This window comes from Bradyrhizobium neotropicale (assembly GCF_001641695.1).
GTDB lineage: Bacteria > Pseudomonadota > Alphaproteobacteria > Rhizobiales > Xanthobacteraceae > Bradyrhizobium > Bradyrhizobium neotropicale.
In genome coordinates this window covers 98,044-155,714 of the sequence record NZ_LSEF01000063.1, presented here as the reverse complement: position 1 = coordinate 155,714, position 57,671 = coordinate 98,044, and the positions used below count along the sequence as shown (strand labels likewise).

At 64.5% G+C, this 57,671-nt stretch carries 47 protein-coding genes (1 of these 47 running past the window's edge); 22 read left to right on the top strand and 25 right to left on the bottom strand.

The window, feature by feature from the left end:
* The 6 genes from AXW67_RS22030 to AXW67_RS22005 all read left to right on the top strand — a co-directional run.
* Positions 1-677: the 3' portion of a hypothetical protein gene (locus AXW67_RS22030; protein ID WP_245315660.1), read on the top strand. Its footprint begins 1,537 nt before the window's first position; only the last 677 of its 2,214 coding nucleotides appear in the window; its start codon lies off the left edge, out of view; the stop codon is at positions 675-677.
* A 55-nt stretch (positions 678-732) separates the two neighbouring features.
* Positions 733-1,779: a TAXI family TRAP transporter solute-binding subunit gene (locus AXW67_RS22025; RefSeq protein ID WP_145927780.1), complete on the top strand. Its 1,047-nt coding sequence runs from the start codon at positions 733-735 to the stop codon at positions 1,777-1,779.
* Complete coding sequence (locus AXW67_RS22020; RefSeq protein WP_027549906.1) at positions 1,776-2,408, top strand: hypothetical protein; 633 nt, start codon at positions 1,776-1,778, stop codon at positions 2,406-2,408. The genes AXW67_RS22025 and AXW67_RS22020 overlap by 4 nt, the downstream gene beginning before the upstream one ends.
* 73 nt (positions 2,409-2,481) lie before the next feature.
* Positions 2,482-3,039, top strand: a complete 558-nt coding sequence (locus AXW67_RS22015) for a DsrE family protein (RefSeq protein WP_145927772.1) — start codon at positions 2,482-2,484, stop codon at positions 3,037-3,039.
* 168 nt (positions 3,040-3,207) lie between these two features.
* Positions 3,208-4,545, top strand: coding sequence for a Rieske 2Fe-2S domain-containing protein (locus tag AXW67_RS22010; protein WP_063679529.1), 1,338 nt, complete (start codon positions 3,208-3,210; stop codon positions 4,543-4,545).
* Positions 4,546-4,548: 3 nt separating this feature from the next.
* Positions 4,549-5,358 carry an N-acetylmuramoyl-L-alanine amidase gene (locus AXW67_RS22005; protein ID WP_063679528.1) on the top strand — a complete coding sequence of 270 codons (810 nt, stop codon included), beginning with the start codon at positions 4,549-4,551 and terminating at the stop codon, positions 5,356-5,358.
* A 136-nt stretch (positions 5,359-5,494) separates the two neighbouring features.
* Here the strand turns inward: AXW67_RS22005 and AXW67_RS22000 are convergent, their stop codons facing one another.
* The 6 genes from AXW67_RS22000 to AXW67_RS21975 all read right to left on the bottom strand — a co-directional run bounded on the left by AXW67_RS22000 (position 5,495) and on the right by AXW67_RS21975 (position 12,542).
* On the bottom strand, positions 5,495-7,105 hold the full coding sequence (locus tag AXW67_RS22000; protein ID WP_145927771.1) for a Na+/H+ antiporter: 1,611 nt from the start codon (positions 7,103-7,105) through the stop codon (positions 5,495-5,497).
* 45 nt (positions 7,106-7,150) lie between these two features.
* On the bottom strand, positions 7,151-8,008 hold the full coding sequence (gene bla, locus AXW67_RS21995) for a class A beta-lactamase (RefSeq protein ID WP_063679527.1): 858 nt from the start codon (positions 8,006-8,008) through the stop codon (positions 7,151-7,153).
* An 88-nt stretch (positions 8,009-8,096) separates the two neighbouring features.
* Positions 8,097-8,840 carry a polysaccharide deacetylase family protein gene (locus AXW67_RS21990; protein WP_063679526.1) on the bottom strand — a complete coding sequence of 248 codons (744 nt, stop codon included), beginning with the start codon at positions 8,838-8,840 and terminating at the stop codon, positions 8,097-8,099.
* A gap of 106 nt (positions 8,841-8,946) precedes the next feature.
* Positions 8,947-9,948 carry a homoserine O-succinyltransferase MetA gene (metA, locus tag AXW67_RS21985; protein ID WP_063679525.1) on the bottom strand — a complete coding sequence of 334 codons (1,002 nt, stop codon included), beginning with the start codon at positions 9,946-9,948 and terminating at the stop codon, positions 8,947-8,949.
* Positions 9,949-9,960: 12 nt separating this feature from the next.
* Positions 9,961-11,262: an O-acetylhomoserine aminocarboxypropyltransferase/cysteine synthase family protein gene (locus AXW67_RS21980; protein WP_063679524.1), complete on the bottom strand. Its 1,302-nt coding sequence runs from the start codon at positions 11,260-11,262 to the stop codon at positions 9,961-9,963.
* A gap of 344 nt (positions 11,263-11,606) precedes the next feature.
* The gene (locus AXW67_RS21975) at positions 11,607-12,542 is read right to left on the bottom strand and encodes an alpha/beta hydrolase (RefSeq protein ID WP_063679523.1); all 936 of its coding nucleotides are present in this window, start codon (positions 12,540-12,542) and stop codon (positions 11,607-11,609) included.
* A gap of 169 nt (positions 12,543-12,711) precedes the next feature.
* On the opposite strand from AXW67_RS21975, the gene AXW67_RS21970 reads away from it, so the two are divergent.
* Positions 12,712-13,599 carry a branched-chain amino acid aminotransferase gene (locus AXW67_RS21970; protein WP_063679522.1) on the top strand — a complete coding sequence of 296 codons (888 nt, stop codon included), beginning with the start codon at positions 12,712-12,714 and terminating at the stop codon, positions 13,597-13,599.
* Between the two features lie 166 nt (positions 13,600-13,765).
* On the opposite strand, the gene AXW67_RS21965 is transcribed toward AXW67_RS21970, so the two are convergent.
* The 3 genes from AXW67_RS21965 to AXW67_RS21955 are packed head-to-tail and all read right to left on the bottom strand — an operon-like array spanning position 13,766 to position 16,930.
* The gene (locus AXW67_RS21965; protein WP_063679521.1) at positions 13,766-14,641 is read right to left on the bottom strand and encodes a hypothetical protein; all 876 of its coding nucleotides are present in this window, start codon (positions 14,639-14,641) and stop codon (positions 13,766-13,768) included.
* A 37-nt stretch (positions 14,642-14,678) separates the two neighbouring features.
* Positions 14,679-15,659: an amino acid--[acyl-carrier-protein] ligase gene (locus AXW67_RS21960; protein ID WP_063679520.1), complete on the bottom strand. Its 981-nt coding sequence runs from the start codon at positions 15,657-15,659 to the stop codon at positions 14,679-14,681.
* A gap of 50 nt (positions 15,660-15,709) precedes the next feature.
* Positions 15,710-16,930: an acyl-CoA dehydrogenase family protein gene (locus AXW67_RS21955; RefSeq protein WP_063679584.1), complete on the bottom strand. Its 1,221-nt coding sequence runs from the start codon at positions 16,928-16,930 to the stop codon at positions 15,710-15,712.
* Positions 16,931-17,289: 359 nt separating this feature from the next.
* Between AXW67_RS21955 and AXW67_RS21950 the strand changes: the two genes are divergently transcribed.
* The 3 genes from AXW67_RS21950 to mtnA all read left to right on the top strand — a co-directional run bounded on the left by AXW67_RS21950 (position 17,290) and on the right by mtnA (position 19,850).
* Positions 17,290-17,562, top strand: a complete 273-nt coding sequence (locus tag AXW67_RS21950) for a phosphopantetheine-binding protein (protein WP_063679519.1) — start codon at positions 17,290-17,292, stop codon at positions 17,560-17,562.
* A 287-nt stretch (positions 17,563-17,849) separates the two neighbouring features.
* Positions 17,850-18,725: an S-methyl-5'-thioadenosine phosphorylase gene (locus AXW67_RS21945; RefSeq protein ID WP_063679518.1), complete on the top strand. Its 876-nt coding sequence runs from the start codon at positions 17,850-17,852 to the stop codon at positions 18,723-18,725.
* 18 nt (positions 18,726-18,743) lie between these two features.
* Positions 18,744-19,850, top strand: a complete 1,107-nt coding sequence (gene mtnA, locus AXW67_RS21940) for an S-methyl-5-thioribose-1-phosphate isomerase (RefSeq protein WP_063679517.1) — start codon at positions 18,744-18,746, stop codon at positions 19,848-19,850.
* A 275-nt stretch (positions 19,851-20,125) separates the two neighbouring features.
* On the opposite strand, the gene AXW67_RS21935 is transcribed toward mtnA, so the two are convergent.
* Entirely contained in the window at positions 20,126-20,761 is a 636-nt protein-coding gene (locus AXW67_RS21935) for an HAD-IA family hydrolase (RefSeq protein ID WP_063679516.1), read from the bottom strand.
* A 135-nt stretch (positions 20,762-20,896) separates the two neighbouring features.
* Here AXW67_RS21935 and AXW67_RS21930 point away from each other — a divergent pair, with 135 nt between their 5' ends.
* The 3 genes from AXW67_RS21930 to AXW67_RS21920 all read left to right on the top strand — a co-directional run bounded on the left by AXW67_RS21930 (position 20,897) and on the right by AXW67_RS21920 (position 26,686).
* On the top strand, positions 20,897-21,655 hold the full coding sequence (locus tag AXW67_RS21930; protein WP_063679515.1) for a S1 family peptidase: 759 nt from the start codon (positions 20,897-20,899) through the stop codon (positions 21,653-21,655).
* A 123-nt stretch (positions 21,656-21,778) separates the two neighbouring features.
* Positions 21,779-23,281, top strand: coding sequence for a flavin-containing monooxygenase (locus AXW67_RS21925; RefSeq protein ID WP_063679514.1), 1,503 nt, complete (start codon positions 21,779-21,781; stop codon positions 23,279-23,281).
* Positions 23,282-23,728: 447 nt separating this feature from the next.
* Entirely contained in the window at positions 23,729-26,686 is a 2,958-nt protein-coding gene (locus AXW67_RS21920) for an autotransporter outer membrane beta-barrel domain-containing protein (RefSeq protein WP_430648727.1), read from the top strand.
* Positions 26,687-26,723: 37 nt separating this feature from the next.
* On the opposite strand, the gene AXW67_RS21915 is transcribed toward AXW67_RS21920, so the two are convergent.
* From AXW67_RS21915 to AXW67_RS21895, 5 genes are all read right to left on the bottom strand, one after another.
* The gene (locus AXW67_RS21915; RefSeq protein WP_063679512.1) at positions 26,724-27,560 is read right to left on the bottom strand and encodes an MlaD family protein; all 837 of its coding nucleotides are present in this window, start codon (positions 27,558-27,560) and stop codon (positions 26,724-26,726) included.
* Positions 27,561-27,739: 179 nt separating this feature from the next.
* On the bottom strand, positions 27,740-29,959 hold the full coding sequence (locus tag AXW67_RS21910; protein ID WP_063679511.1) for an acetate--CoA ligase family protein: 2,220 nt from the start codon (positions 29,957-29,959) through the stop codon (positions 27,740-27,742).
* A gap of 244 nt (positions 29,960-30,203) precedes the next feature.
* Positions 30,204-30,920 carry a DUF1614 domain-containing protein gene (locus AXW67_RS21905; protein WP_063679510.1) on the bottom strand — a complete coding sequence of 239 codons (717 nt, stop codon included), beginning with the start codon at positions 30,918-30,920 and terminating at the stop codon, positions 30,204-30,206.
* Between the two features lie 64 nt (positions 30,921-30,984).
* Positions 30,985-31,554 (bottom strand): class GN sortase, encoded by a 570-nt coding sequence (locus tag AXW67_RS21900; RefSeq protein ID WP_063679509.1) that lies wholly within the window; start codon positions 31,552-31,554, stop codon positions 30,985-30,987.
* 183 nt (positions 31,555-31,737) lie between these two features.
* Positions 31,738-33,999, bottom strand: a complete 2,262-nt coding sequence (locus AXW67_RS21895; protein WP_063679508.1) for a marine proteobacterial sortase target protein — start codon at positions 33,997-33,999, stop codon at positions 31,738-31,740.
* Between the two features lie 184 nt (positions 34,000-34,183).
* Here AXW67_RS21895 and AXW67_RS21890 point away from each other — a divergent pair, with 184 nt between their 5' ends.
* Positions 34,184-34,960, top strand: coding sequence for a helix-turn-helix transcriptional regulator (locus AXW67_RS21890; protein WP_063679507.1), 777 nt, complete (start codon positions 34,184-34,186; stop codon positions 34,958-34,960).
* An 89-nt stretch (positions 34,961-35,049) separates the two neighbouring features.
* Here the strand turns inward: AXW67_RS21890 and AXW67_RS21885 are convergent, their stop codons facing one another.
* Positions 35,050-36,273: an ABC transporter substrate-binding protein gene (locus AXW67_RS21885; protein ID WP_063679506.1), complete on the bottom strand. Its 1,224-nt coding sequence runs from the start codon at positions 36,271-36,273 to the stop codon at positions 35,050-35,052.
* A gap of 88 nt (positions 36,274-36,361) precedes the next feature.
* Positions 36,362-37,915: an acyl-CoA synthetase gene (locus tag AXW67_RS21880; protein WP_063679505.1), complete on the bottom strand. Its 1,554-nt coding sequence runs from the start codon at positions 37,913-37,915 to the stop codon at positions 36,362-36,364.
* A 273-nt stretch (positions 37,916-38,188) separates the two neighbouring features.
* Between AXW67_RS21880 and AXW67_RS21875 the strand changes: the two genes are divergently transcribed.
* The 7 genes from AXW67_RS21875 to AXW67_RS21845 all read left to right on the top strand — a co-directional run bounded on the left by AXW67_RS21875 (position 38,189) and on the right by AXW67_RS21845 (position 47,112).
* Complete coding sequence (locus AXW67_RS21875; protein WP_027549877.1) at positions 38,189-39,325, top strand: acyl-CoA dehydrogenase family protein; 1,137 nt, start codon at positions 38,189-38,191, stop codon at positions 39,323-39,325.
* A gap of 144 nt (positions 39,326-39,469) precedes the next feature.
* A complete protein-coding gene (locus tag AXW67_RS21870) occupies positions 39,470-40,630 on the top strand; it encodes an acyl-CoA dehydrogenase family protein (RefSeq protein WP_063679583.1) in 1,161 nt (386 codons plus the stop codon).
* Positions 40,631-40,713: 83 nt separating this feature from the next.
* Positions 40,714-41,370 carry a glutathione S-transferase family protein gene (locus AXW67_RS21865; protein ID WP_063679504.1) on the top strand — a complete coding sequence of 219 codons (657 nt, stop codon included), beginning with the start codon at positions 40,714-40,716 and terminating at the stop codon, positions 41,368-41,370.
* 165 nt (positions 41,371-41,535) lie between these two features.
* The gene (locus AXW67_RS21860; protein WP_027549874.1) at positions 41,536-42,339 is read left to right on the top strand and encodes a helix-turn-helix domain-containing protein; all 804 of its coding nucleotides are present in this window, start codon (positions 41,536-41,538) and stop codon (positions 42,337-42,339) included.
* Positions 42,340-42,544: 205 nt separating this feature from the next.
* The gene (locus AXW67_RS21855) at positions 42,545-43,411 is read left to right on the top strand and encodes a beta-keto acid cleavage family enzyme (protein ID WP_063679503.1); all 867 of its coding nucleotides are present in this window, start codon (positions 42,545-42,547) and stop codon (positions 43,409-43,411) included.
* 114 nt (positions 43,412-43,525) lie between these two features.
* Positions 43,526-45,142: an acyl-CoA carboxylase subunit beta gene (locus AXW67_RS21850; protein ID WP_063679502.1), complete on the top strand. Its 1,617-nt coding sequence runs from the start codon at positions 43,526-43,528 to the stop codon at positions 45,140-45,142.
* Complete coding sequence (locus AXW67_RS21845) at positions 45,139-47,112, top strand: acetyl/propionyl/methylcrotonyl-CoA carboxylase subunit alpha (protein ID WP_063679501.1); 1,974 nt, start codon at positions 45,139-45,141, stop codon at positions 47,110-47,112. Before AXW67_RS21850 ends, AXW67_RS21845 begins: the two co-directional genes overlap by 4 nt.
* 122 nt (positions 47,113-47,234) lie before the next feature.
* Here the strand turns inward: AXW67_RS21845 and AXW67_RS21840 are convergent, their stop codons facing one another.
* The 6 genes from AXW67_RS21840 to kce all read right to left on the bottom strand — a co-directional run bounded on the left by AXW67_RS21840 (position 47,235) and on the right by kce (position 53,826).
* Positions 47,235-48,230, bottom strand: a complete 996-nt coding sequence (locus tag AXW67_RS21840; RefSeq protein WP_027549870.1) for an ABC transporter ATP-binding protein — start codon at positions 48,228-48,230, stop codon at positions 47,235-47,237.
* Positions 48,227-49,234 carry an ABC transporter ATP-binding protein gene (locus AXW67_RS21835; protein ID WP_063679500.1) on the bottom strand — a complete coding sequence of 336 codons (1,008 nt, stop codon included), beginning with the start codon at positions 49,232-49,234 and terminating at the stop codon, positions 48,227-48,229. The genes AXW67_RS21840 and AXW67_RS21835 overlap by 4 nt, the downstream gene beginning before the upstream one ends.
* The gene (locus tag AXW67_RS21830; RefSeq protein WP_063679499.1) at positions 49,234-50,127 is read right to left on the bottom strand and encodes an ABC transporter permease; all 894 of its coding nucleotides are present in this window, start codon (positions 50,125-50,127) and stop codon (positions 49,234-49,236) included. Before AXW67_RS21830 ends, AXW67_RS21835 begins: the two co-directional genes overlap by 1 nt.
* A gap of 9 nt (positions 50,128-50,136) precedes the next feature.
* Entirely contained in the window at positions 50,137-51,084 is a 948-nt protein-coding gene (locus AXW67_RS21825) for an ABC transporter permease (protein WP_063679498.1), read from the bottom strand.
* 42 nt (positions 51,085-51,126) lie between these two features.
* Positions 51,127-52,725, bottom strand: coding sequence for an ABC transporter substrate-binding protein (locus AXW67_RS21820; RefSeq protein ID WP_063679582.1), 1,599 nt, complete (start codon positions 52,723-52,725; stop codon positions 51,127-51,129).
* Positions 52,726-52,902: 177 nt separating this feature from the next.
* The gene (kce, locus tag AXW67_RS21815) at positions 52,903-53,826 is read right to left on the bottom strand and encodes a 3,5-dioxohexanoate:acetyl-CoA acetone transferase (RefSeq protein WP_063679497.1); all 924 of its coding nucleotides are present in this window, start codon (positions 53,824-53,826) and stop codon (positions 52,903-52,905) included.
* 80 nt (positions 53,827-53,906) lie between these two features.
* On the opposite strand from kce, the gene AXW67_RS21810 reads away from it, so the two are divergent.
* Positions 53,907-54,683, top strand: coding sequence for an SDR family oxidoreductase (locus tag AXW67_RS21810; RefSeq protein WP_063679496.1), 777 nt, complete (start codon positions 53,907-53,909; stop codon positions 54,681-54,683).
* 58 nt (positions 54,684-54,741) lie between these two features.
* Here AXW67_RS21810 and AXW67_RS21805 read toward each other — a convergent pair whose 3' ends face one another.
* A complete protein-coding gene (locus tag AXW67_RS21805; protein ID WP_063679495.1) occupies positions 54,742-56,292 on the bottom strand; it encodes an AMP-binding protein in 1,551 nt (516 codons plus the stop codon).
* A 17-nt stretch (positions 56,293-56,309) separates the two neighbouring features.
* Positions 56,310-57,464: an iron-containing alcohol dehydrogenase gene (locus tag AXW67_RS21800; RefSeq protein ID WP_063679494.1), complete on the bottom strand. Its 1,155-nt coding sequence runs from the start codon at positions 57,462-57,464 to the stop codon at positions 56,310-56,312.
* Between the last annotated feature and the right edge of the window lie 207 nt (positions 57,465-57,671).

Genomic DNA, 57,671 nt, shown 5'->3' with positions numbered 1-57,671 from the left:
ATACCGCTGAATTGCGGCAATCACTCCAACGAGAGCAGCAGCGCGCTGGGCAACTGGCTCGTGATCTTGCAATAAAGAGCCGCGAACGCGATGCGCAGGCCGCCGAAGCGAGTGCGCAAGTCGCCGCGATGAAGCAGGCCGCGGAGCAGGCTGCGACCGAGCAACGTAGCCTGCTGCAGCGGGAGCGTGGCAGGGCCGAGCAACTGGAGAAGGATCTCGCATCGGCGCGCCGCGACATCGGTGCGCACGCCGCGAAAGTGCCGTCCGCTGCGCCTCAGGCGGTCACCGCGGGCGCCACTGGCCGCGCCGCGCCGGAGGCGCCGGCGCGCGCGCCGGTGCGACCAACCGAGAGCCAGGCCACGGTGGCGCGTACTCCGGCTAACGCCGAGGTCCATCTTAACGACGGTGCGCAAGAGGCGAGACTGATCGCGCGGGCACGCTTGCTGGTTGAGCGCGGAGACATCGGTGGTGCGCGGATCGTGCTGGAACGCGTCGCCGAGATGGGCAGTGCCCAGGCAAGTTTCGCGCTCGCTGAGACCTACGATCCGCGGATCCTCTCCACCTGGGGAACGTACGGAACGCGCGGCGATGCGACCAAGGCTCGCGATCTCTACGCCAAGGCAGAGGCCGGGGGAATCAAGGAGGCAAAGGCGCGATTCGATGCGCTGCGTCGATAGATCCTCGCGGCAAGGACGAACGCACCGAAGGGGTGTTATGCAAAGGAGCTGGTCGATGAAAAGGTCTATCGGATTGCGTCCGCTGTTGTTGCTTGCGGCCCTGGTGCCGTTGCTCCTGGCCTTTCAGCCGTCCCCAGCGGATGCGCGGCCGCAGCACGTTCAGTCTCACAAGGCTCGCCAGATCCGGGCTGAACCACCCCGGATCAAGCCCGAAATACAGGCAATGAACGCCTGGACCGTGGGCCTCGCCGGCGGTCTTCTCGAGGGCGCGCCGATCCGCCTGGCCGCGGAGATTGCCCGCGTGGTCGATGATGGCGACAATCTGCACGTTCTGCCGGTGGTGACGCGGGGGGCCACGGAAAATCTGAACTCGCTGCTGTATTTGCGCGGCATCGACGCGGCGATCATCAATTCCGACGCGCTCGAGGAATACAAGAGCCAGGTGCCGGACATCCAGCAACGGATTGCCTATGTGTTGAATTTGTTCCCGTCTGAACTGCATATCTTCGTCCGGCCGGAGATTCAGAGTCTGAGTGACCTCGCCGGCAAGAAGGTGAACTTCAACAGCCAGGGTACGGCCGCGGCCTATTCAGGACCGCTGATCTTCAGTCGCCTCGGCATCGATGTCGAGAAGACGTTCATTCCGCACCAGATCGCACTCGAGCAGATGCGCAAAGGCGAGATGGCGGCCGTCGTCTTCATTACCTCGAAGCCGGTCGACGCGTTTGTGAAAGGCCGCTTCGAACCGGGCTTCAAGTTCCTGCCCGTGCCGTATGAGAGCAAGTTCGAGGACTATTATCTTCCCGCAGCTCTCGATGCGGCCGATTACCCAAATCTGATCAAACAAGGTGATCGCGTGGTGACGATAGCCGTGCCGACCGCTCTCGTTGCCTTCAATTGGCCGGCCAACACGAATCGTTTCGACCGGGTTGCACGCTTCGTCGATCATCTGTTCTCGCGTATCGACAAGCTGCAGGGGCCGGGCTTCGATGCGAAGTGGAAGTCGATCAACCTCGGCGCGACGGTGCCCGGTCTCACGCGCTTTCCTGCCGCGCAGGCGTGGATCGATCGCCAGCCGCGCACGACACAGGCATCGCAATGACCAGGCTCGCCGCCCCGCTCCTCGTTGCAATCGCCGCCATCAACGGCATTGCCCTGGCGCAAGGGACGGAAGATCCGATGGCACAGCTTCGTGCCTGTTCCCAGTTGGAACGCGAGGCGCGTCTGGAGTGCCTCGACAAACTGTCGCAGGCGGCCGCGCCGTCCCGTCGCGAAGCGTCGAGAGCGGATAATTGGACGATCAGCCAGACGACGTCTCCCGTCGACTATTCGCCGATCGCGACCGCGACGACATCACCGCGCGCCGGTTCGGTCGAATCATCCATGAAGCTGTCGATCCGGTGTCGCGGCGGGCGGACCGAACTGTCTCTCACGGCGCCCGGCATCTCCGGCCGGGGCGACGACTATGTGATTTCCTATCGCGTCAACGACGGTCAGCCGGTGCAGGTTGCGGCAGCCGTGCCGGCATTAGGCTCCGGCGTGGCAGTCGCAGGCGATGTTGTCCGCTTGTTGCAGTCGCTTCCGGACAACGCGGACCTTGCTGTCCACCTCGCGCCCCGCACCGGGGCCGCCCATGACGCAAGGTTCTCCCTCGCGGGGCTGGATGCGATGCGCGCGAGGATGGCCGCGATCTGCAAATGGCCGCTCGCTGTCGCAAGGCCGGGCAATTGAGAATGGTGTTCTTATTTTTCAGGAATGGAGAAGTGCAATGTGTAGTTTTGGATCTGTTACGAAATTGATTGCGATGGGTGCCGTCGCTTTTCTGGCGTCCACGTCATGCACGGTGGCGCAGCATAAATACTGGACGGCGAACGAGCAGCCCGCGACTTACCGGGCGGGCGAGGTTCGGAAAGCCGAAAAGCCGCGAGCCGCGGCCGAGATACGCAAGCGTGCTGCATTTGCGCGCATGCACAGTCCGGCGGCGCCGAAGGAGAAGGAGCATCGTCTGATCCTGCAGGTGAACACCAACGATCCTGCCGCCATGAATCTCTCGCTCAACAACGCGACGAACGTGGCCGAATACTACAAAGGCCTTGGCGAAAAGGTGAAGATCGAGGTGGTCACGTTCGGCCCGGGCCTGCACATGCTCCGCGACGATACCTCGCCGGTGAAGGCTCGCATCGAGGAGATGGCCCTCAGCGCGCCCGAAGTGTCGTTCAAGGCCTGCGGCAACACCCAGGAGAAGATGCAGAAAGCCGAGAACAAGCCCATACCGATCATCAAGCAGGCCGAGGTCGTGAAATCGGGCGTCGTGCGCGTGATCGAGCTGCAGGAAAAGGGATGGACCTACGTGAAGCCGTGAGCTGGAGGATTGGCTTGCTCTGAACCCTCTTGAGCGAGTGCGGTTGGCGCAGAAATCGCGCACAAATCCGGGTCAGGCGGGCGGCGGGCCGCGCCGGCAATCCATTGACGTCTCGCATCCGCTACGCCAAGCTCCGGGAAAATCAAAAACAATCCCGGAGGATTCGCTATGCTCCGCGCCGAGGACAACACATTCCTGACCGAGTCGGGTGCCGGAACGGGCATGGGCGAACTCTTGCGACGCTTCTGGATTCCCGTCCTGCTGTCCGAGGAGCTCCCCGAGCCCGACGGCGAGCCGAAAAAGATCATCGTTCTCGGCGAGGAGCTGCTCGCCTTCCGTGACTCGCGCGGCGTCGTCGGCGTCATCGACCAGTACTGCCCGCATCGCGGCGCCAATCTCTGGCTCGGGCGCAACGAGGAATGCGGCATCCGCTGCGTCTATCACGGCTGGAAGTTCGACACGGACGGTCGCTGCGTCGACATGCCGACCTCCTATCCCGATCTCAGCGCCAAGGACCTCATCCGCATCAAATCCTATCCGGTGCGCGAATGGGGTGAGATGATCTGGGCCTATATGGGTCCCTTGGAGGTCATGTCCGAGCTGCCTGACCTCGAAATGGCGCTGCTGCCGGCCTCCCACCGCTACGTCAGCAAGAAATGGCAGGACTGCAACTGGGTGCAGGCGCTGGAGGGTTCGATCGACACCGCGCATTTCACCTTCGCGCATCTCTCCTTCGACAAGGAGGAGGACGAGATCTTGGACATCAAGAAGCACTTTGTGAATCCACTTGTGCGCATGAACACCGACCACATGCGCTGGATCGCAGAGGATCCGCGCCCGGTGATAAAGGTCAGTCCGCACGATGCCGGGTTGACGATTGCCGGCGGTCGGCTCACCGGCGGCGACAATATCTACTGGCGCATCGCGCAGTTCTTGATGCCGTTCCACGCCTACGCGCCGAGCGCGATGCCGGGCGAAAACATCTTTGGCCAGACCTTCGTGCCGGTGACAGATACCAATTGCTGGATCTACACCTATGCCTGGAATCCGGAGCGGCCGCTGACGCAAGCCGAACGCGAGGCCTATGACCGGGGCAATGGCGTGATTGCGGAGGTCGACGACAATTACGTGCCGCTGCGTCACAAGGGCAACGACTATCTGATCGACCGCAGGCTCCAGAAGACCAAAAGCTACACCGGCATCAAGGGCGTGTCCGAGCAGGACGCCGCCGTGCAGGACAGCCAGGGCCCGATCGCCGATCGCACGCGCGAGCATCTCGGCCCGACCGATCTCGGCATCATGCATTTCCGCAAGACCGTGATGGATCTGGCGCGCGCGCTGCAGCAGGGCGAGGCGCCGCCGCAGGTCGCGCATCAGGATCGCTACGCGGTGCGGTCCGGCGCCTGCGTCACCAGCAAGGCCAAGGACCTGCCTGCGGTGATGCTGGAACGCTTTGGCGATATCGCGGGTTTCGTCGGCCGGCCGCGGATAGCAGCGGCGGAGTAGGACTTGTCGTTGCGGGGCATCGTCGCAGCCATCGTCGTTCTGCTCGTCGCGCTGGTGTTCTCGCCGACCGACCGCGGCTACGCCGCGCATGCGCGGAAGGTCACCAAAGCCAGGCCAAAGGCGCCAGCGCCGGAGAAATGCGAGCCGCGCAAATTCCGGATCATCCTGGATGTCGGACATACGCCGGAGTCGTTCGGTGCGACCAGCGCGCGCAACGATACCGAATTCGGCTTCAACTTCCATTTGGCGAATCTGATCGGTGAGAGATTGAAGTCCGAGGGGTTTGCCGCGACCCGGGTCCTCGTCACGGATGGCAAGGCGAAAGCGAGCCTGTTCAAGCGGGTTGCCGCGGCGAACGCCGCGCATGCCGATCTCGTCCTGTCGATCCATCACGACTCGGTGCCGGACAAGCTGCTCGAAGAGTGGGAGTTCGAAGGCGCCAGGAGCTGGTTCAGCGATCGCTTCAGTGGCCATTCAGTGTTCGTCTCGGAGCGCAATCCGAGGTTTGCCGCCAGCCTGGCGTTCGCCCGACTTGTGGGCAAGGAGCTGAAGAGCCGTGGTTTGCAATATGCGAGCCAATACAGCCTGCCGGTGATGGGACGCTATCGCCGCCAACTGCTCGACAAGGACGTCGGCGTCTACCGCTATGACGCCCTCATCGTGCTCGCCCAGACCCGAAGCGCCGCGGTGCTGCTCGAGGCCGGCTCCATCATCAACCGCGACGAGGAGATGGCGATGAACTCGCCCGAGCGGCAGGAGCTGATCGCGGCAGCCGTGGCAGCGGCGATGGGGGAGTTCTGCGAGAAGCGGTAGGCGGCGGCTCAACCATCGTCATTGCGAGCGCAGCGAAGCAATCCAGAAACTTGCCGCGGTGGCAGTCTGGATTGCATCGCTGCGCTCGCAATGACGGGGTAACAGTGTCGGTCATCCTCACCGCCATCGCCCTTGCCTACAGCGGCGCCCCCCGATACTCCCTGTTCGCCAGGCTCGCCTCCTCCAGGTCGAGATCGCGCTCGATCCGGCGGCGTGTCTCGTCGGTGATCTGGCCGTCGCGCAGGAGGTCGTGGATGAACTTGCGCTCGGCGACGATCAACTCGCGGGTCAGTGCGGTGCCGGCCGCGGAGACATCGTGGTGGGCGGGATCGAGCGAGTCCGGGAGCTGATTGACGCGGATCTCGTGGCGCGCGCGCAGGAGCCGCATCACTTCCTCCGACACCTCCTTCTCCGCCGTCAGCGTGTCCAGCGATTGCAGGGCGGCATCGAGCGCCTGGCGCCGTGCCGCTATCTCGGCCTCGTGCTCGGCGATGTGCTCGCTGCGTCCGGCATCGGCGATGCCGAGCCATCGCACCACCGTGGGCAGCCCGAGGCCGATGCCGACCAGCGTGATGAAGATGACGCCAAAGGCGACGAACAGGATCAGATCGCGGAACGGAAAGGCCTCGCCGCCCGGCAGCGTGAACGGCAGCGCCAGCGCCGCCGCGAGCGAGACCGCGCCGCGCACGCCGGTGAAGGCGAGGGTGAACGCCCATTGCCAGGGTGGCGACGGATCGCTCGCGCGCAGCGACCGGCTCAGGATCCGCGGCAGATAGGTCGCGGGAAAGAGCCAGGCAAAGCGCGCGATGACGACGATCACAACGACCACGGCGGTCGCGATCATGATCTCGTCGAGCGGGAATGCCTTCGACTTCTCATAGAGTGCGCGCATCTGGAAGCCGGTGAGCAGGAACAGAACGCCCTCGATCAGATAGATGATGAGATCCCAGAAGAATATGCCTTGCAGACGCGTCGTCGAGGAGATCAGCAGCGGGCCGTTCCAGCTCACATACAGGCCGCAGGCCACCGTAGCGATCACGCCGGAGCCGCCGACGTGTTCGGGCAGCCAGTAGGAGACATAAGGCGTGATCAGCGACAGCGTGAGCTCGACCTGTGGGTCTCTGGACCACTTGCGGAAACGCAGGGAGAGCCAGCCGACACCGATGCCGAAGGCGATCTCGCCGGCGACGATGAGAGAAAACTCGCCGGCCGCGAGCGGCAGCGAAAAATGCCCGACCATGATCGCGGCGAGCGCGAAGCGATAGAGGATCAGTGCGGTGGCGTCGTTGGCGAGCCCTTCACCCTCGAGCACGACCAGGATTCGGCGCGGCATGTTCAGCCGGCGCGCGATCGCGAGCGGCGCTACCACGTCGGGCGGCGCGACGATGGCGCCGAGCAGGAAGCCGATGGTCCATGGCAGGCCGATCAGGTAGTGGGTGGCGGTTGCCACCATTGCCGCGGTGAAGATCACCGCGCCCACCGCGAGCAGCACGATCGGGCGAAGATTCTTTTTGAACTCGCGCCAGCTCATCGCGACGCTCGCCGAATAGATCAGCGGCGGCAGCACCATCAAGAGCACCAGTTCCGGTGGCAGCTCGACCGGCGGCATACCGGGCACGAAGGCAAGGCCGACGCCGGCCAGCATCAGGAGAATGGCCGGCGCGATGTTGAAACGGCGTGCGGCGAGTGCCGTGCCCGCCAGCACGGCGAGCAGGATGAGAAAGGTCTGAAACTGCGCTGCGATCATGGCCTGTCTTCGCCCGGAAGCGGCCGCGGGGTCAATGCGCTGGGATCAGGCCAGCCGCTCGGCAACGATCCGTCCGGTGCGCGCGAAAACCGCCTCGATCTGTGCGGGAGACGGCGTGCCGCCCTGGGTGTAGGCCGCGATCACGAGCGGCTTGTCTGGGCTCGGCCAGACAAGCGCGAGGTCGCCCGATGCGTCCTTGCCGTTGTTCCCGGTCTTGTCGCCGATCTTCCACGTCCCGGGCAGCCCGTCACGCAGCCGGTTGGCGCCGGTTTTGCAGTTCACCATCCAGTCGGTGAGCTGGCCGCGCGATGCCGGTGACAGGCTTTCGCCCAGCACCAGCCGGCGCAGATTGCCCGCCATCGCGGCGGGCGTGGTGGTGTCATGGGGATCGCCGGGCGGGGAGCGGTTGAGCTCGGGCTCGTTGTGGTCGAGCCGTGAGGTGGTGTCGCCGATCGTGCGCCAGAATGCGGTGAGCGCGGCGGGCCCGCCGACCCGCGCCAGCAATAGATTAGCGCAGGTGTTGTCGCTGAGCTCGACGATCGCCTTGCACATGTCGGCAACCGACATGGTGCCGGCTGCGAGATTCTGCCGGGCGACCGGCGCGTACTCGAGCAGGTCGGCCTGGCTGTAGGGGATCGTGGCGCTGAGCTGCTCCTCGCCGCGATCGACCCGCGCCAGCACGCAAGCCGCGAGCGAGGCCTTGAAGGTCGAGCACATGACAAAGCGCTCGTCGGCGCGCCAGGCGAGCTTGGCGCCGGTGGCGAGGTTTTCGGCATAGACGCCGATCCGCCCGCCGCTCTCGCGCTCGTAGCTTGCGAGCTCAGGTGGTGCGTCTGCGGCAAGCGCGGGGCCTGCGGCCATCCAGCACAGCGAGGCCAGCACGGAACGACGATCGAGAGTCATGGGAAATCCTTTGAGGCGGGGCCGAGCCTGCCTGATCGATCTCCTCGACGAATCTATGGCAAGGCTTCAGGCAGGCAAAAGAAATTGCCTAGGCGCCGATCCGGCGCAGGGCCTCGGCGATCGTCACGATCGGCATGCCGCGCGTCTGCGCCGCCTTCAATGCGTGGCGCAGCAGCGGCGGCGAGCAGCCATAGGGGCTCGGCTGGTCGACGACATCGTGGCCGTAGAAGATCAGCCAGCCGCCGCTGTCGAGTGCCGCGTCGAAATAGCGATCGAGGCCGCCTTTGTCGATCTCGCAATCGATCAGGGGCGAGGCGCGCAGGAACTGGAGGTCGATCACGTCGCGGTTGACGCCGGGAAGAATGCCGCGCGCGGAGCGGAAGTTTCTTGCGAGCTGCGGCTTGCGCCAGACCGAGGCGAGCCCATAGGGGTAAGCGAAATTCTCCAGCTTGATCTCGGGATCGACGCCTATGAAGTAGCGGCGATTCTGCTCGATCTCGCGCGCCATGGCGGTCTCGTCGAGATCGACCGCGGGCAGGTGCGAGAAGGTATGGCACGCGATCTCGTGTCCGGCCTGGTGCAGTCGCACGATGGCTTCGTTCGACAGCGCGTGCCAGTGGTCCGACGGCCGGTCGATCAGGCTGCCGGCGAGGTAGAACGTGCCGCGCCCGCCATGATCTTCCAGGAGCGATGCGCCGAGGCTAGCTGCGCTGTCGGGCGCGTCATCGAAGGTGAAGCTCACCATCGGGGCATGGGTCGTCAGCCGGTGCGGCGCCGCGCGAAAATGCCGGGCCAGCCGATTGCTCACGCGTCCGTTGACCGCCGACCACACGACCGCATTCCCTGTTTGCCCCGACCTCGTCGACTGAACCATCTGGCCATCGTCCGAGGCAAGGTTAACGCCTGATTAATCCTAACATAAGACGTGCGGTCTTCGCCTAGCGCGCAATCAGCGCGGCCTCCGCATCCGCGGCGAGATAGCTCAGCCAATTCCGGAACAGCGCCGCCGCGGCGCTTCCGGCTGCAATATCGGTGCGCAAAGTCAGTGCGGGCAACTCGCTTGCCAGCGCCGGGTGGCACTGCTGCCGCGCTTTCTTCTCGAAGCGCGCGAGTTTCTCCTCCGTCGCTGCGTCGAAATAGCTCACCGGCACGGCCGGATAGTTCTCGCGCTCGCGCGCGAGGTAGCGACCGATATCGCGCAAGTATTCGCGCTGCAGCGACAGGGCGTCATATTCGGGATGGCCCTGGAAGAACACGAAGCGGCTGGCATATTGCCGGACGAAGATGTCGACGCCGGCCTGAGCCGACCGCGTCAGCACCTGGTAGCCGGCCTGGGTGAGATCGCTTTCGGCGACCTCGTTGAGACGCGAATGCGAAACCTTGAGCGGCGCGGGCGCCGCTCGCGTCAGCGGGTCGCTCGCGATCGCCTCGCAGTTGAAGATGCCGTGACACTTGGCGGGTAGCCGCCGCCGCGCGATGCGATCGAGGTGCAGCACCGCCGCATGCGCGGCGAGGCACGACCAGATCGCCGAGCGCGTGTTGACCTTGGCCCAGTCGATCAGCTCGGTGAGATCGCGCCAGTAGGGCTCCTGGTCGAGCTCGGGCGCAACCGGCTCGGCGCCGGTCACGATCAGCCCGTCGAATCTCTGACGCTTGAGATCGGAAAGATCGGAATATTCGCTCTCGACATGCCACTTCGCTTCCGGCGAGCGCTTGACCGAGGGCAGCGAAAAGCAATGGAAGCGGATGCGGCGCGGGCCGGCCGCGGCCTGCAGCAGCTTCATGAACTGCCGCTCGGTCGCCTTCAGCGCCGGGTCGGGCATGTTGTTGATCAGCCCGATGGTGAGCTCGGCGCCGCCGCGCTCGTGCGCGAAATCCTCCTGCGCCGGCACCAGCGCCGGGCTCGGCACACCCTGATCTCTCTCGATCAAGATGCTCATCGGCGTCGTCGCCTACTCCGCGGCCTGAAGACGCGCCGACGGGCAGGCTTTATCCAGCGCCTGATCGATGTCCTCGATGATATCTGCGGAATGCTCGATGCCGATCGAGAGGCGGATCGTCTCCGGCAGCACGCCGGCGGCGCGCTGCTGCTCGGCCGACATCTGCCGATGCGTGGTCGAGGCCGGATGGCAGGCCAGCGACTTGGCGTCACCGATATTGACGAGGCGCGTGATCAGCTTCAGCGCATCGTAGAAGGTCTTGCCGGCTTCCATGCCGCCCTTGATACCGAAGGTGAACAGCGAGGAGGCGTCGCCGTTCAGATATTTCTGGACCAGCGGGTAATAGGGGCTGTCCGGGAAGCCGGTGTAGTTGATCCAGGCTACGCGCGGATCGCCGCGCAGGAATTCGGCGACCTTGCGCGCATTCGCGACGTGGCGCTCCATGCGCAGCGCCACGGTCTCGATGCCCTGGAGCAGCAGGAAGGCGTTAAACGGCGACAGCACCGAGCCCATGGTGCGCTGATAGACGCTGCGCGCGCGCTCGATATAGGCGGTCCGGCCGAATCGCTCGGCATAGACGAGGCCATGATAGGAGGCGTCCGGCTTGTTGTAGGCCGGGAAGCGATCGGCGTGCTTGGCCCACGGGAAGTTTCCGGAATCGACGATGGCGCCGCCCAGCGTAGTACCGTGACCGCCCAGAAACTTGGTCAGCGAATGCACGGCGATGTCGGCGCCGTAGTCGAACGGCTTGAGCAGGATCGGGGTCGCGACCGTATTGTCGACGATCAGCGGCACGCCATGCGCATGCGCGATTCTGGCGAGGGCCTCGATGTCGCAGACATTGCCGGCGGGATTGCCGATCGTCTCGGCGAACACCGCGCGGGTGTTTTCGTCGATCAGCTTTTCGATCGCCTCGGGCTTGTCGCTCTCGGCGAAGCGGCCGGTGATGCCCTGGCGTGGAAGGATATGGGAGAGCAGGGTGTGCGTGGTGCCATAGAGCTGCGGCACCGAAACGATGTTGCCGCCGTGATCGGCGACGTTGACGAAAGCGAAATGCAGCGCGGCCTGGCCGGTCGCGACCGCGAGCGCGCCGACGCCGCCTTCGAGCTGGCTGATGCGTTTCTCCAGCACGGCGCTCGTCGGATTGGCGATGCGGCTGTAACGAAAGCCCTCGGCCTCGAGATTGAAGAGCGCTGCGCCATGATCGGCGCTGTCGAAGGCATAGGCTGCGGTCTGGTAGATCGGCACCGCGACTGCGTGCGTGGTCGCTTCGGGTTCGTAGCCGGCGTGAATAGCGATCGTCTCGTTGCGCATCGTCCACCTCCGAGTGGGGCGGGCCGCACTTATTGGCCTGAAAAGCGATGTGCGTTGGCCGCCGTCCTCGTGTTAGAGGCGGGTGGTAAAGCGGGCAATAATTCGCCTAGAGATCGATGAAGTAACCCTAACGGTTGTTGGCGAATTGGCTAAAATTTGAGACAAATTGGGTTAGTGAATTGTGTGCAGGGTTGGCGTCGCGTGGTGCGCTGCTTTCCCTTCTCCCCTTGTGGGAGAAGGTGGCGCGAAGCGCCGGATGAGGGGTATCTATCCATACGGCGACGTGAGTTCGCGAAGAGAGACCCCTCACCTGTCTCACACAAGGGGAGAGGGTAAGATGCGCCTTACCCTCCAACCGCCCGGCGCACCTGCTCGCCGATCTGCGACAGCACGAGCTGCGCCTGCGGCAGGATCGCGCCCATGGCATGGAAATTGTGAACCATGCCGTCATGGCAGACATGTTCGACCACAACGCCCGCGGCGAGCAGCTTGCGTGCATAGGCATTGCCTTCGTCGCGCATCGGGTCGAACTCGGCGGTGTGGATGATCGCTGTCGGCAGTCCGGCGAGCCGCGTCGCGCGCAGCGGCGAGATGCGGGGATCGGCGGCGTTGATGCCGTCGGGAAGATAGTCGGCGAGGTCGGCTTCGATCGTGACGCGATCGATCAGATGTCCCTCGGCAAAGGCCTCGCGCGAAGGCGAGGTCTCCTCGAAATCCAGCACCGGGCAGATCAGGCATTGCGCGACGATCGAGAGACCTGCGTTCCGCAGCGCCTCCTGGCACACGATCGCTGCGAGTGTGGCGCCCGCGGAATCGCCGCCGACCACGAGCCGTTCGGCATCGATGCCGAGCACCGGCGCTTCTCGCGCGACCCATTCTGTCGCGGCGATGGCGTCATCAACGGCGGCAGGGAATTTATGCTCGGGCGCGAGCCGGTAGTCGATCGAGACCAGCCGGCAGCCGGTGGCATGGGCGAGCGCCGCGGCAATGCGGTCGTGCGTCGAAATGCTTCCGGCGACCAGCCCGCCGCCATGGAAGAAGACAAACCCAGGCGCGCGCTCACCCGCGCTCGCCGGCGTGTAGAGGCGATAGGGGAGGCTCCCGGCAGGACCGGGCAGCGTTCCGTCGGAGGCCGTCACATCCGGCGCCTCGGCGCGCGCAAACTGCATCAGCTTCGCCAGCGACTGCCGCCGTGCCTCGACGCTCGGCCGGCTTCGCGCCTGCGGCGCGGCCGCGGCCATCATGGTCAACAAACGCTTTGCGAGCGGATCAAGCGGCATGGGGCACTCCGTAACGTAGCCGCACTATAGCCGGTTTGTTCCAGTAATTGATGCGGGTTGGCGTCGCTGTTTAGCCTCCAGCGGAGGGTGCAGTTCCCCGCAGCAAATCATTTAGGAATTGGGGACAATAGTGGCGCCGAATGCGGCATCACGCCAGGGGAGGCCGGTCATGGCCGAGATCAAGAAGCCCATCGAATATTCGCCGAGCTGGACCTTCTTCGAGGGCGCATGGCATGACGGCAACGTGCCGATCATGGGCCCGCGCACGCATGGCGCCTGGCTCGGCTCGGTCGTATTCGACGGCGCGCGCGCATTCGAGGGCGTCGCGCCGGACCTCGACCGCCACGTCGCCCGCGCCAATCAATCCGCGATCAATTTCGGCCTGAAGCCGGTGGTCGACACCGACACCTGGCTCGCGCTCGCGCGCGACGGGCTGGCGCGCTTCGCGCCGAATGCCGAGCTCTATATCCGTCCGATGTACTGGGCGCAGAACGGAAGCGGCGGCGGCGTGCTGTTCGACCCCGAGTCCACCAATTGGTGCCTGTGCATCTACGAGGCGCCGATGCCGAAACCCGTCGGCAACGCCATCACGCTGTCGCCGTTCCGCAGGCCGACTGCGGAATGCGCTCCGGTCGAGGCGAAAGCTGCCTGTCTCTATCCGAACAATTCGCGCGCGCTCGCGGAAGCTGCCTCGCGCGGCTTCCAGAACGCGCTGATGCTGGACATGCTCGGCAACGTCGCGGAGTTCGGCAATTCGAACGTGTTCATGGCGAAGGACGGCGTGGTCTATACGCCGGTGCCGAACGGCACGTTCCTGAACGGCATCACGCGGCAGCGCGTCATCAGCCTCCTCCGCGCCGACGGCGTCACCGTGGTCGAGAAGACGCTGCGCTATTCCGATTTCGTCACCGCCGACGAGATCTTCTCCTCGGGCAATTTCGCCAAGGTCGCTCCCGTCATCCGCATCGATGACCGCGAGCTGAAGCCGGGCCCGTTCTACACCAAGGCGCGCAAGCTCTACTGGGACTTTGCGCATGCGATGAAGCTGGCGGCGTAGGTGCCATATACTCCGTCATTGCGAGCGCAGCGAAGCAATCCAGAATCTTTTCGCGGAGACACTCTGGATTGCTTCGCTGCGCTCGCAATGACGAGGTTGGGGCGACGCCCAGTATGACGGCGGAGAAACGAGGAGCAAGCGGCCCACCTTGTGCTGGCCGCCCGCCTCACGGACCGTACAGCACGAGTTCCGTGTCCGTGAGATCGGCGAGCTGCGGCCGGTGCGGACCCTTGAAATATTTGCGGCCGCGCCGGTCGCTGTAGATGCCGACGAGGCCGCGAATCGGGCCGTTGGAATCGACGATCACCGAGACCTTGCCGAGCCGCAGCAACAGCCGGCCGATACGGCCGGCACAGGCGACGTATTCTGCGGTGTCCCTGCAGTAGATCAGCCGCATCGCCGGTGGCGCGACGAAGCCGCGGCGGATCCGCACCGCCTGCAGGATGAACGGGAAGGTGCCCTGCGGCGTGCGGCAGACCACGCTGAGGCAGTTGTAGCGCGCGTGCCGCCTCAACAGTTCGGTCTCGTCTTCGGACAGCCCCTCGATCTGCTTGGCGTGTGGCGAAATGACCTCGATCTTGCTCCATCGCGGCGGGCGCGTCAGTGCCGGGACGGAGAAGAACATGCCGCCGGAATAGGCACGGAATCCCTGCGTCTCGATGATCGGCCAGGTCCACACCGCCGGACTGATGTTGAGATAGGTCACGTCCTTGTGCCGCTGCGCGATCTTGGTCAGCAGCGGCGCGTAGTTGCGATACGCGGGGTCGACATACCAGCTCGAGAGATTGCACTGGATGGCGGTCTCCTCGCCGATCTTCCGCGCGGTGTAGATCAGCAACAGCACCCCGACGGGTGTGCCGTTGTCGTCGAGCATGTAGCCGAAGCGCGGATAGCCCTCCGGCACAGGGCGGAAGGCCTGCCGGCGCAGGCCCTGGATCCAATAGTTGCGCGAGCGGCCGACAAAGCCGCGCGTCAGCAAGTCCGCAATCGCCTCGACGTCGGACTCAGTGATCTCGCGGCATCGGACCTTGGTGTGGATCACGCTCGTCTTGCCCGTGGAAATGGTAAGCCTCGTTGCTTTAGCGCCAACCCTCGCCATGGGCATCGGCCGGAACGTGCGGCTGCATGCCCATGATGTTCCGCACCTTGGTGGGCCAGGCGGAGAGATCGGTGCCATGGGTGTGGAACATGGCGACCGCGAGCCGGTCCATGCCGAAGGCGACGCAGCCGGTGTGGGCGGGTTCGCCATTGGCGTCCTGGATGCCCCAGGTGGTGCCGAAATGCTCCCGATGATAGTTGAAGCTCATGCACGCGGTCGGCTGTTCTTCCGAACGCAGCGGAATCAGGAGCTCGAACTTGAGCTGCTGCTGCTTCTGGCTCACCGCCTTCATCTGGCCGACGCGGCCGAAGAAGGGATCGCTGGCATAGTCGACGCGGAAGGTCAGGCCGAGGTCGCAGGCGATCGCCTGCGCGCGCACCATCCAGCGCTCGCGGAAATCGGCGACGTCGTCGGGGCTGCCGATGCAGACATATTCGCGCATCCGGAACGATTGCAGCCGGTCGAGATGCTTCGATGGCTCGCGGCGGAAGCAGTCGGCGGCGACGTCGAAGCGCAGGCCGCCCTTCGGCAGCTGGCCGCGGCTCGCCGCGATCGGATAGACGGGATAGCAGGCGGCCGGCGACAGCACGAGGTCGGCCGCGGAGAGCGAGGTGGTCCAGTCACCGCCGGCATCGAAGCGGCTCACCGCGGCGTTGATCTCGCGCTCGGTGCCGTGCAGGCCGCAGACGCAGCCGAGCAGGTTCGGAAAGCTCTTGAGATAGCCGGACTTCTCGAGCTGGGCGCGGCTCATCACCGGCGGGAAGCGCATCACCTCGGTGCCGGCCTCGCGATGGTTCGTGATCAGCGTGCCGAGCCGCTCGACGACGCCCTCATAGAGCGCGGTGCGCGCGTAGACGCCATCCGAGCCCATGCGGTGGAACAGGGTGTCGGCGAGGTGATCGAGCGGATCGGCGATCTGCGGCGCGGTCTCGGGGGAATTGGGAAGAACGGCAATATTCATGGATGCGAGTCCTGCTATCTCAAATTGTTTTTGTTGGTCGCGAAGGCTTGTTAGTCCCTAAGGCTTGCCGGCACGCCGCTCATCAGCGTCGATGTCGCGGCATTGGCGAGGATGCGGTCATTGTTGATCATGATCGGCGACGACAGCACGTCGCGCAGGTGACGGCCCATGGTGAACTCGCCGTCGTTGCGATAGCCCGAGAGGCCCGTGGTGCGCATCGCATGCATCACGGTCTCGACCGCGAGCTCGGAAGCCTGGACCTTCAGGAGCGTGATCGAGGACTGGAAGTCGAGCGAGCTCAGTGCGCGCTCGTCATGCTCGGCGCGGGCGAAGGCGTCGACATTGGCAGCGATCAGCGCGCGCAGCTTGGCGAGCGACATTTTCGCGGCGGTGAAGTGCGCTGCGGCGGGAGGCATCTGCCCGCCCGCGCCGCGCGCCGCCTTGCGGACGAAGGCTTGTGCGCGCGTCACGGCTGCGGCCGCGATGCCGGCCCAGGCCGACGACCAGCACAGATGCGCGAATGGCGTCATGGTCTGAGCGTGAATCTTGTCATAGGATTCGGGAAAAACGCGGTCGCTGGGGCAGTCCACTTTCAGCTCGAAGCCGGTCGAGCAGGTGCCGCGCATGCCGAGCGTTTCCCAGCCCAGCGTACGCTTCAGCGAATAGTCGTCCTTGGCGAGCGCCAGCAGCACCTGGTCGGATGCGGCGGCCTCGGTGGCGCGGCGGGCTATGGTGACGAGGCCGTCGGCCTCGGCGCCGTAGGAGATCACGGTGGCGTCGCGCACGAGCGAGACGGTATCGCCGGCGTGGTCGACGGCGGCCGCGCTGGCGCGGATATTGCCGCCGTTCTGGCCTTCGGTGGTGGAGGAGGCGAGCAGCCACTGGTCGCGGGCGACCCGGCGCATCATGGTTTCCATCCAGGGGATACCGTGGCCGTGCCTGACGACGCAGGCGACCTTGGTCTGGTGCATCGCATAGATCATCGCGGTCGAGGCGCAGGCGCGCCCGAGCGTGTAACAAATATCGGTGACATCGTAGATCGAGGCACCAAACCCGCCGTACTCGACGGGGATCATGACGCCGAGCAGCTTCTGCTCGCGCGCAATTTCAAAAGCCTTGTAGGGGAAGCGGGCGTCGCGATCGACGCCCTCGGCGTCAGCGGCGGCTGCCGCGGCGGTCTTGGCCGCGCGCTCGACCAGCGAGGGGCCCTGTTCGAGAAAGCTTGCTTGCGCGTCGTCGATAGATTGAAGGACCGCTTCACGCACGTTCATGCTCGTCCGCCTCTCCATTTCGCCGTTCGAGATCACCCGCCATCATTTGCGATGCAGCCAGCGATCATCCGACAATCTTTGCTTGTGATGTGAGGCTACGGATTTAATTCAAATTCGTCGATGAAATAGAGGGTAAACGAACCCCAATTCCGAACGGACAGTTAAAGTCCGGTTGTTCGCATCACCGAGATTTCGGCCAACGCGTTAGGACTCTGGAAGCGGCCTGATTTTTAGACAATCTGAGTCATCGTTTACTAAGAAACGCGAAGTAATGGTCGCGCCCATTGCGGGATCGGCCGCCCCTGCCCATCGTAGCCGGCAGTCCGGTCCGACATTGATAGACAGATGGGAATTTGCCGATGCAAGCCTTCGATACCGACATGCGCAATCGCATCATCAAGCTGGTGAAGGGCATCCTCGAACAGAATTCGCTTTCCGCTGACGTCGCCCCGTCGGCGAAGCTCGTCGACGTCGGCCTGACCTCGATGGACATGGTCAACCTGATGCTGGGCGTCGAAGCCGAGTTCGACTTCACCATCCCGCAGTCCGAGATCACCCCGGAGAATTTCCAATCCGTCGAGACGCTGGAGCGGATGGTCGCGATCCAGCTGCAGCCGGCGACGGCGGCTTGAGCCATGGGCTCTACTGCTCTCCGACGTCGTCCCGGCGCAGGCCGGGACCCATACCGCGGAATCTATCGATAGCGACTGGTAGTAGTACCGAACGACTAGTCTTCGCCAAACCACGCCCTGTGGTTATGGGTCCCGGCCTGCGCCGGGACGACATCGAATGTGCGGCGAGCGCTTTGCGCCTCTTACAGCGTTGGCGTCTAGGCCCCCCCAACCCCCGTTCCAAAACCGCCGCAAAGCTGGCATAGCTTCTCCGCGGGATGGCATATCGCGAACGGGGTGGAGCAGGCATGACGCAGGCGGTATTGGGCATCATCGGCGGCTCCGGCATCTACGACCTGCCGGGTCTCGAAGGCGCACACGAAGAGGTGATCAAGAGCCCCTGGGGCGAGCCGTCGGCGCCGTTGCGGCGCGGGACCATCGCGGGCCTGCCGATCGTGTTCCTGCCGCGCCATGACAAGGGCCACCGGCTGTCGCCCTCCGACATCAACTACCGCGCCAATATCGACGTGCTGAAGCGCGCCGGCGTCACGGATCTGGTGTCGCTGTCGGCCTGCGGCTCGTTCAAGGAGGAACTGCCGCCCGGCACCTTCGTTCTCGTCGACCAGTTCGTCGATCGCACCTACAAGCGCGAGAGCTCGTTCTTCGGCAGGGGCTGCGTCGCGCATGTGTCGATGGCGCACCCGGTCACGCCGCGCCTGCGCATTCATCTGGCGGCCGCGGCCGAAGCCGAGGGCATCGCGATCGCCCGCAGTGGTACCTATGTCTGCATGGAGGGACCGCAATTCTCGACCCTTGCAGAAAGCATGACCTACAAGACGCTCGGTTACTCCGTGATCGGCATGACAAACATGCCCGAGGCGAAGCTCGCCCGCGAGGCGGAGATTTGCTACGCCACGGTTGCGATGGTGACGGATTTCGATTGCTGGCATCCCGACCATGATGCCGTCACCGTGCAGGACATCATCCGCATGCTGACCTCGAACGCCGACAAGGCCAAGGCGCTGGTGGCGCGGTTGGCCAAGGAGTTTCCGCGCGAGCATGAGCCGTGCCCGATCGGCTCGGACCGCGCACTCGACACCGCGCTGATCACGGCGCCCGAGGCCCGCGATCCGGAGCTGCTCCGGAAGCTCGATGCGGTGGCGGGGCGCGTGCTGCGGGGCTGAGACGAAAGGCAGAATGCCATGAAGGTCGACGGTAAGCATTTTCGCAGCATCTGGCGCGAGCGCGACGGCTGGTCTGTCGGCGCGATCGACCAGCGCAGGCTGCCGCATGAATTCGTCATCGCACGGCTGACGTCGTGCGAGGATGCGGCGGTCGCCATCCGCGACATGCTGGTGCGCGGCGCGCCCTTGATCGGCGCCACCGCGGCCTACGGCATGGCGCTCGCCATGCGCGAGGACAGCTCCGATGCCGGCCTGAAGCGCGCCTACGAGACGCTGATCGTGGCGCGGCCGACTGCGATCAATCTGAAATGGGCGCTGGACGAGATGCGCGCGACGCTTGCGCCGATCGATCCTCTGGAACGGGCCGAGGCCGCCTATGCGCGTGCCGACGAGATCGTCGAACAGGACGTCGAGATCAACCGCGGCATCGCCGCCAACGGCCTGCAGCTGATCGAGGCGATCGCGGCGAAGAAGCCGGGCGAGACGGTCAACGTGCTGACCCATTGCAATGCCGGCTGGCTCGCGACCGTCGACTGGGGCACGGCGACCGCGCCGATCTACCTCGCGCATGAGCGCGGCATCAAGATCCATGTCTGGGTCGACGAGACCCGCCCGCGCAACCAGGGTGCCTCGCTCACCGCCTGGGAACTCGGTCATCACGGCGTGCCGCACACCGTGATCCCCGACAACACCGGCGGCCATCTGATGCAACACCGCATGGTCGACCTTGCCATCGTCGGCACCGATCGTGTCGCCGCCAATGGCGATGTCTGCAACAAGATCGGCACGTACCTCAAGGCGCTCGCCGCCCACGACAACGGCGTGCCGTTCTATGTCGCACTGCCGTCGCCGACGATCGATTTCGCCGTCAATGACGGCATCAAGGACATTCCGATCGAGCAGCGCAGCGGGGTGGAGGTCACCGACATGACCGGTCGCACCGCCGATGGCCGGCTGGAGACGGTCCGCATCGTGCCGGAGGGGTCGCCGGTTGCGAACTACGCCTTCGACGTCACGCCGGCGCGGCTCGTCACCGGTCTCATCACCGAACGCGGCGTGCTGAAGCCGGATCGCGCCTCGCTCGCAGCCGCATTCCCGGAACGGATCGCGGCTGCGGCGGAATAGTTAATTCGTCAAAGCGATATCGAGCCACACCGTCATTGCGAGCGCAGCGAAGCAATCCAGAATCCCTCCGCCGAGACGGTCTGGATTGCTTCGCTGCGCTCGCATTGACGAGTTTTGGTGAAGCAGCGCGTGACCATCTACATCCCTCACCCTGAGGAGCCGCGCCTGCGCGGCGTCTCGAAGGGTGAGGGGTACGAGCGGGCCTTATCCTTTCGAGACGCGCGCAAGAGCGCGCTCCTCAGGATGAGGGACTGGCAGTGTCGCGCTTGTCCTGACTAACGAAGGCTAAGCCCCGTCGCCGCTTCGAGCTCGGCGATGGCCTGCGCGCCGCTGGTGACCTTGATCGTGGTCATGCCCATCTCGCGCGCGGGCTTGAGATTGACGCCGAGATCGTCGAGATAGACGCAAGTTTTCGGATCCACCTTCAGCGTCTCGACCATCATCCGGTAGATACGCGGGTCGGGCTTGCGCAGACCAGTCTTGGCGGACTCGATCACGTGATCGAACAGCGCCATCACCTCGGCGACATAGAGCGTGCGCCCGGTGAGGCTGCCGATCGCGTTGGCGGGCAAATTGTTGGTGATGCAGCCGGTCTTGAACGTCGCCTTGATGCGCTTCAAGGCCTCGACCATCTCGGGGCGCAGATCGCCCTGGAGCAGCGGCAGCACATCGCGGCCGCGGACCTCGGCGCCGAGCGCGAGCGATTCCGCGGCGAACAGCTTATCGAAGGTCTCGATATCGACCTCGGCGCGCTCGAACCTGGCCCAGGCATTTTCCAGATGATTGGCGGCATTGGTGCGCCGGATGATGTCGGCGGGCAGACCCCGTTCGGTCTCGAAACGCGTGAACGCCTCGAACGGCGAGCTCGTCAACACGCCGCCAAAATCAAAGATCACCGCCCCGATCGCCACTGTCCCACCCTCGTTAATTCGTGCCAAGATAGCTGACAAGACGGCTAGCACGCGCTATGGGCAAGGGCCAGACCGAAGCCATGTCGGGCCTTCGCCGATCGACCGCCCAAATGCCATCCCACAAGACATGTTCCCATGACAAAGTTCGCGACGTTCATTGCAGGTGCACTGCTGCTCACGACGCCCGCCCACGCCATCGTCGGCGGCGGCACACCGCAGGCCGAAGGCGTGGCGCGTGCCGTCGTCACCATCGTCGGCTCGCGCGGTAATTTCTGCACCGGTAGCCTGATCGCACCAAAACTGGTGCTGACGGTGGCGCACTGCGTGCAGCCCGGTGCCGACTACAAGGTCGTCGACTACGGCGCCGACGGTAAGCCGCAACTGATGAACGTCCGCATCGTCGCGATTCATCCGAACTTCAACATGCAGGCGATGCAGGCGCATCGCGCCACCGCGGACGTTGCGCTGCTGCAACTGGAAATTCCACTCAAGGGAAAATCGACGGTGCCGGTCGGCGCGCCGCAAATTCCAATCCAGGTCGGCAGCCGCTTCACGATCGCCGGTATGGGTGTCACCACGCGCGGTGACGGCAAGAGCGGCGGTGTCACGCGGGTGGCGGGCCTCGTTGCAACAGGTCAGCCGGGAACGCTCCAGATCCGGCTGGTCGATCCCGTAACCAACGGTGTTCGCGACGGAATCGGCGCTTGCACCGGTGATTCCGGCGGCCCCGTATTCGAAGACAAGCCGAACGGGCCCGTGATTGTCGGCGTCGTTAGCTGGTCGACCGGGCCGAATGGCGCCGCCGGCTGCGGTGGACTGACCGGCGTCACACCGCTCACGCTCTATCGCGACTGGATCTTGCAGACCGCGCGGAGCTGGGGTGCGATGCTGTGATTTGATCGCGACTTGATCTATGCCATTTTGAAGCGGAAGCACGATCGGTGAGGATGCCGATCGCGGAGGAAACGCGCCGTCCGGTCAAGGGCGGTCCAAAACAAGCAAGGCATAGAAGCAACAATGAATGTCGCTGTTCGCAGTCACGCCACGACCAAACAGGCCTCGGAACATTTCGACGTGCTGATCGTCGGTGCCGGCATCTCCGGCATCGGCAGCGCCTATCACCTCACCAAGCAGCTCCCCGGTACCAGCTTCGTCGTTTTGGAGACACAGGCGTCGTTCGGTGGCACCTGGATCACGCATCGTTATCCCGGCATCCGCTCCGACAGCGATCTCCACACTTTCGGCTATCGCTTCAAGCCCTGGGTCGGCCCGCCGATCGCGACCGCCGAAGAGATACTCGCCTATATGAACGAGGTGATCGAGGACAACGGTCTCGATAAGCACATCCGCTACGGACACAGGATCAATTCCGCGAGCTGGTCGAGCGAGCAAAATCTCTGGACCATCGAAGCGACAACGACCGACACCGGCGAGGCCAGGACCTTCACCGCGAACTTCCTCTGGATGTGCCAGGGTTACTATCGCCATTCCGAGGGCTACACGCCGGAATGGAAAGGCATGGACCGCTTCAAGGGCCGTATCGTCCATCCGCAAACCTGGCCGGATGATCTCGATCTCTCTGGCAAGAAGGTGGTCGTGATCGGTTCGGGCGCGACCGCGGCGACTTTGGTGCCGAACATTGCGGATGCTTGCGCGCATGTCACCATGCTGCAGCGCTCGCCGACCTATTTCCGGCTCGGCCGCAACGCCATCGAGATCGCCGAGGAGCTGCGCAGGCTTCAGGTCGACGAAGAGTGGATCCACGAGATCGTCCGCCGCAAAATCTTGTTCGAGCAGGATGCCTTTACGAAACTCTGCGTGGCCAAGCCCGATCATGTGAAGAAGGAGCTGATCGATCAGATCCGCGCGGTGCTCGGTCCCGACTACGACGTCGAGACGCACTTCACGCCATCGTATCGGCCGTGGCGGCAGCGGATCGCCTTCGTGCCCGATGCCGATCTGTTCAAGGGCATTGCCAGCGGCAAGGCATCCGTCGTCACCGACGAGATCGAGTGCTTCGTCGAGAACGGCATCCAGCTCAAGTCAGGCAAGCTGCTCGAGGCCGACGTCATCGTGACCGCGACCGGCTTCAACCTTGCAGCCCTCGGCGACATCGCCTTCGAGATCGACGGCAAGCCGCTCGCCTTCGGCGACACCGTCACCTATCGCGGCATGATGTTCACGGGCGTGCCGAACATGGTCTGGGTGTTCGGCTATTTCCGCGCGAGCTGGACGTTGCGCGTCGATCTCGTCGCCGACTTCGTCTGCCGGCTGCTCGGCCACATGAAGGACAAGGGCGCGAACAAGGTCGAGGTCCGCTTGCGGCCAGAGGATCACAACATGCCGATCCTGCCGTGGATCGATCCGGAAAATTTCAACCCCGGCTACATGATGCGCAACATGGCCCTGTTGCCCAAGCGCGGTGATAAGCCGGAATGGGAGCACAGCCAGGACTACTGGACCGAAAAGGACGAGATCCCGAAGACGGATCTGGATGACAAGGCGTTTGTCTACGGGTGAGGTGCGGTAGAGATCGCCGGGGCGACACTGGCTATTGGGCAATCGGCTCGCTCGCTGTCGTCCTGGCGAAAGCCGGGGCCGATTACCCAGGACAATGTTGTGGCGCGAGCCGGCAGCCGTGCGGCTTTGAATGTCAGGCCATTGATGTGAACCCCCGTCCACATTGATGGATCTGCATATCGCGTTGCGTGCGCAGAACGGGAATTCAGCGCTGCAAGACCGTGGCGTGGTTGCAACATGGCCATTTGAATCTGCCTCGGTTGTGAGCCAAATGGAGGCATCGGGTGCGGTCGGAGTTTCACACGCAGGCCTCATGACTTAAGTTCCGCCGCGAAAGCGTGGGAATGGGGAAGTCGTGTGAACGGCGGGTGGCTATCGAAGCGGCAGGGCCAGCTACGCCGATATGGCGCCGTGTCCTTCGCCGCCGCGTCCTCGGTCCTCGCAATTATGATCGGCCTCACCCTGTCGACGACGGCAGCGCAGGCGCAATGCGTCCCCGATCCGGCGTCGAGCGGTCAGACCGTCACCTGCAGCGGCACCGACGCCAACGGCTTTCAGGCCGGGGTCGGCGTCGATAGCCTCACCGTCAACGTGCTCTCCGGGGCCACCGTGCTCGACAACGGCACGGCGTCGGTCGGCCTCAACGATTCCAACACTGTCACCAACAACGGGACGTTGTCGGCCGGCTCCGGCCTGATCGGCATCAGTGTGGGGAATTCCAGCACCGTGACCAACAACAGCGCCATCACGGTGCTTGGCAACGGTGCGGGCATCTCCGCGCAGGATCACAACATCATCGCCAATGCCGGGACGATCACCACGGGTGATGGCGGCGCAGCGATCTCGGTCCATAACAACAACGCCGTCAGCAACGGCGGCGCGCTGTCGGTCGGAGCATCGGGCGCAGGCATCTTCACGGGCCAGAACAACACGGTGACCAACGCCGCGGGTGGCACGATCACCGGTCTCGACGACTCCAGGGGTATTTGGGTTTTCGGCAGCTCGACCGCGACGAATGCCGGCGCGATCATAGTCGGCGCCTCCTCTTCCGGGTTCACCGGCGGCATTCTCGCGATCAGCGACAATAACGCCGTCACGAATACGGCCACGGGCCATATTTCGGTCGGCCAGAACGCCACCGGCATCCTCATGCAGGGTAATCTCGAAACCGTCAGCAATTTCGGCGCTATCACAGGCAGCGATTTTGCAACGGGCATTTCAGTTCAGGGAAGCCATGCCACGATCAGCAACAACGGCACCATATCCGTTGGCGGCTCCGGCATCGCTTTTTCCGGCTCGTCGAGCACCATCACGAACAACGGCCGGATTACGGGGGGCGATGGCGCGCAAGGCATCACCGCGTTGGGCGACGACGTCGTCGTGATCAACAACGGAACGATTTCCGTCGGCGCCTCCAGCAACGGTATCTCCGTGTCCACGACTTCGGCGAGCAACCAGATCGTCAATACCGGCACTATCAATGTCGGGGCCGGAAGCGTAGGCATCAGCACTCTCGGCAGCGTCAGCGTCTTCAATTCCGGAACCATCAACGCCGCCGCGGCGGGTGCGCTGGCGATCGATTTGTGCGGCTGCAGCACCAACGTGCTTACACTCGGCCCCGGCAGCGTGATCAACGGCCAGGTGCTCGCCTCCGGCACCGACACGTTCCAGCTCGGCGGTATCGGCAAGGATACGTTCAATCTCAGCCTGATAGGCGGCCAGTACACCGGCTTCTCGACCTTCAACAAGGTCGGCAGCTCGACCTGGACGGTGACGGGCGTCGGCAACCAGAACTGGAGCGTGCTCGGCGGAACGCTTCTGCTCGCCGGCACCATCAACGGCATTGTGAGCGTCGCCGCGGGTGGCACGTTCGGCGGTGTCGGCACGGTCGGCACGACCACCGTCAATGGTGGCGTATTGGCGCCGGGCAATCCGACGGGAACGCTGACCGTCTCCGGCAATCTCTCGCTCGCGAGTGCGTCGCGCTACATGGTGCAGGTTTCCGGCGCGAGTAACGGCCTTGCGGTCGTGACCGGAACGGCGACGCTCGGCGGCGCGACCGTCGTCGTCGTTCCGACCGGCTCGATCGCGAAGCACTACGCGATCCTGAATGCGGCGACGCTTCCCGACACGTTCAACCCGGTCGTCACCGGGCTCTCGTCAAACCTGAGGGCCACTCTCAGCTACGATCCCAACAACGTCTTTCTCGATCTCGCGCTGAGTTACGGCGGAGGCCTCAACGTCAATCAGCGGAACGTCGCAAACGCGCTGACGGCCGTTTTCAACAGCACCGGCAGCCTGCCCGTCGCGCTCGCGAACCTCACGCCCGCCGGCCTGACGCAAGCCTCGGGCGAGCCTGCGACGGGATCGCAGCAGACCACGTTCAACGCGATGAACCAGTTCCTCGGCCTGCTGACCGACGTGTTCGGCTCGGGGCGCGGCGGCACGTCCGGCGCGACGCCGTTCGCCGAGGAGACGAGCGCGAACGCCTATGCCGCGACCGGCAGGAGCGCGCGCGATGCCCTTGCTTCGATCACTCGCAAGGCGCCGCCGGTAAATTTCGTGCAGCGCTGGGATGTGTGGGCGGCCGGCTACGGGGGCTCGCAGACCACCGACGGCAACGCGGCGCTCGGCTCGAACAACACCACCAGCAGCATCTACGGCACCGCCGTCGGCCTCGACTATCGCATCTCGCCGTCGACGCTCGCCGGCTTTGCGCTTGCCGGCGGCGGCACCGGTTTTGCCGTGAACGGGCTCGGCTGGGGACGCTCCGACCTGTTCCAGGCCGGCGCCTTCGTGCGTCACACGACCGGACCGGCTTATCTCTCGGCAGCATTGGCCTACGGCTGGCAGGACGTGACGACCAATCGCACGCTCACCGATGCCGGCTCCAACCAGCTGCGTGCGCAATTCAATGCCAACGCCATCTCGGGCCGCATCGAGGGCGGCTATCGCCATGCGACACAGTGGATCGGTCTCACGCCCTATGCCGCGCTTCAGGCCACCATGTTCAGCCTGCCGAACTATGCCGAGACTGCCGTGGTCGGCAGCAACGCCTTTGCGCTCAACTACGCCGCCAAGAGCGTGACCGATACCCGCACCGAGCTGGGCTTTCGCGCCGACAGATCGTTCGCGGCCGCCGGCGGCCTGCTCACGCTGCGCGGCCGTGCCGCCTGGGCGCATGATTTCAATTCGGACCGCAGCGTCAGTGCAGTGTTCCAGACGCTGCCCGGATCGGCCTTCGTCGTGAACGGCGCCGCACAGGCGCGCGATTCCGCATTGACCACGGCGTCGGCGCAAATGAGCTGGATGAACGGCTGGTCCGCGGTGCTGACTTTCGAGGGCGAGTTCTCGGCTGTCACCCGCTCCTACGCCGGCAAGGGCGTCGTGCGCTACGCGTGGTAGGGCGCGGCCTGGAGGGCCCTCCAGGGCAGGGTAAGTATCACCGCTTCGGCTGCGGCGGCTTGCGGGGAGGGCGCGGGGCGGGGGCACCTTGCGGATCGAACTTGCCGGTCATCTTGTTCGCGGCCTCGCTGATATCGAGCAGGGTTTTGCGGCCATCCTCGATGAAGCTCGCCGATTTCTTCTTCATGGTATCGGCGAGCTCGCGCAATCCCTGCACCTTCTCGAACAGCTCGTCGGCCTTGCCGTCGACGAAACCGGGCACCGTGCCCTCGATTTTCGTGACCGCCTTGTCGAAGCCTGCAAAGGCGCTGTCGACCTTGGCCATGACCGAATCGATCTCGTCGCCCTTGCCCTTGAGATCGGCGGTGTAGTCCTCGAACGTGCGCAAGCCGTCCTTGATCGCAGGGGAGTTGGCAACGATCATGCGGTCGACACTGTGCAGGGTCTCAACGATGGATTCGGCGTCGCTGAGATCAGCGATCAGCACCGGGATGCCATCCGAATCCACCGGCACCGGCGGCGCCGAGGGCGCGCCGCCGATCAGCGAGATCGCGGCAACGCCCGTGAGGCCCTGGAACTCGATGCCGGCCACCGTGTCCTTGCGGATCGGCGCGTTGTTGTCGAGCATCACGAGCGCCACGATCCGGCGCGGTTTGTCCAGCTTGATCGACAGGATCTGGCCCGCGGGAACGCCGTCGAAATTGACCGGACCACCGCGGCGCAGGCCGCTGGCAGATCCGCCTTCGAACACGACGCGCAACTGGCTGCGGCTTTGGATGCTGCGCCATTTCTGCACGCCGAGCAGGCCGCCGAACGCCACGGCGATCGCCGCCAGCGTCGCCGTTCCGATTACCAGATTGCTCGCGCGTGCCATGCAGCCCGATTTTACGGTCAAACCGGGTAAGTTGGAAGAACCTCGATACCGGACGCGGTCTATTGGTCATGGAAAGTAGGGCGGGTTAGTGAAGCGTAACCCGCCACTGTCTTGAGCGGCCATTGCGCGAATTGGCGGATTACGCTGCGCTAATCCGCCCCACGATCCCTCACGCGACCTCAATGTCCCGCCGCGCGCTTTGCCGCGGCATTGTTCAGGACGATCAGGGCATCGACCGCAACGCCGGTCTTTGTATTGATCAGGAACGGATTGATGTCGATCGAAGCGATCCGGTCGCCGGCATCCGCGATCAGGTTGGAGAGACCGACCAGCGCCTTTACGGCCGAGGCTTCATCCAGCTTCGGCCTGCCGCGATAGCCGCGCATCTTGATGCCAGCTTTGGTGCGGCCGATCACGAGCTTCGCCTCAGCCGCGTCCAGCGGCGCACCGGCGAGCGCCACGTCCTTCATCAGCTCGATGTCGATGCCGCCGGTTCCGAACAGCACGACCGGACCCATCTCCGCATCCAGGGACGCGCCGACCACGAGCTCGAGATCGGCTTTGACCTGCTGCGCAATGAGAATACCGTCGAGCCTGGGCTTGCCCTTCAGCTTGTTCACCCGCGCGGTGATATCGGTGAATGCCTTCTTCACCTCGGCCGTGCTGTTGAGGTTCAGCACCACGCCGCCGATGTCGGACTTGTGCAGGATCTCGGCGCTGACGACCTTGGCCACGACGGGAAAGCCGATCTGCTTGGCGATCTTCACCGCCTCCGCCGCCGTCTGCGCGATCGCCTCCTTCGAGATCGGGATGCCGTAGGCCTTCAACAGCTTCTTCGAGGCGACCTCGTCGAGCGCGGCGCCGGTTGCCGATTTCAGTGTCTTCTCCAGCACGGCGCGCGCCGAAGCCTTCGAGCTGGAGAGAATGTCAGGCACTTCCTTGCGCAGCCTGGCATAGTCGAGCAGAGACTTGATCGCGGTCACCGCACGGTCCATGCCCTGCATGACCGTGAGATGCGGCAGCGACTTGCGCAGGCCCTTGGTGAACTCGGTGAAGCCGATCGACATCGCGCTGACATAGATAACGGGCTTCGAGGCTCCGCTCGCCATCTCGTTGACGATGCGCAAATTGCGCTCGCGCAGCTCGTGCGGCGCCTTCGGCAGCTCGGAATCGATGATGACGACGTCGATGTCGGGATCGTCGATCATCAGCTTGATCGACTTCATGTAAACGGAGGGATCGACCACCGCGGCAAAGCCGGCGTCGAGCGGGTTGCCAACGATCGAGCCCGGCCCGAGCATCTTCGCGAGCTCGCCGCTGACATGCGGGCTCAGCGGCGCAAAGTTCAGGCCTTCGGCATAGAAGGCGTCGATCAGCATGCCGCGCTTGCCGCCGGACAGCGTGACCGCGGCAAGCCGGTCGCCCTTGGGCATCGCGGCGTGCGCGAAGCACTCAGTGGTCTCGATCAGCTCGTCGAGCCCGCTCACGCGGATCACGCCCTCGCGGGTCGCAATCGCATCGAACGTCTCGATCGAACCTGCGAGCGCGCCGGTGTGGGCCATTGCTGCTGCGCGGCCGCCCTCGGAGGCGCCGAGCTTGAGTGCGATCACCGGCTTGCTCGCGGCGCGCGCCGCCTTGCAGGCGTCGCGGAACGACTTGGTGTTGCGCACGCCTTCGAGATAGACGACGATCACCTTGATGCTGGGATCCTCGGCGAAATAGCGCATCAGGTCCGGCGTCTCGAGTCCGGCCTCGTTGCCGGTCGTCACCATGTAGCCGACCCCGACGCCGCGATCTTCCAGCGCTTGCCGGATCGCCATGACGATGGCGCCGGACTGTCCGGCGATCGCCACTGCACCCTGTTCCATGGTGACGATGCGGTCGTCGATATTGGTGAAGAGGTTCTCGCCGGCGCTCAAATTGCCGAGGCAGTTCGGGCCGGTGACGGCAAGGCCGGTCTCGCGGATCGCCGCCTGCAGTTCGGCCGCGAGCCTCTGGCTCTCCTCATCCTGCAACTCGCTGAAGCCCGAGGTGACGATGGTGGCCGAACGCGCGCCGGCCGCAGCCGCATCGCGGATCACCTGCACGGCGAAGCGTGCAGGCACCAGCACCAGCACGTGATCGGGCTTTTCGGGAAGGCTCGCAAAATCCTTGTAGCAGGTGACGCCCCAGATGGTTTCGCGCTTGGCATTGACCGGATAGAGCCCGCCCTCAAAACCGTATTTGACGAGATTGTTCCAGATGCGCTCGGCGTAATTGCCGGGCTTGTCGGTCGCGCCCACCAGCACGATGTTGCGCGGGTGCAGCATGGCATGAATGCCCCTCACGATGTCGCTGGCGCCAGGTGACGGAGACCATGAGCGCGGAGAGAAGGATGCAGCAGACACCTGGGCTTCCATGGCGCAATCCTCACTTTTTGTTTTTGTTGCGGCGCGTCGTTCTGTTCTATGGCGAGCTCTGGCGAGGCGCTCGTGATGAACGCAATGCCGCCAGACGGAATAGGCAGGACTTCTTGCGAGAAGGCTAGCATCACCGGACTTTTGGCGAAAGTGCGAACGATCCGCGCGCGTGCTCGCGATCGTCAGCGCTGTGCTCCAGCAATTGCTGTTCTCACGCAACGCCGGCTTGCGTGCTCTCGATCCGCTACCACACCTCACGCGGCCGCGACGGCGAGGCGAGGCCGGCAAGCAGCACGGCCAGGATTCCCGTGAGGAAGATGCCGTCGAAGGTCCCGGCGCCGCCGATCGACGCGACGGGTGCGCCTAGACCGCCAATCTTGTCGAGGTTGAGCAGGTCAGCCCCGATCAAAGTCCCCATCGAGCCGCCGATATAGGCGAGCGGCGCGGCATATTCGCGCGACAGCAGGAATGCCAGGATCGCCGTGGCGACGACAGGCACAAATACGGGCACCGCGATGCCGACCCCCTGCACGGGCGTTGCCATCATGTGGATGATGAATGCGATGGCAATGGTCGCGATCGCTGCCTTCACCCAGAGCTGATACCTCAGCACCAGATAGGTCGACATCATCGTCGGGATGATCGCGCCGCCGACATTGACCGCGAGCACCGTGCCCGGCCATTCCGTCACCAGCGGCACCACGTAGCGCATGCCGAAGAAATCGACGATCTCGCCCGAGCGCACCACCTTGGCCGGCAGAACCGTGATCGGAATGTTGAAATAGCTGCCGACCAGCGATCCGAACAGCAGCAGCAGCGCCGTGCCTGGTCCGACCCCGAGCCGCATATAGGCGTAACGCAGGATGCGGAGCTGGATCAGGATGATCAGCGCGGCAAACAGCAGCACCAGTATGGTGAACAATCCCGGTGTGATTGGTAGGTACTGGACCTCGCCACGCATTGTCGGATCCGATCGCAGACGATTTCGACGGGCAGCATCCCACGGGATGGCGTGGATGACAAACCTATCCGTCGGCGCCGACCAGGGCCGCATGCAGGATGTAGCGCTCCGGACCGGACGTGACAGCGTCGAATGGCCAACAGGTCGAGAGCACCAGTTCAAAACCCTGTGTTGCGGGATCGATGCCCGAATTGTCGAAACGAACGATATCCGAGGAGTCCGCGCGATAGCGAAAGCGTTTGCCGTCGCTGCGCGTGATCTCGATCACGTCGCCGATCGCAACATTCCGCAGGAAGCGGAAATGCGTGTCGCGATGCGCGGCATAGACGGCAACGCCGCGCTCGCCGGCGTCGACCGTTTGTTCGACATGACCGGGTCCGAAGGCGAGGGCCTGCCCGCTGCTGCCCGCCAGCACGATGGTGCTGGCGCCGATTCGCTTCACCTCGATCCGCGCGACCGGCCAGGTGTCCGCCCAGGACCACGGCTTCACCGGCTGTCCGGTCGCAACGCTCCTGTCGAAGGCGCGCTCCAGCAGCACCTGCGCGAGCCACGCCTTGGCATGGATGTAAGCGCCATCGCCGAACAGGATGATGCCGACGATGGCAAGGACGAGCGGCGAGATCAGGCGGGGCATTGCGGATATTCTCCTGTCATTGCGAGCGAAGCGAAGCAATCCGGACCGTCTCCTGTGTGGTGCTCTGGATTGCTTCGTCGCTTCGCTCCTCGCAATGACGTTGAATAAAAAGGCGCGCGCGGCCGTGTCGGTGGGAACGGGCAGCCGCGCGCGCTGAGGAAGAGGAGTACGGGGGCTCCTCTCTCAAGCGGCGTCAGTGAGCAAGGGCTGACGCCGGTTGAACATGAACAGGATCAGGCTGAGCAGGATCAGGGTGAGGCCCGCGATCATCTTGAGATCGGCCGAGGTTGCGGTCTTGGGCAGACGGATTGCGTCGGGCAATGCAGGCGTCGGCCGCCTCACGGCCGGCTGGCCGTTCGCATCGGCACGACGATCGCGCAGTTGCGCCGGCACCTGCGGCCGCTCACCAAAGACCTTTTCGAAATCCCAGCGGGCCGGCAGGTTGATCGGCAGCTCGCTGAGCTTGAGCGGCTCGCCCGCGGGGCGGCTCGGCGTCTTATCGACCGCGACGAGGCTGGTCAGCCGCGTGACGATCTGATGATCGAGCGCCAAAGCCAGGATCGTCTTGTCGCTATCTTCCGGCGTCATCTCCCGCATCGTGCGCGCCACTTCGGCGTCGCCGATCTTGCGCTTGGCCCAGAGCTTCGACAGGCCCTTACCCTCGGCGGCATTGCGCAGCGGCAACGTCAACGACCACGGCCGGTCGCCGACACGGCCCTTGATCTCCAGCGCGCCTGCGAGCTTGTCGAGCTTCGCCGCCAGCACCAGGGGCTCGTCGCGATAGACGTCGGGGATGATCGCCGGCGTGATGTCGGCCCTGGCGTCGGAGAATTTTGCGGTGAGGCCGGTCACGGCCGGGTTCTCCAGCTTGGCGAACAGGCCGCGCATGCGCTCCTCCACCTGCTCGACCGAGCCGATATGGGTGAAGGCGCCACGGCCGAGCTCGGACGCGCGCGTCATCAGATAGGTGTTGGGAGCCGACCCGATGCCGACCATGAAGACGCGCGAGCGGCCGCGCATCGCGGTGATCGCTTCGAATAATTGCTGCTCATTGCCGATCGCGCCATCGGTGAGGAACACGACCTGGCGAACCATGCTGGTCTCGCCGAGCTTGTCGGTCAGTGCCGCGCGCATCGCAGGCACCATCTCGGTGCCGCCGCGTGCCTGCAACGCGCTCACGAACGACGTCGCCTCACCGACATGCGCCGCATCGGCCGGAACGGAAGTCGGAAACAGCACGTCCATGGTGTCGTCGAAACGGATGACGTTGAAACGGTCGGTCGGCTGCAGGCGGCCGAGGGCATAAAGAAGGCTCGCCTTGGCCTGAAGGATCGAGGTGCCACCCATCGAGCCCGAATTGTCGATTACGAAAACCACTTCGCGCGGCAACGGCTTCTGCGACGCCTGGTCGACCGTGGGAGGCGTGACGAAGGCGAGGAGGTAGTCGGCATCGCCAATGTGCTCGCGGAACAGACCGACCGACGGCGCCTTCTCTGCGGCCGGCTTCCAGGTCAGCTCGAAATCGCGGTCCGCGGGCTCGGGGCCGTCGGCGAGCGTGACGACGCGCGTCGCGCTGTCCGGGCTATCGATCTTGACGTTGTGAAGGTGGCTCTTCACCTCGCCGAGCGCAAAGCCGGCCTGCAGACGCACTGTGATGCTGGTCGGGTTGACCGGAGCGTTCTTGGCAGGATCCTTTACGGGTGGCGAGATGCGGTCGCGGTCCGGCACCGGGTCGGTCGTGGTCGCGCCCCAGCCGGAGCCGTCGGGCCGAAAGTCGACGCTCTGCGCGATCGGCGCCGGATTGTAACGCGGTCCGACCACCAGGGGCACGCGCAGCGAATATTCGTTGCCGGACTGGCGCACCGGCTCCTGATATTCGATCTGTACCAGCACGGTCTCGCCGGGGCCGATATTGGCGACCGAGTTGGTGAAGATGTTCGGCCGCTCCTGCTCGGTGAGCGCCGCCTTCTGGCCGGCGCGGCGCGCCTGCTCGTAGATCACGCGCGCCTGCTGCCGTTCCTTGATGTCGCCGACGATGACGCGGTCGCCGACCACCATCTTCAGCGTATCGACGGCGCCGTCGGTGGCGAGCGGATAGACATAGGTCGCCTCGACCCAGTCCCTGGTCGGATTGCGGAAGACTTGCGTGACGCGGGCGCGCAGTGTCGGGCCCGACACCGTGATGTCGACATCGATGCCGAGGCGGATGGCTTCGGTATAGGCGCCGTCGTCCTTCAGCAGCAGGGTGCCGGAGCGGGCATCGCCGGGCTGGAGCAGGCTGGCCTGCTCCGTCGTTGCCGACCAGCTCGGCTCGAAGCTGACGAGCAGGACGACGAAGCCGACCAGGAGCACGGCAATGCCCTGCACCAGAAGAAACAGTCCGAGCTTGATCAGTCTGTCCAGCATGGGGTGTTCGTAGCTGTCGTCGGCGTCGTAGGTATCCATTTGGCCTGCTCCAAGGATGTTTGCTGGCCCTGACCTTCCGCCGGGATGGGCCGATTTCGCGAGCAGAATGATCGGCAATGTTCCGCCATGGTCGGCCCGGCTGTGCCACGGCGTCGGCGGCTCTGTGCGGTTTTGTGCTGGTCCGTCCGCCCTGCTAGAATGGCCTTGTGGAGCAGGGCTAACGATGCAGACGCAGGATAAACTCACCGACAAGCAGCTTTCGGACGAGCAAAGCCGCGAGATCGCCGAGACCATTCGCGAGGAGCTGGCGAAACGTCGGATCTCCCGGCAGGCGCTGGCCGAGCAGGCCAAGCTCAGCCTGTCGACCTTGGAGAAGGTGCTTGGCGGCCGCCGTCCGTTCACCCTGGCAACGACCGTGCGGCTCGAGCAGGCGCTGGGTGTGTCCCTGCGCAAGAGCGCCGTCGTGCCGGCGGCGGCGCCTCCGGCCGGCAACGACGTCGCGCCAGACAGCCTCGGCTCCTATTCGCATCGCGCGGTGACCTGGCTGGAAGACGTCTACATCACGCTGCGACCGTCATTCGGCGCCAAGGACGCGATCTTCGCCTATCGCACCGAGATCCTGTGGGAGCCGAAAGTCTCCTCGCTCGTTTTCCGCGAGGGCGAGCGGACGGATGCAGCCTATGAGCACACCGGCGAGGTCGCGGTGCCCCACCAGTCCGGCTTCATCTATCTCGTCATCATCAAGCACGGCCAGCATCGCGTGATCACCGTGTCGCGGCCGACCGTTACCGGTGCAATGTACGGCATCATCTCGACGCTGCGCGCCGGCCCCGGCTCGCAACTGACGCCGATTGCGGCGCCGATCGCCTACGTTCCTGCACGAAACTTCAGCGATCCCGCGGTCGGGCGGATCGCGCCCGGCCATCCGAATTGCGAACTTTATCGCGATCATTTGCGGCGCACGGTCGACGAATCCTTTGCGCTGTTCCTGCCCGTCTAGGCTCGCGTCGGAATCGCTTGACTAAAATGGCGGCCCTTCGGCCGCCATTTTGTTCGATCGGAGCGTGTTTCAGCCGGAGGTGGCTCCTGCTAGCCGCCGGTCTCGGCGCTGATGACGTCGCCGATCAGATCCCACTTGCCGCCCTTGAACTGAATCATCTTGAGTTGTTCAATCGGGGCGAAGTCGTTCGGCGAAGTGTTGATCTTGATGCCGGGAATCATGACGTCGGGTGTGAAGTCCTTCAGGCTTGCGGCCTGCTTCATCACGTTGTCCCGGGTCAGCTCGTCTCCGCACTGCTTCAGCACCTGCACCATGGTCTGGGAAGCGGCGTAGCCGTAGACGAGGTTGATGTCGGAGGTGTTGGCGCCCGGCATGTATTTATCGATGAAGGCCATGAACTTCTTCATGCCCGCATCGTCCTTCCATTGCGGGTCGGATGCATCCTTCAGATAGGTCGCCGACAGCACGCCTTCGGAAGCTTGCAGGCCGGCAGGCTGCATCACCGCGCCGATCGAAATCGAGACGTCGGTCATCACCTGCATCGGCTTCCATTCCAGCTCGGCGATCTTCTTGATCGCCTGCGCCGCGAATTTCGGCGTGGCGATATTGACGAAGACGTTGGCGCCGGTGCCCTTCAGCTTGACGATGTGGGAATCGATCGACGGCTCGGTGGTCTCGTAGCTCTCTTCCGCGACGATCAGCGAGGACGCCTTGTCGCCGAAGATCTCCTTGATGCCGGCGACGTAATCCTTGCCGAAATCGTCATTGGCATAAAAGATTGCGACCTTGGCATCGGGCTTCGCCTGCAGGATGTACTTCGCAAAGACCCGCGCCTCGACCCGGTAGCTCGGCTGGAAGCCCATGGTCCACGGGAAGCCCTTCGGATCGTTCCACTTGCTGGCGCCGGTGGCGAGGAATAGCTGCGGCACTTTCTTGGTGTTGTGATATTTCTGCACGGCGGTCTGGGTCGGCGTGCCCAGCGCGTTGAACACCAGGAAAACCTCGTCGCTCTCGATCAGCTTGCGGATCTGCTCCACCGTCTTGGGCGGCGAATAGGCATCGTCATAGGAGATCCAGTTGATCTTGCGGCCGTTGATGCCGCCCTGCTCGTTGATCATCTTGAAATAGGCCTCTTCGGTCTTGCCGATGATGCCGTAGGCGGACGCCGGGCCGGAATAGGCCTCGACATTGCCGATCTTGATCTCGGTGTCGGAAGCGCCGGTATCGTATTTCTTCTGGGCGTAGGCGCTCTCGGCGGTGAGCAAGGTCAAAGCGGTCGCTGCGGCGAGCAGGGAGAGTTTCTTGTTGTTCATGAAAATTCCTTGGGTTCTTCTCTTGGGTTTCTTCCGGGTGGAGACAGGCACTTCGGAAAAACAACAGCGCCGGCGAAAGGCCTTTCCATCAGGAGGTGGCGATCTTGGCCTTGTCGGTTTCGGAGGTCACTGAAAACTCCTTGCGCAAGGTCGGCTTGTGGATCTTGCCGGTGGCGTTGCGCGGCAGCGCGGCGACGAAGCGCACCTGGCGCGGGCATTTGAAGCGCGCGAGGTTGGCCGAGCAATGGGCGAACAATTCGGCTTCGGTGAGCCTCTCGCCCGGCTTGACCGCGACGATGGCGAGGCCCACCTCGCCCCATTGCGGATCCGGAATGCCGATTACGGCGGCTTCCGCAATCGCAGTGAGCTGATGCAGGACGTTCTCGACCTCGGCCGGGTAGACGTTCTCGCCGCCGGAAATGTACATGTCCTTCCAGCGATCGACGATGTAGTAGAAGCCTTCTTCGTCGACGCGTGTCGCATCGCCGGTATGCAGCCAGCCGTCGGTGAAGGAGGATTTGTTCGCCTCCGGCCTGTTCCAGTAGCCCGGCGTGATGTTCGGCCCCTTCACCCAGAGCTCACCCAGCTCGCCGATATCCGCATCGTTGCCGTCGGGCCGCACGATCCGCACCTCCGTGTGCAGCACCGGCTTGCCTGCGGAGCCCGCTTTGCGCGCCGCATCCTCGCGGTCGAGCACCAGCACCGCCGGCGAGGTCTCGGTCATGCCGTAGCCCTGCTGCAGCGCGACGCCGCGTGCCTCCCAGACTTTCAGCAGCGGCACCGGCATCGGCGCGCCGCCGACACCGCCGACGATCAGCCGGCGGAGATCGGTGGTCGCGAAGGCCGGATGCTGCGCCATGAACTGGTAGATCGCGGGCACGCCGAAGAAGACGTTGATGCCCCGTGCGGGATCGTTGATCAGGCCGAGCGCAGTGCCGGGATCGAAGGCGCGCATGATCAGCACGGTGCCGCCGGCATGCAGCACCGGATTGGTGTAGCAGTTGAGCCCGCCGGTATGGAACAGCGGCAGCACGGTGAGCAGCACCGAGGATGGCCCGATGCAGGCGGGACCGCCGAGATTGACGCAATTCCAGAAGGTCATGCCATGGGTGATGGTCGCGCCCTTCGGGTGCCCCGTCGTGCCCGACGTGTACATGATGGTCGAGACGTCATCGAGCGTGACCTCTTCGATCCGGTCGAGCGGCTTTGCGGCGGCGATGCCGGCCTCGTACGAGCCGCTTGCGCCGAGCAGCAGGTGGGAAGCGACACCGCAGAGCTTGGCGACGCTAAGCGCGGTCTCGGCGAGATCGGCGTCGTGGATCATCACCTTCGGCGCGCAATCGCCGACGATGAACTGGAGCTCGGGGACGGTCAGGCGGGTGTTGAGCGGCACGAAGATGGCGCCGAGCCGCCCGCAGGCGAATTGCACTTCCAGCGTGTCCGTCGTGTTCAGCGCCAGCACCGCGACGCGGTCGCCGCGCGAGACCTTCAGCGCATCGCGCAGGAACGAGGCGAGGCGCGAGATGCGGGCATCAAGCCGCGAATAGGTGAAGTGGCGCTCGCTCGCGAGGTCGATGGCCGCGGCCTTGCCAGGTGTGCGGCGAGCATGATGGACGATCCAGTCGTAATAACGAACGGCCAAAACTTCCTCCCTCGACGGTCTTGTGCCGTCTGCATTTTTTATTGCCGTGCACCATGCCCGGCGTGGCCCTGGGAGGCCAGCCGGAGTTTTGTGCAGCACGTCTTTTTTTGATCCGGAGTTGGTCCGCGAGGGACGAAAACTGTCTTGCGTTGAGTTGCTAGGTCGTGGCCTGCTTGGCGTCGCTCTGTCGGGTCAGCCACTCCGCGCAAGTGAGCCGCCAATGTTCCGGCCATGGTGGATGCGAAGAATCGCCGTCAGCGAGGCGAAAGCGCAATGAAGAGCCCGTTCTATACCGCCGAGCATGATGCCTTCCGCGACGTGATGCGTCGTTTCGTCGAGAAGGAGATCGAGCCTTACGCCCATGAATGGGACGAGGCCGGCGAATTCCCGCGTGCGCTCTATCGCAAGGCTGCCGAGATCGGGCTGCTCGGGCTGGGATTCCCCGAGGAATTTGGCGGCATCCAGGCCGACCAGTTCATGAAGATCGTGGCCAGCCAGGAAATGGCGCGCGCTGGTGCGGGCGGCGTCAGCGCCAGCCTGATGAGCCACACCATCGGCTCGCCGCCGATCGCACGCGCGGCACGGCCCGAGATCAAGGCAAGAGTGCTGCCGCAAATTCTCGCCGGCGAGAAGATTTCCGCGCTGGCCATCACGGAGCCGAGCGGCGGCTCCGACGTCGCGAGCTTGCGCACCAAGGCGCGGCGTGACGGCGATCACTACGTCGTGAGCGGCGAGAAGACCTTCATCACGTCGGGCGTGCGCGCCGACTATCTGACCGTTGCCGTGCGTACCGGCGGCGAGGGCGCCGGCGGCGTCAGCCTGCTCCTGATCGAGGGCAACACGCCCGGCCTGTCGCGGACGAAATTGAAGAAGATGGGCTGGTGGGCCTCCGACACCGCGACGCTGCATTTCGACGACTGCCGCGTGCCGGCCGAGAACCTGATCGGCGAGGAGGGGCAGGGCTTCAAGATCATCATGCAGAACTTCAACAGCGAGCGCATGGGCATGGCGGCGAGCTGCACCGCCTTTGCGCGGGTCTGCGTCGATGAGGCGATCGCCTACGCCAGGGAGCGCAAGACTTTTGGCAAGCCGCTCGCCCAGCACCAGGTGATCCGCCACAAGATCGTCGACATGGCGCAGAAGGTCGCAGCGTCGCAAGCGATGCTGGAGCTGCTGGCCTGGCGGCTGGAGCAGGGCGAGAGCCCGGTCGCGGAAATCTGCATGATGAAGAACCAGGCGACGCAGACCATGGCGTTCTGCGCCTCGGAAGCGGTGCAGATCTTCGGCGGTGCCGGCTTCATGCGCGGCATCAAGGCCGAGCGGATCTACCGTGAGGTCAAGGTCAACGCCATCGGCGGCGGCACCGAGGAGATCATGAAGGATCTCGCGAGCAGGCAGATGGGGTTGTGACTTTCTGTCATTCCGGGGCGACGCGAAGGGTCGAACCCGGAATCCATCGGGTCGCATATGCCCGCGGAGAAATGGATTCCGGGCTCATCGCTTCGCGATGCCCCGGAATGACGAGATGAACGTCGATTGAAGTTCGAGGAGACAATGCTGTTCACCGCCGATCACGACGAGATCCGCCGTAGCTTGCAGAAATTCATCGCCAACGAGATCAATCCCCATGTCGATGAATGGGAGAAGGCCGACATCTTCCCGGCGCATGAGCTGTTCAAGAAAATGGGCTGCCTCGGTTTCCTCGGGCTGAACAAGCCGGTCGAGTTCGGCGGCTCCGGCCTCGACTACTCCTACGCGCTGATGATGGCGGAGGAACTAGGGGCCATCACCTGCGGCGGCGTGCCGATGGCGATCGGGGTGCAGACCGACATGGCGACGCCCGCGCTGGCGCGGTTCGGCTCGGACGAGGTACGCCGAGAATTTTTGGCGCCGTCGATCTCCGGCGATTACGTTGCCTGCATCGGTGTCTCCGAGCCCGGTGCAGGATCGGACGTCGCCTCGATCAAGACCAATGCACGCTCGGACGGCGACGACTACGTCATCAATGGCGGCAAGATGTGGATCACCAACGGCACGCAGGCCGACTGGATCTGCCTGCTCGCCAACACCAGCGATGGGCCCGTTCACCGCAACAAGTCGCTGATCTGCGTGCCCATGAAGAGCAAGGGCGTTACTGTCGCGCGAAAACTCGACAAGATGGGCATGCGGTCCTCGGACACGGCGCAGATCTTCTTCGACAATGTCCGGGTGTCCAAACGCAACCGGATCGGCGAGGAGGGCAAGGGCTTCACCTACCAGATGATCCAGTTCCAGGAGGAACGTCTCTGGGGCGCGGCCGCCTGCCTGAAGGCCCACGAATACATCATCAACGAGACCATCGAATACACCCGCAACCGCAAAGCCTTTGGCCAGAGCATCCTCGACAACCAGGTCGTCCACTTCAAGCTTGCGGAGATGCAGACCGAGGTCGAGCTGCTGCGCGCGCTGATCTATCGCGCCGGCGAGGCGCTGGTCGCCGGTGAGGACGTCACCAGGCTTGCCACCATGGCCAAGCTCAAGGCCGGCCGTCTCGGCCGCGAGCTCACCGACGCCTGCTTGCAATATTGGGGCGGAATGGGCTTTACCAACGAGACGCCGGTCAGCCGAGCCTATCGCGACAGCCGCCTGACCTCGATCGGCGGCGGCGCCGACGAGGTCATGCTAATGGTCCTGTGCAAGATGATGGGCACGCTGCCCGGCAGCACGAAAGGTTGAGCATGATCTTTTCGGAAAACCGCTGCACACTTTGCGCTGGCGTGGCCCTTCGGGTCCGGATCATGCTCTAGGGGGAATGCCTGATGATCACGCTCTACCACTGCGATGCTGCGCGCTCCTTCCGCCCGCTCTGGATGCTGGAGGAGATGGAGCTGCCATATGAGCTCAAGATGCTGCCGTTTCCGCCGCGGGTCTTCGCCAAGGATTATCTCGGCATCAATCCGCTTGGCACGATCCCTTATCTGATCGACGGCGAGACGCGGATGACGGAGTCCTCCGGCATCTGCCACTATCTTGGCGTCAAATACGGTCCGACGCCGCTGATGGTTGGCCCTGAGGATCCCGCCTACGGCGCGTTCCTGAACTGGATGTATTTCAGCGATGCCACGTTAACCTTCCCGCAGACGCTGGTGCTCCGGTACACCCAGCTCGAGCCCGAGGAGCGCCGCAATCCTCAAGTCGCCAGCGATTACGCAAAATGGTTCCTGGGTCGCCTGCGCGCCGTCGAGGCAGCGACCGCAAATGCCGAAACCTTGTGCGCCGACCGCTTCACCGCCGCCGACATCGTCATCGGTTACGCGCTGCGGCTCGCAGATAACATCGGCCTCGCCAAGGATTTTGGGCCAAATGTCGCAGCCTATTGGGCCCGCCTGCAACAGCGCGACGGCTTCAAGCGCGCGGTCGCGGCGGAACAGAAGGCCGGCATCGAGCAGAACGTCGCGGTGCGGGTGAGGGCGTAAGCCCCTTCATCGTTGCCAGAGTTCCGGACGCGGTTCCTGACCGCCCCCGGAACGATGAAATGTCGCGCCTCCTGACAGCGCTATCCCGTCGTGACAGCGCCCAAATTTCCGCTAAGGTGACCTCCGTTCCGCAGCGGCCGGAGAGCCGCGCGAGGAGGACCGCCAATGGAAGACAAGGGTCGCGAATCCGACCATCTGATGCTGATCACGCCGGAGCGGGTGTTCTATGCCGGCCTGCTGGGCCGTCCCCGCAAGCGGACGCCCGGTTGCTGCCATGTCTATGTGGCGGTCAAAGGCAATCTGCATCTGACGATCGACGACGTCCTTGCCACGGGTGAATTGTTCGTCACGCTGCCGAACCAGCGGCATTCCATTGCCAGCGATTATCGCACCGCGATCAGTGTGACGCTCGAGCCGGAGAGCATGCCGGACGGCGTGATCGAGGCGTTGGCCGAGCGGCTGACCGGACCGGACAAGGCCGTCTTTGCCCGCAAGATCCTCGCCGCCTATGCGTTCCTGCGCCAGCGCCGCTATGGCGACATCACCACCGCCGAGTTCGACGAGATGTGCTTTGGCGAGGCGTTGCCGCGCCGCGTGCTCGACCCGCGTGTGACGCGCGCTGTCGCGCGCATCGAACGCTTCTCCGGCGAGCCGGTGACCGCGGATACCTGCGCCGCGGAAGCGGGCCTCTCGGCCTCGCGCTTCCTGCATCTGTTCAAGGAGGAGACCGGCATCTCCTTCCGATCATTCCGCGCCTGGAAGCGTGCGCGACACCTGCTGCACTATGCCAACCAGGACCTCAACCTCGCCCATCTCGCGCAGGACATCGGTTATCCCGATAGCACCCATTTCAGCCATTCGATCCGCCGCTTCTATGGGCTGAAGCCGCGCGCGATCTTCGTCGGCTCGCGGGATCTTGCGATCTATCGCAGCAGCGAGACGGTTAGGGAGCTTGCGGAGGCGAGCTAGCCAAATATCGCATCTTCGTAGGGTGGGCAAAGCGAAGCGTGCCCACCGCTTCCGTGAAGCGTGGAGAGACGGTGGGCACGGCGCAAAAGCGCCTTTGCCCACCCTACGACAGTGCCATTTTCCTAGCTTCTCCGCGCAAGAAGCCGCATGTCGCGCGTCACATGATCGCAAGCGTTGAATTCTCAACCTGCGAGACATCCGAGGCATGAGCGACAAGGCCGTCATCACCTGCGCGCTGAACGGCGTGCTTACCGACCCCAAGCAGCACCACGTGCCGGTCACGCCGGAAGAGATGGCGCGCGAGGCCAAGGCCGCGTTCGACGCCGGTGCCAGCATCATGCACATCCATCTGCGCCAGCAGGCGCCGAACAAGGGGCACCTGCCGTCCTGGGAGGTCGGCGTCAGCAAGGAGATCCAGCAGGCGATCCGCGAGGCCTGCCCCGGGGTGATCATCAACCACACCTCGGGTGTCTCTGGGCCGAACTACAGCGGCGCGCTCGATTGCATCCGAGAGACGAGGCCGGAGATTGCGGCCTGCAACGCCGGCTCACTGAACTATCTCAAGGTCAAGGCCGACAACACCTGGGCCTGGCCGCCGATGATGTTCGACAACGCGGTCGAGAAGGTGAAGGACTATCTCGACGTCATGAACGCGGTCGGCACCATCCCCGAGTTCGAATGCTTTGACGTCGGCATCGTCCGCTGCGTCGGCATGTACACCCAAGTCGGCATGTACGATGGCCCGCTCGAATATAACTTCGTGATGGGCGTCGCCTCCGGCATGCCGTCCGATCCGGAGCTGCTGCCGATCCTGATCAAGCTGAAACGTCCCGAAGCACACTGGCAGGTCACGGCGATTGGCCGCGAAGAAATCTGGCCGCTGCACCAGCGCTGCGCCGAGCTCGGTGGCCACCTGCGCACGGGTCTTGAAGACACCTTCTATCTGGCCGACGGCAAGAAGGTGACGTCGAACGGCCAGCTCATCGAAGCAGTCGCCGCCTGCGCCCGCCGCGCCGGCCGCGAGATCGCGAGCCCGGCCGAGGCGCGGAAGATCTTTGGGACGAATCGGTAAGGTATCGCCTCAACCGTCATTGCGAGCGCAGCGAAGCAATCTAGAATCTCGCCGCGGAAGCAGTCTGGATTGCTTCGTCGCTTCGCTCCTCGCAATGACGAGCAGGATAGAGTTATGTCCATTCTCGAAAACACCATCTCCCCCGGCAGTGCCGCCTACCACGCCAACCGTGACGGCATGCTCGCCCTGATCGACCGCATGCGCGCGCTGGAAGAGCGTACGCGCGCGGCGTCCGCCGCCGCAAAGGATCGCTTCCATAAGCGCGGCCAGCTCTTGCCGCGCGAGCGCGTCGCGCTGGTGCTAGATCCCGGCGCGCCCTTCCTCGAGCTGTCGACGCTCGCCGGCTACATGTTCGACGTTCCGGATCCGAACAAGAGCGTGCCCGGTGGCGGGGTCATCGCCGGCATCGGCTTCGTCTCGGGCATCCGTTGCATGGTCAGCGCCAACGACGCCGGTATCGATGCCGGCGCTCTCCAGCCCTATGGCCTCGACAAGACCTTGCGCGTGCAGGAGCTCGCGCTGGAGAACAAGCTGCCTTATGTCCAGCTTGTCGAAAGTGCCGGTGCCAATCTTTTGCGCTACCGCGTCGAGGATTTCGTCCGCGGCGGCAACATCTTTCGCAATCTCGCACGTCTGTCGGCCGCAGGCCTGCCCGTCGTCACCGTCACGCACGGTTCATCAACCGCAGGCGGCGCCTATCAGACCGGACTCTCCGACTACATCGTCATGGTCCGCGGCCGTACCCGTGCGTTCCTTGCAGGGCCGCCGCTGCTGAAGGCCGCGACCGGCGAGATCGCGACCGAGGAGGAGCTCGGCGGCGCTGAGATGCACACGCAGATCTCCGGCCTCGGCGACTATCTCGCCGAGGACGATCGCGACGCGCTGCGCATCGCGCGCGAGATCATGGCGGCGATGCAATGGGAGCGGCCGGGCAGGTTAGCTGCGCAATTCAAGCCGCCGCGCTACGACCAGGACGAGCTCCTCGGCATCATGCCGATGGACCACAAGCGTCCGGTCGACATGAAGCAGGTGATCGCGCGCATCGTTGACGATTCCGACTTCACCGAGATGGCGCCGAATTATGGCCCGGCCACCGTCTGCGGTCACGCCCGCATCGAGGGGCAGGCGATCGGCATCATCACCAACAACGGTCCGCTCGATCCGGCCGGCGCCAACAAGGCGACGCATTTCATCCAGGCCTGCTGCCAGACCCGCACGCCGCTGCTGTATCTGAACAACACCACCGGTTATATGGTCGGCAAAGCCTATGAGGAGGCCGGCATGATCAAGCACGGCTCGAAGATGATCCAGGCGGTGACATCAGCGACGGTGCCGCAGATCACCATCTATTGCGGCGCCTCCTTCGGCGCCGGCAATTACGGCATGTGCGGTCGCGGCTTCCATCCACGCTTCTGCTTCTCCTGGCCCAACGCCAAGACCGCGGTGATGGGCGGCGAGCAGGCTGCCGAAACCATGGCAATCGTGACCGAGGCTGCAGCCGCGCGCCGCGGCAAGCCGATCGAGAAGGACAAGTTGGAGGCCATGAAGGCGCAGATCGTCGGCGTCTTCGACGGCCAGATGGACGTATTCTCGACCAGCGCCCGCGTGCTCGACGACGGTGTGATCGATCCGCGCGACACCCGCGCGGTCCTGTCGGAGGTGCTGGCGATCTGCCGCGAGGGCGACGCGCGGAGCCCCCAGCGCATGCAATTTTCGGTGGCCCGCCCATGAGGAACGGATCAGTGCAGCACCGGCCGTTCTTCAAAGTGTTGGTCGCCAATCGAGGCGAGATCGCGCTGCGCGTGATGCGCAGTGCGCGGCGGCTCGGCCTTGGCGTGGTCGCGGTCTATTCGGACGCCGATCGCGACGCGCTGCATGTGCGGCAGGCCGATCGGGCCGTCCGCATCGGCGAAGCGCTGCCGGCGCAATCCTATCTCAACATCCCCGCGATCATCGCTGCGGCGAAGGCGAGCGGCGCGGATGCCGTGCATCCCGGTTACGGCTTCCTCGCCGAGAACGAGGAGTTCGCGCAGGCTTGCAAGGATGCCGGCCTCGCCTTCATCGGCCCGTCTCCGCAGGCGATCGAGGCGATGGGCAACAAGGCCGGCGCCAAGGAAATCATGAAGAAGGCCGGCGTGCCCATCGTGCCCGGCTATCAGGGCGCTGACCAAAGCGACGAGGTGATGCTCGCCGAGGCCAGGAAGATCGGCTTCCCCGTGATGATCAAGGCGGTTGCCGGCGGTGGCGGCCGCGGCATGCGGCTCGTGACCGATGCCGCCTCGTTCCCCGATGCGCTGCGCAGCGCGCGGTCGGAGGCCAAGGCGGCGTTCGGCGATCCCACAGTCATCCTTGAGCGCGCGATCCAGAACCCACGCCACATCGAAATCCAGGTCTTCGGCGACAGCCACGGCAACGCCATCCATCTCGGCGAGCGCGACTGCTCGGTGCAGCGGCGGCACCAGAAGCTGATCGAGGAGGCGCCGTCGCCGGCGGTGACGCCCGAGCTGCGCGCGAAGATGGGCGAGGTGGCGGTCGCGGCGGTAAAGGCACTGCGCTATGAGGGCGCCGGTACGCTGGAATTCCTGCTCGATGAGAGCGGCGAATTCTACTTCATGGAGATGAACACGCGTCTCCAGGTCGAGCATCCCGTGACCGAGGCGATCACCGGGCTCGATCTCGTCGAGCTGCAGCTGCGCGTCGCGCGCGGCGAGCCGCTGCCGGTGAAGCAGCGGGACATCAAATTCTCCGGTCATGCCATCGAGGTGCGGCTGTGCTCGGAGGACGCTGCGCACGACTTCATGCCGCAGTCCGGCCGCATCGCGCGCTGGCAGGTGCCGGAAGGAATCCGCGTCGAGCACGCGCTGGAATCGGGCTCGGAGATTCCGCCGTTCTATGATTCCATGATCGCCAAGGTCATCAGCCATGGCGCCACGCGCGAAGAGGCGCGCGGCCGCCTGATCTGTGGCCTGGAGCAGCTCACGGCCTTCGGCGTGACAACCAACCAGGCCTTCCTGATGTCCTGCCTGCGCCATCCCGGCTTTGCCAGGGGCGAGGCGACCACAGCCTTCATCGGTTCGCATCGCGATGAATTGCTGGCGCCGGGGAGGGACGGCGCGTTCAACGCGGCGCTCGCCGGTCTCCTGCTCTACGTCACCAACCCGCACGCGCCGTCATGGCGCGACGGGCGAAGCCTGGCGGCGACATTTCCGCTGCCGGCGAGGATCGAGATCGCCGGTCAAGCCTATGAGCTCGAGGTCACGCGCGAGCGCGACGGCAGCTACACCATTGCCAACGGCCGGCAGGACGGGCTCGAGATCGACCAGCTCGATTCCGACGCCATCCGTTTCCGCCACGATGGCGTAATGGACAACGCAAGATTCCTGCGCGACGGCGATCGGCTCTACCTTGCGCATCGCGGCGTCCCGCTCGCGGTGACGGATCTGACCCTCGCCGCGCCCAAGGCCGCCGCAGCGAACGGCGGCGATGGCAAGGTCCGCGCCGCCATGAACGGCCGCGTCGTCGCCGTGCTGGTCAAGCCGGGTGACCGCGTCGCCGCCGGTCAGCCGGTGATGACGCTGGAGGCGATGAAGATGGAGCACGTCCACAAGGCCGGCATCGACGGTGTGATTGCGGCGATCGACGTGACCGAAGGCGAGCAGGTCACGACGGGGAAGATCGTGGCGGAGATCGAGGCAGGCTAGCGCTGCGAGCACCGCAATCGTAGGGTGGGTTAGCCCTGCGACTGCGCGAAGCGCAGTCACTAGGCGTAACACACCTCTTTCGTTTCCGCAGAGATAGACAGTGGTGGGTTACGCTTCCCACCCTACGGTATCGCGTTGGGTCGCCCCGTCCCCTCGTTCAATAGACACGCCACCTGATGCCCCGCGCCGGCGTCCACCAGCGCCGGCCGCTCCGTCTTGCATCGCTCCATTGCAAACCTGCAGCGCGTATGGAAGGCGCAGCCCGAGGGCGGATTGACCGGGCTCGGCACGTCGCCGTCGACCAGCGGCGCGATCTTCTTGGCGTGCGGGTTCGCGATCGGCACCGAGGCGAGCAGGGCCTGTGTGTAGGGATGGCGCGGATTCCTAAACAGCTCGTCCTTGTCGGCGATCTCGACGATGCGGCCGAGATACATCACCGCGACGCGGTGGCTGATATGGGCGACCACGGCAAGGTCATGCGCGATGAAGAGGTAGGAAAAGCCGTGCTGCCGCTGCAGATCGATCAATAGGTTGATCACCTGCGCCTGGATCGAGACGTCGAGCGCCGAGACCGGCTCGTCGCAGACGATCAGGCGCGGCTCCAGCGCGAGCGCACGCGCGATGCAGATGCGCTGGCGCTGGCCGCCCGAAAATTGATGCGGGAAATTGCGCATCTGGTCGGGCCGGAGGCCTACCTGCTCGAACAGCTTTGCGACGCGCGCTTCCAACGCCTTGCCGCTGGCGAGGCCATGCACCGCAATTGGCTCGCCGACGATGTCGCCTGCGGTCATGCGCGGATTGAGCGAAGCGAACGGGTCCTGGAACACGATCTGCATCGAGCGGCGATGCGGCCTGAGCTCGGCCTTGGAGAGATGGGTGATGTCCTCGCCCCTGAGCCGGATCTGGCCTGAGGTCGGCTCGACCAGCCGCAGCACGCTGCGTGCGACCGTCGACTTGCCGCAGCCGGACTCGCCGACCAACCCCAGCGTCTCGCCGGTGCCAAGCGCAAACGAGACGCCATCGACCGCATGCACGGTGCCGACCTGCCGGCGCAACACGCCGGCACGCACCGGGTAATGCTTCGTGAGATCGGTGACTTCGAGCAGCGCCTCGGTCATGCGACCTCCGCGACTTCTGCCGCGCGCCAGCAGGCGGCGAGATGGCCGCCGCCCCAATCGGCGAGCGGCGGATATTCCTCCTGGCAGCGCTTGATCGCGAGCTTGCAGCGCGGCGCGAAGGCGCAGCCCGTCGGCAGCCGCACCAGGGACGGCACCGTGCCGGGAATTTCGTTGAGCCGCGCCTGCGCCGGGACTCCGGACGCTGGCACCGCCGGGATCGAGGCCATCAGCCCGCGCGTGTATGGATGTTTTGGCGCGGCGAACAGCGCCTCGACGCTCGCTTCCTCGACCTTCTTCCCGGCATACATCACGATCACCCGCTGCGCAGTCTGTGCGACGACGCCGAGATCGTGCGTGATCAGCACGAGGCCGGTGCCAAGCTCCTTCTGAAGATCGAGGATCAGCGCCAGGATCTGGGCCTGGATGGTGACGTCGAGCGCGGTGGTCGGCTCGTCCGCGATCAGCAGCGCCGGCCGGCAGGCCAGCGCCATTGCGATCATCGCGCGCTGGCGCATGCCGCCCGAAAGCTGGTGCGGATATTCCCCGGCGCGGCGCGCCGGCTCGGGGATCCGCACCAGGCGCAGCATTTCGACCGCGATGTCATGGGCCTCCTTGGCCGACAAGTTCCGGTGCAGCCGCACGGCCTCGACGATCTGGTCGCCGATCCGCATCACCGGATTGAGCGAGGTCATCGGCTCCTGGAAGATCATGGAGATGCGATTGCCCCGGATCGCGCGCATGGCCGCTTCATCCAGCGTGAGCAGGTCGGTGCCTTCGAGCGTGACCGAGCCGCCGACGATGCGGCCGGGCGGATCTGGCACGAGCCGCAGCAGCGACAGCGCGGTGACGCTCTTGCCGCAGCCGGATTCGCCGACGATCGCCAGCGTCTCGCCACGCTTCACGGTGAAGGAGACGTCGTCCACGGCCTTGAACAGGCCGGAATTGGTGAAGAACACCGTTTTCAGGTTCTTCACATCGAGCACGATATCGGATTTTTCCGTCATCAGCCGCGTTGCCTCGGATCGAGGATGTCGCGCAGCGCGTCACCGAACAGATTGGTACCGAACACGGCGAGGCTGATTGCGATGCCCGGGAAGATCACCAGCCACGGCGCGGTGCGGACATATTCGGCCGCCGATTCCGACAGCATGCGTCCCCAGGATGGATAGGGCTCGGGAATGCCGAGGCCGAGAAAGGACAGCGAGGCTTCGGTGAGAATGGTCGAGCCGAGCTGGGCGGTGGCGAGTACGATCAGCGGTGCCAGCGTGTTGGGCAGGACGTGGCGGATCGCAATCCGCACTTCGCTCATGCCGATCGATTTGGCGGCCTCGACGAACGGCTGCTCACGCAGCGCCAGCGTGTTGGCGCGGATCACGCGGGCGACCGTCGGGATCAGCGGAATGGCGATCGCGAGGATCACGTTCGGCAGCGACGGGCCGAGCGCGGCCGTCATGACCAGCGCCAGCACGAGCAGCGGCAGCGCCTGCAGGATGTCGGAGACGCGCTGGAACACCAGATCGAACCAGCCGGCAAGATAGCCCGAGGTCAGCCCCACGATCACGCCGATCGTGCCGCCGAGCGCGGTCGAGCCGATCCCGACCGCGAGCGAGATCCGCGCGCCGTGGATGATGCGGCTGAACACGTCGCGGCCGAAGGAGTCGGTGCCCATCCAGTGCGCGGCGCTGGGACGTGCCAGCGCATGCGCCGCATCGACCGTCAGCGGATCATAGCGCGCGATGAAGTCGGCGAAGATGGCCGTGAGCACGAACACCGTCATGATGACGAGGCCGGCCGCCCCGAGGACGTGGCGCCGCGCTAGGAACAGCACGCGTCGCCAGCCACCGGTCGCATTGGCGCCGGCGCGTTTGAGCTCGAGATCATAGTCGATTGTCGCCAAGCGCCTCTCCTAGTCCGTAAATCGGATGCGCGGGTCGAACACGGCGTAGAGCATGTCGACGGTGAAATTCGCGAACACCACGACGATCGCGATGAACATCACGAGGTTCTGCACGATCGGATAGTCGCGCCAGCGGATTGCCTCGACCAGGAAACGCGCGACGCCGGGGATGTTGAACACGGTCTCGGTGACGATGAGGCCGCCGATCAGGAAGGCTGCCTCGATGCCGATCACTGTGATGACGGGCAAAATCGCGTTCTTCAGTGCGTGGTGATAGTTCACCGCGGCGTCGGATGCGCCCTTGGCGCGCGCGGTGCGGATATAGTCCTGCCGCAGCACCTCCAGCATCGACGAGCGCGTGATGCGCATGGTCAGCGCGGCGCTGCGGAAGCCGACCGCGGCGGCCGGCACAGCGTAAGTCGCGAAAGCCTCCAGCCAGGTCTGCGGATTTGGGTTGAAGATCGGCATCTGGCCGAACATTGCGACCGACGCGGTCAGGATCAGAAGGCCCAGCCAGAACGAGGGCAGCGACAAGCCGCTGAGGCTGAACACACGCAGCGCATAATCGAGCTTAGTTCCCTGCTTCACCGCGCTGATGACGCCAAGCGGAATGCCGATCGAGGCGGAGAACAGCAGCGCCAATCCGGCGAGCCGCGCCGTGATCGGAATGCGTGGCAAGATCTCCTGCAGAGCCGGCTTCTCCGAGACGTAGGAGTAGCCGAAATCGCCGCGCAGGAAGCCGCCGATCCAGTGCAGATATTGCACCACCAGCGGCTGATCGATGCCGAGCTCCTTTTCGAGATTGACCTTGTCGGCGGGATCGACATAGCCGGCCGCGGCAAACAGGATGTCGACGATGTTGCCGGGAACGATACGCAGCAGGAAGAAGATGACGATCGAGATCCCGAACAGGGTCACGAGCATCAGGAACAGGCGGCGCACCAGATAGGCAAACATCCCAACGCCTCCTGCCGAGCCTTTAACCGCCCGTTCGTCGCGTTACTTGTCCAGCCACAAATCCTCGTAACGATAGCCATTATAGGAGCTGTTCGTCATGATCGTGACGCCCTTGACGTAAGGCTGCCAGCAGGTGCCCATGCGGCTGTGGAAGATGATCGGACGGGCAACGTCCTCCTGCAGCTTCTTGTCGATCTCCCACACCAACTTCTTGCGTTTGTCGATATTCGTCTCCTGCGACTGCACGTCGAACAGCTTCTCGATCTCCTTGTTGCAGTAATTGGTGTAGTTGCGTTCCGAGCCGCAGGAATAGTTCTCGTAGAAAGACTGGTCGGGATCGTCGACGGCGTTGCCGGTGAGGTTGAGCCCGATCATGTAATCCTTGCGCGCGATCTTCGGGAACCAGTTCGCGGTCTCCACCACGTCGAGCTCGCCGTCGATATAGATGCTCTTGAGCTGGTCTATCAGGATCACCGCGGGATCGCGGTAGACTGGGATGTTGCGGGTCGAGACCTTGACGGCGAGATGCTTGTCCGGTCCGTAGCCGGCCTTCTGCATCAGCTTCCTGGCCTCGTCGCGGTTGGCCTTCACGTCGGGGCCATAGCCGGGAATGGTCTCGAGCATCTCCTTGGGCATGCCCCAAAGACCATTCGGTGGCGGCAGCATGGTGCCGCCGATGTCGCCCTGGCCCTCGAACAAGATCGAGATGAAGGCCTTGCGGTCGAGCGCCAGCGCCATGGCGCGGCGGATGTCGGCGTTGTCGAAGGGCGCGGCCGTCGAATTGACGATGATGTTGGTCGAGACGTTGGTCGGCGCGATCTCGCAGATCGCGTTCGGCGCCTGCGATTTGACGTCCTTCACCAGCGGGATCGTCACTTCGGTCGGAAAGGTCATGTCGAACTTGCCGGCCACGAAGGCGAGGATTGCGGTCGAGCGGTTCGGGATGATGGTGAACTCGATGCCGTCGAGATAGGGCCGACCCTCCCGCCAATAGTCGGGATTGCGGGTCAGCTTGATCGATTCGTTGGCCTTGAACTCGACGAATTTGAACGGACCGGTGCCGATCGGATGCGTGCGCATCTCCGCCGGCGAGACGTGGCAGGGATAGACCGGCGTGTAGCCGGAGGCGAGCAGCGCCAGCAGCGAGGGTTGCGGCCGCTTCAGGTTGAAGGAGACCTCGAAATCACCGTTGGTCGTGATGTCGTTGACCTCGTTGTACCAGGCCTTGCGCGGGTTCTGGCGGAACTTCTGCTGCGCCTTGCCCATCAGCATGTCGAAGGTGCATTTGACGTCCGCCGACGTGAATGGCTTGCCGTCATGCCATTTCACGCCTTGGCGCAGCTTGAAGGTCAGGGTCTTGTTGTCGTTCACCCACGCCCAGCTCTCCGCGAGCTCCGGGACGATGCTGTCCATGCTGTTCTGCGCCACGTCCTGCTTGAAGATGACGAGGTTGTTGAAGACAGGCATGAAGGGAATGTTGACCGAATAGGTCGCGCCTTCGTGGATCGAGGCGTTGGCGGGGCTATCGCGATGATACATCCGCAAAATGCCGCCCTGTTTGGGCCCAGCGGCGAGCGTGGTCGTTGAGGTCGTCAGCACAGATAGCGCCGCCACTGCGGCGAGCGCCCACACGCTCCGCATGCTCATCCTCCCTAGACATCGGCCTTTTGTGGCCTGTTTGTCGTAACGATAGCGACGCGGGCGGAGCGAGGCAACGGCCAAGGCTCTCTGCGGCCTTGGCAATTCGGATGACGTAAAGTCGCGGGCTTCATTCTCTCACAATGTGAGAGTGCAGATGCGAACGAGCGAATGGCGGAACTAGACCTGCAACGTGTCCCCGCCCTTCAGATGCAGCATCTCGCGCGCCTCGTCGGAGGAGGCAACCTCGAGGCCGAGGCCCTCGATGATCTTGCGGGCGAGCCGCACCTGCTCGGCGTTCGAGGAGGCCATCCGGCCCGGCGCGGCCCACAGCGAGTCCTCGAGGCCGACGCGGATATTGCCGCCCATCGCGGCCGCCATCGCCGCGATCGACAATTGGTGCCGTCCGGCGCCGAGCACCGACCAGATGAACTTGTCTCCGAACAACCGCTCTGCCGTGCGCTTCATGTGCAGCACATCTTCCGGATGCGGGCCGATGCCGCCCTGGAGGCCGAACACGGTCTGGACGAACAGCGGCGGCTTCACCAGGCCCTGATCGAGGAAATATTGCAAATTGTAGAGATGCGCGGTGTCGTAGCACTCGAACTCGAAGCGGGTTCCGGTCTCCGACAGCGTCTTCAGAACGAACTCGATGTCCTGGAAGGTGTTGCGGAACACGATGTCCTTGTTCTCGACATGCTTGCGTTCCCACTCGTGCTTGAAGGTCTTGAAGCGGTTGAGCATGCCGAAGAAGCCGAAATTCATCGAACCCATGTTCAGCGAGGCGACTTCCGGCTTGTAGACCGCTGCGGGGCGCACGCGCTCGTCCACCGTCATGGTCGGCGAGCCGCCGGTGGTGAGGTTGATCACCGCTTTGGAACGCTGCTTGATGATCTTGAGGAACGGCGCGAAGGCTTCCGGCGACTGATCGGGCTGGCCGGTTTCGGGGTTGCGCGCGTGCAGATGCACGATCGCAGCGCCCGCTTCCGCGGCCTCCACGGCGGCGTCCGCGATCTCCTGCGGCGTCACGGGCAGCGCCGTCGACATCGACGGCGTGTGAATCGCGCCGGTGACGGCACAGGTGATGATGACTTTGCGGGCCATGGATTCGAACTCCGGGTTTTAACTCCAAGCGGGCTGTGATCTAACGTCACGCTTAGCATTTCGGATCGACTGGAGCCATCATGGATCTCGACATCAAGGGTTTGCGCGTATTGGTGACCGCGGGGGCGGGCGGCATAGGGCTTGCAATCGCCCGCCGCTTCGCCGGCGAGGGCGCGAAGGTGCATGTCTGCGATGTCGACGAGATGGCGCTCTCCACGCTTACCAACAGCGATCCCGCGCTGACGCGCTCGCAATGCGACGTGTCCGACCGTGCCGCGGTGAAGACGATGTTCGACGCTACGATTCGCGCGCTCGGGGGGCTCGACGTGCTCGTCAACAATGCCGGCATTGCCGGCCCGACCGCGAAGATCGAGGAGATGAACCCGGAGGATTGGGATCGCTGCGTCGAGGTCTGCCTCACCGGTCAGTTCAACTGCACGCGACTCGCCGTGCCGCTGCTGCGCGAGAGCGAGAACGCCTCGATCGTCAATATCTCGTCCGCGGCGGGCAAGGTCGGCTTCGCCATGCGCACGCCCTATGCGGCGGCGAAGTGGGGCGTGATCGGCCTGACCAAGTCGCTGGCGATCGAGCTCGGCCCCGACAAGATCCGCGTCAACGCCATCCTGCCCGGTCTCGTCGCCGGCGACCGCCAGCGCCGCGTGCTGGAGGCCAAGGCGCAGCAGCGCGGCATCTCCTACGCCGAGATGGAACGCATTGCGTTCTCCTATACGTCGATCAAGGATTACGTCACGCCGGAGCAGATCGCCGACCAGATTTTGTTCATGGCGAGCCCGCGCGGCCGCACCATCTCCGGCCAGGCGATTTCGATCTGCGGCGATACGCAGATGCTGGGGTGAAGCTGTTGTCGCGCCGACGCTGCGCTCCCTCTCCCCGCAGGCGGGGAGAGGCGAAGAATCACACAATCCGCGACGACTTGTTCCCCCAATAGCGATCCCGCAGCAGCCGCTTGTACAGCTTGCCCGTTGGCAGCCGCGGCAGTTCCTTCTCGAAATCGACCGAGCGCGGCACCTTCTGCCGCGACAGCGACTGGCCGCAGAAGGCGATCAGCTCTTCGGCGAGCGCGGGGCCCGGCACGACGCCGGGCATCGGCTGCACCACCGCCTTCACCTCTTCGCCGAGATCGACATTGGGCACGCCGAACACCGCGGCGTCGGCGACCTTCGGATGGGTGATCAGCAGATTCTCGCACTCCTGCGGATAGATGTTCACGCCGCCCGAGATGATCATGAAGGTCGCGCGATCGGTGAGATAGAGGAAGCGGTCGGCATCGACATAGCCGACGTCGCCGACCGTGCTCATGCTGCCGTCGGCCGAGCGCGCCTCCTTGGTCTTCTCCGGATCGTTGAAATATTCGAACGGCGATCCCGTCTTGAACCATACGGTGCCGGCGGTTCCGGTCGCGCATTCCCTCATGTTCTCGTCGAGAATGTGCAGATCGCCGAGCAGCACCTTGCCGACGGAGCCGCGATGGGCGAGCCATTCCTCGCTGTTGCAGGCGGTGAAGCCGAGGCCCTCGGTCGCACCGTAATATTCGTGGATGATCGGCCCCCACCATTTGATCATGTCGTCCTTGACCAGCGCCGGGCAGGGCGCGGCGGCATGGATCGCGATCTCCAGCGAGGACAGGTCGTAACGCTTGCGCACCTCCTCCGGCAGCTTCAGCATGCGCGAGAACATCGTCGGCACGAGCTGGGTGTGGGTGATGCCCCATGTCTCGACGAGCTGGAGGTAACGCTCAGGATCAAAGCTCTCCATGATGATCACGGTGCCGCCCATGCGGATCGTGAGATTGACTGCGGCCTGCGGCGCCGAGTGATAGAGCGGGGCCGGCGACAAATAGACCATGCCCTCGCGATAGTGCCAGAGCCTGGTGAGGAAATCGAACAGCGGCAGATTGTGCTTCGGCGGCTCCTGCGGCAGCGGCCGCAGAATGCCCTTCGGCCGTCCCGTCGTGCCCGATGAATAGAGCATCGCCGTGCCGAGCCACTCGTCCGCGATCGGCGTCGAGGGCAGGTCGGTGGTCACGTCCGCAAGGCCGACGATACGGTCGCTCTCGCCGGGACCGTCGGCAACGATGCAGAGCCCGACGTCGGGACACGACTGGATCGCCTCGCGCGCGACATCGAGCTTCGCCACCGACGTGATCAGGATTTTGGACTGGCTGTTGACGAGGAGGTAGGCGAGTTCGCCCGCCGTGAGGAACGAGTTGATGCAGGTGTAGTAGAGCCCGGAGCGCTCGCCCGCGCTGCAGGCTTCGAGATAGCGCGAATTGTTCTCCATGAAGATCGAGTAGTGATCGAGCCGCCTCAAGCCGTGCTTGCGGAACAGATGCGCGAGCCGGTTGCTGCGGGCCTCGAGCTCGCGATACGTCACGGTCTCGCCTGTAGCAGCCATGATGAAGGCGGGCTGGAGCGGGCGTAGGCGGGCATGCGTACCTGTGTACATCGATCCTCCGGCTTGGATTATGCGGCGAGAAGCAGGATTTCGCGCACCTGCGCAGGGCTATCGATCCTGCGCGGATTGCGCGGCACCCAGGGCGTGCGCATCGCCTGGGCGGCGATGGCATCGAAATGCTCCGGCAACACGTGTACCTCGGTGAGGCTGCGCGGCATGCCGAGCGAGCGGATGAAGGCGTCGAGCACGTCGGCGGCGTTCTGCCCCGGGAAGCCCATTGCGGTCGCGACGATCTGCTGGCGATCGGCGTTCTCAACAGCATTCCAGCGCATCACCGCCGGCAGCATGATGCAGGAGGTGTAGCCATGCGGCACGTCGAAGGCCGCGCCGAGCACATAGCCGATGCCATGGCTCGCGCCCATCGGCACGCCGGCCGAAAGCGCGCCCATCGACAGCCAGGTGCCGAGCTGCGCGTCCATGCGTGCGTCGAGGTCGGTGGGATTGGCCTTCACCCGCGGCAGCGCATCGGCCAGCATGGCGAGGCCCTTGACCGATTGCGCATCGGCGTAAGGGTGGGTCTCGCGCGAGCAGATCGCCTCGACGCAATGATCGACGGCGCGGATTCCGGTCGACAGGAACAGCCATTCCGGCGTGTGCACAGTGATGGCGGGATCGAGGATGGTCACGCGCGGCACGATCAGCGGATGACGCAGCATCTGCTTCACATTTGTGCTGCGGTCGGTGATCCCTGCGATCGAACTGAACTCGCCGCCCGCGATCGTGGTCGGCACGCTGACCTGCCGCACCAATGGTGCGTTCATCTCGGGCGCGACGCCCTTGTGGACGCGGATGCGCTCGATGCCGTCGATAGCGTCGACGCCGTTGGCAAGGCAGAGCTGCACCGCCTTGGCGCCGTCGGTGATCGAGCCGCCGCCGACGGTGACGATCAGATCCGCCTTGGCGTCCCGTGCCGCGTTGGTGGCCGCGATCACCGCCTCGCGCGGCGTGTGCGCCGGCATGGCGTCGAACAGGCCCGCGCAGCGGGAGCCCAGCACCTGCCGTATTTTCTCGATTTCGTCGGTCTGCCGGTTCAGCGTGCCCGAGACCATCAGGAAGGCGCGGTTCGATCCCAAACGGTCCATCTGCGCCAGGATGGCGCCTGCGGCCGGATGGCCAAACACGACCTCCTCGATCGCGCCGAATACGACACGCCCTTGGTGCACGCCTGTCCTCCCGGACAATTCGTCTTGTTCTTGTTCAAGCAATCTAGCCGAGGCCGTGGCCCCCGTCATGCGCGAAGACGCTGGGCTTCTCTTCCCCTCTCCCGACTTGCGGCAGGGCAATCGCATTTGAACGCTCGCGAGTGGTCGTCATGCCCGGGTTTGTCCCGGGCATCCACGTTCTTTGTGCCGTGGGCAAGGCGTGGATGG

What these genes read in the sequence shown, in the direction of transcription:
- AXW67_RS22020 (WP_027549906.1), top strand. Translation starts at nt 1,776, where the DNA reads ATGACCAGGCTCGCCGCCCCGCTCCTCGTTGCAATCGCCGCCATCAAC.
- AXW67_RS21870 (WP_063679583.1), top strand. Translation starts at nt 39,470, where the DNA reads ATGCTGTTCACCGCCGATCACGACGAGATCCGCCGTAGCTTGCAGAAA.
- AXW67_RS21805 (WP_063679495.1), bottom strand. Translation starts at nt 56,292, where the DNA reads ATGTACACAGGTACGCATGCCCGCCTACGCCCGCTCCAGCCCGCCTTC.
- AXW67_RS21955 (WP_063679584.1), bottom strand. Translation starts at nt 16,930, where the DNA reads ATGAACGTGCGTGAAGCGGTCCTTCAATCTATCGACGACGCGCAAGCA.
- AXW67_RS21860 (WP_027549874.1), top strand. Translation starts at nt 41,536, where the DNA reads ATGGAAGACAAGGGTCGCGAATCCGACCATCTGATGCTGATCACGCCG.
- AXW67_RS22000 (WP_145927771.1), bottom strand. Translation starts at nt 7,105, where the DNA reads ATGATCGCAGCGCAGTTTCAGACCTTTCTCATCCTGCTCGCCGTGCTG.
- AXW67_RS21910 (WP_063679511.1), bottom strand. Translation starts at nt 29,959, where the DNA reads ATGGAAGCCCAGGTGTCTGCTGCATCCTTCTCTCCGCGCTCATGGTCT.
- AXW67_RS21850 (WP_063679502.1), top strand. Translation starts at nt 43,526, where the DNA reads ATGTCCATTCTCGAAAACACCATCTCCCCCGGCAGTGCCGCCTACCAC.
- mtnA (WP_063679517.1), top strand. Translation starts at nt 18,744, where the DNA reads ATGAAGGTCGACGGTAAGCATTTTCGCAGCATCTGGCGCGAGCGCGAC.
- AXW67_RS21840 (WP_027549870.1), bottom strand. Translation starts at nt 48,230, where the DNA reads ATGACCGAGGCGCTGCTCGAAGTCACCGATCTCACGAAGCATTACCCG.
- AXW67_RS21925 (WP_063679514.1), top strand. Translation starts at nt 21,779, where the DNA reads ATGAATGTCGCTGTTCGCAGTCACGCCACGACCAAACAGGCCTCGGAA.
- AXW67_RS21845 (WP_063679501.1), top strand. Translation starts at nt 45,139, where the DNA reads ATGAGGAACGGATCAGTGCAGCACCGGCCGTTCTTCAAAGTGTTGGTC.
- AXW67_RS21900 (WP_063679509.1), bottom strand. Translation starts at nt 31,554, where the DNA reads ATGCCCCGCCTGATCTCGCCGCTCGTCCTTGCCATCGTCGGCATCATC.
- AXW67_RS21810 (WP_063679496.1), top strand. Translation starts at nt 53,907, where the DNA reads ATGGATCTCGACATCAAGGGTTTGCGCGTATTGGTGACCGCGGGGGCG.
- AXW67_RS21820 (WP_063679582.1), bottom strand. Translation starts at nt 52,725, where the DNA reads ATGCGGAGCGTGTGGGCGCTCGCCGCAGTGGCGGCGCTATCTGTGCTG.
- AXW67_RS21890 (WP_063679507.1), top strand. Translation starts at nt 34,184, where the DNA reads ATGCAGACGCAGGATAAACTCACCGACAAGCAGCTTTCGGACGAGCAA.
- AXW67_RS21905 (WP_063679510.1), bottom strand. Translation starts at nt 30,920, where the DNA reads ATGCGTGGCGAGGTCCAGTACCTACCAATCACACCGGGATTGTTCACC.
- AXW67_RS21825 (WP_063679498.1), bottom strand. Translation starts at nt 51,084, where the DNA reads ATGTTTGCCTATCTGGTGCGCCGCCTGTTCCTGATGCTCGTGACCCTG.
- AXW67_RS21950 (WP_063679519.1), top strand. Translation starts at nt 17,290, where the DNA reads ATGCAAGCCTTCGATACCGACATGCGCAATCGCATCATCAAGCTGGTG.
- AXW67_RS21945 (WP_063679518.1), top strand. Translation starts at nt 17,850, where the DNA reads ATGACGCAGGCGGTATTGGGCATCATCGGCGGCTCCGGCATCTACGAC.
- AXW67_RS22015 (WP_145927772.1), top strand. Translation starts at nt 2,482, where the DNA reads ATGGGTGCCGTCGCTTTTCTGGCGTCCACGTCATGCACGGTGGCGCAG.
- AXW67_RS21835 (WP_063679500.1), bottom strand. Translation starts at nt 49,234, where the DNA reads ATGACGGAAAAATCCGATATCGTGCTCGATGTGAAGAACCTGAAAACG.
- AXW67_RS21895 (WP_063679508.1), bottom strand. Translation starts at nt 33,999, where the DNA reads ATGGATACCTACGACGCCGACGACAGCTACGAACACCCCATGCTGGAC.
- AXW67_RS21865 (WP_063679504.1), top strand. Translation starts at nt 40,714, where the DNA reads ATGATCACGCTCTACCACTGCGATGCTGCGCGCTCCTTCCGCCCGCTC.
- AXW67_RS21980 (WP_063679524.1), bottom strand. Translation starts at nt 11,262, where the DNA reads ATGCGCAACGAGACGATCGCTATTCACGCCGGCTACGAACCCGAAGCG.
- AXW67_RS21885 (WP_063679506.1), bottom strand. Translation starts at nt 36,273, where the DNA reads ATGAACAACAAGAAACTCTCCCTGCTCGCCGCAGCGACCGCTTTGACC.
- metA (WP_063679525.1), bottom strand. Translation starts at nt 9,948, where the DNA reads ATGAGCATCTTGATCGAGAGAGATCAGGGTGTGCCGAGCCCGGCGCTG.
- AXW67_RS21970 (WP_063679522.1), top strand. Translation starts at nt 12,712, where the DNA reads ATGGCCGAGATCAAGAAGCCCATCGAATATTCGCCGAGCTGGACCTTC.
- AXW67_RS21875 (WP_027549877.1), top strand. Translation starts at nt 38,189, where the DNA reads ATGAAGAGCCCGTTCTATACCGCCGAGCATGATGCCTTCCGCGACGTG.
- AXW67_RS21855 (WP_063679503.1), top strand. Translation starts at nt 42,545, where the DNA reads ATGAGCGACAAGGCCGTCATCACCTGCGCGCTGAACGGCGTGCTTACC.
- AXW67_RS21930 (WP_063679515.1), top strand. Translation starts at nt 20,897, where the DNA reads ATGACAAAGTTCGCGACGTTCATTGCAGGTGCACTGCTGCTCACGACG.
- AXW67_RS21920 (WP_430648727.1), top strand. Translation starts at nt 23,729, where the DNA reads ATGATCGGCCTCACCCTGTCGACGACGGCAGCGCAGGCGCAATGCGTC.
- AXW67_RS21915 (WP_063679512.1), bottom strand. Translation starts at nt 27,560, where the DNA reads ATGGCACGCGCGAGCAATCTGGTAATCGGAACGGCGACGCTGGCGGCG.
- bla (WP_063679527.1), bottom strand. Translation starts at nt 8,008, where the DNA reads ATGACTCTCGATCGTCGTTCCGTGCTGGCCTCGCTGTGCTGGATGGCC.
- AXW67_RS21975 (WP_063679523.1), bottom strand. Translation starts at nt 12,542, where the DNA reads ATGCCGCTTGATCCGCTCGCAAAGCGTTTGTTGACCATGATGGCCGCG.
- kce (WP_063679497.1), bottom strand. Translation starts at nt 53,826, where the DNA reads ATGGCCCGCAAAGTCATCATCACCTGTGCCGTCACCGGCGCGATTCAC.
- AXW67_RS22025 (WP_145927780.1), top strand. Translation starts at nt 733, where the DNA reads ATGAAAAGGTCTATCGGATTGCGTCCGCTGTTGTTGCTTGCGGCCCTG.
- AXW67_RS21960 (WP_063679520.1), bottom strand. Translation starts at nt 15,659, where the DNA reads ATGAATATTGCCGTTCTTCCCAATTCCCCCGAGACCGCGCCGCAGATC.
- AXW67_RS22010 (WP_063679529.1), top strand. Translation starts at nt 3,208, where the DNA reads ATGCTCCGCGCCGAGGACAACACATTCCTGACCGAGTCGGGTGCCGGA.